Raw genomic sequence first — 57,671 nt, 5'->3', positions numbered from 1 at the left:
TCGAAGTGCGCGCCGGAACCGGCGGCGATGAAGCCGCGCTGTTTGCTGGCGATCTGTTCCGCATGTACAGCCGCTACGCGGAAACCCGTCGCTGGCGTGTGGAAATCATGAGCGCCAGTGAGGGTGAACATGGTGGTTATAAAGAGATCATTGCTAAAATCAGCGGCGATGGTGTGTATGGTCGGTTGAAATTTGAATCCGGTGGTCATCGCGTGCAGCGTGTCCCTGCCACGGAATCGCAGGGGCGGATCCATACTTCTGCTTGTACCGTTGCTGTAATGCCGGAACTGCCAGAAGCGGAACTGCCAGATATCAACCCGGCGGATTTGCGCATTGATACTTTCCGCTCTTCAGGAGCGGGAGGTCAGCACGTTAACACCACCGATTCGGCAATCCGTATTACCCACTTGCCGACCGGCATCGTTGTTGAATGTCAGGATGAACGTTCACAGCATAAAAACAAAGCGAAGGCGCTTTCAGTGCTCGGTGCTCGCATCCATGCGGCGGAAATGGCAAAACGCCAGCAGGCGGAAGCCTCGACCCGCCGTAACCTGCTGGGGAGTGGCGATCGCAGCGACCGTAACCGTACCTATAACTTCCCACAGGGGCGCGTCACCGATCACCGTATCAACCTGACGCTCTACCGTCTGGATGAAGTGATGGAAGGTAAGCTGGATATGCTGATTGAACCGATTATTCAGGAACATCAGGCTGACCAACTTGCGGCGTTGTCCGAGCAAGAATAATGGAATATCAACAATGGTTGCGCGAAGCAATAAACCAACTTCAGGCGAGTGAAAGCCCGCGGCGCGATGCTGAAATTTTGTTGGAACATGTTACCGGCAAGGGACGCACTTACATTCTCGCCTTTGGTGAAACGCACCTGACTGACGAGCAACGAGAGCAACTCGACGCGCTGCTGGCGCGTCGTCGCGCCGGTGAACCCGTTGCTCATTTAACCGGTGTGCGTGAATTCTGGTCGTTGCCGTTGTTTGTTTCGCCAGCGACTTTGATTCCTCGTCCGGACACCGAATGTCTGGTAGAACAGGCGCTGACACGCTTGCCTGAACGGCCTTGTCGCATTCTCGATCTTGGTACTGGCACCGGGGCGATAGCCCTGGCATTGGCCAGTGAACGCCCGGATTGTGATGTTACGGCGGTTGACCGAATGCCTGATGCAGTTGCCCTTGCAAAGCGCAATGCACAGCATCTGGCGATTAAAAATATCCATATCCTGCAAAGCGACTGGTTTAGTGCACTTGACGAGCAGCAGTTTGCGATGATTGTTAGCAATCCACCGTATATCGACGAGCAGGATCCACATCTTCAACAAGGCGATGTCCGCTTTGAGCCGTTGTCGGCGCTGGTTGCGGCAGACAGCGGTATGGCTGATATCGTTCACATCATCGAACAGTCGCGTAATGCACTCGCATCCGGCGGATTTCTGCTTCTGGAACATGGCTGGCAGCAGGGCGAAGTGGTGCGGCAGGCATTTATGCAGGCGGGTTATCGTGATGTCGAAACCTGTCGTGACTACGGTGATAACGAGCGCGTGACGCTTGGTCGCTATTATCGATGACAAGTTTCAACACGCTGCTTTGCGTTCATCTCATCAGTATCGTGCTTTCTGTCGGCTTTTTAGCCCTGCGTTTTTGGTTACGCTACCAGGAGCATTCACTGGCATTTGCTCGCTGGACGCGAGTATTGCCGCCAGTTATTGATACAGTGTTATTGTTTAGCGGCGTTGCGCTGATGGCTAAAGCGCACATCCTGCCATTTTCCGGGCAGGCACAATGGCTGACTGAAAAGCTGTTTGGAGTTATCATTTATATCGTTTTGGGTTTTATTGCTCTCGATTACCGTCGGGTGCACAGTCAGCAGGTGCGCATTATTACCTTCCCGCTGGCGCTGGTGGTGCTGTACATCATCATTAAACTCGCCACCACAAAAGTACCGTTACTGGGGTAAGTCATGAGATCGTTAGCTGATTTCGAATTTAATAAAGCGCCGCTGTGCGAAGGCATGATCCTGGCTTGCGAAGCAATCCGCCGCGATTTTCCCTCGCAAGATGTATACGACGAACTGGAGCGTCTCGTTAGTCTGGCGAAGGAAGAAATTAACCAGCTTCTACCTTTAGAAGAGCAGTTGGAAAAATTGATCGCGCTGTTTTACGGCGAATGGGGGTTTAAAGCCTCACGCGGTGTTTATCGCCTCTCCGATGCTTTATGGCTTGACCATGTGTTGAAGAACAGGCAGGGCAGTGCGGTATCGTTAGGTGCCATTTTGTTGTGGGTCGCTAATCGTCTCGATTTGCCGCTACTGCCGGTGATTTTCCCGACGCAGCTTATTTTGCGCATTGAATGTTCGGATGGCGAAATTTGGCTGATTAACCCTTTTAACGGTGAATCGTTAAGCGAACATATGCTGGATATATGGTTAAAGGGAAATATCAGCCCATCTGCGGAACTGTTTTATGAAGACCTGGATGAAGCAGATAACATTGAGGTTATCCGCAAGCTGTTGGATACGCTGAAAGCATCACTGATGGAAGAAAACCAGATGGAACTTGCATTACGCACCAGCGAAGCCTTGTTACAGTTCAACCCGGAAGATCCGTATGAAATTCGCGATCGCGGGTTGATTTACGCGCAACTGGATTGCGAACACGTTGCGTTGAATGATTTAAGTTATTTCGTTGAACAGTGTCCGGAAGACCCGATCAGCGAAATGATCCGTGCGCAAATTAATAACATCGCGCATAAACATATTGTGCTGCATTAATTAATCGACATTTTACTTAAGATTAAGGCGATCCTATGAAACAAAAAGTGGTTAGCATTGGCGACATCAACGTAGCAAATGACCTGCCGTTCGTGCTGTTTGGCGGTATGAACGTGCTGGAATCCCGCGATCTGGCGATGCGCATTTGCGAGCACTACGTAACCGTAACCCAGAAATTGGGTATCCCTTACGTGTTCAAAGCCTCTTTTGACAAAGCCAACCGCTCCTCCATCCACTCTTATCGTGGGCCGGGCCTGGAAGAAGGGATGAAAATCTTCCAGGAGCTGAAGCAAACTTTTGGCGTAAAAATTATCACCGACGTTCACGAGCCAAGCCAGGCACAGCCTGTTGCTGATGTTGTGGATGTGATTCAGCTACCGGCGTTTCTTGCTCGCCAGACCGATCTGGTGGAAGCCATGGCGAAAACTGGTGCGGTAATTAACGTCAAGAAACCACAGTTTGTCAGCCCAGGCCAGATGGGTAACATCGTTGATAAATTCAAAGAAGGCGGCAACGAAAAAGTTATTCTTTGCGATCGTGGCGCTAACTTCGGTTATGACAACCTGGTTGTCGATATGCTGGGCTTCAGCGTAATGAAGAAAGTGTCTGGCAACTCGCCGGTAATTTTCGACGTTACCCACGCACTGCAATGCCGCGATCCGTTTGGTGCAGCTTCCGGTGGTCGTCGTGCCCAGGTGGCCGAACTGGCACGTGCCGGTATGGCAGTAGGTCTGGCTGGTTTGTTTATTGAAGCGCATCCGGATCCGGAACATGCGAAATGCGATGGTCCATCCGCGCTGCCGCTGGCGAAACTGGAACCATTCCTCAAGCAGATGAAAGCAATTGATGAGCTGGTTAAAGGTTTCGAAGAACTCGATACCAGCAAGTAATCTTTTTGCTTAAAAACAAAAGTCTTAGCGTTTTGGCTGCACCCCAAAAGTTGGACACCCAACTGATTAAGGTGCAGTTTTTTATGGCCAAAGGATACAAAAAAGGCCGCAGGTTGTTACTCCTGCGGCCGGTTTCGGGCGCATATTGCCATCACGGCAGCCTGACACCCGTCTTCACCTTATTTCCGGTTACGCCACCAGCCGACAATCGCTGCGGTGATAATTCCCGCAAGGATCGGTGCTGCCAGAAAGTTATGGCAAACTGCGCGAGCGTCATATAGCCGCCTTTTTGTTGTAATGACAACGTTTTGCGGCTATTCTTGAAGTGTCTGGTTTCAAGATTAGCCCCCGTTCTGTTGTCAGGTTTGACCTCTCAACGTGCGGGGGTTTTCTCTTTCCAGCAACCAATGCCGCCAGGGATAAAGCCCCCACAACATTGCGCCTCACCGGATAACTCCGGCTTGGCGTGGATACTACACTTCAAGTTTTCTTTACTTCACCCCTGAAACGTTCGTAATGAAGAGTACATTCCGGATTTTCACCAACTGTTGCAGTGATTTCGTGCAAGCGGTGGCACAGGCTCGCAATTCTGATTAATGAATTACTCAGGAAGGTCAAAAGAGATGAAACTCGGAGGGATTTTTCTTATCTCCCCCGATCTCTGTCATCAGGGGAGATATCAATGTCAGGCAAATATCGTCATCAAATAGGCGGCAAACAGAGCCAGATGCGCTGCGCCGTTGAGGACGTTAGTACGCCCGGTGGAGAATGAGATATGACACAGTACTAAAGAGGCCACCATCACCACCATCTCCGGTGCACCAAGAGCAAACTGCAATTCGTTGCCCGTCAGAAAGGCGATCAGCGTCACGACAGGTACGGTCAGCGAAATTGTCGCTAATACCGAACCAAAGAACAGATTCATCGCACGCTGGACCTGGTTGTTTAATACGGCTTTTAACGCCCCTAAACCTTCCGGCGAAAGAATCAACAGTGCCACCATGAAACCGGTAAAGGCCACCGGGGCATTCATGCTGGTGAGGAGCGTTTCCAGTGGGCTGGCGTTCATTTTGGTGACTGCAATCACCGCTATCAGATGGATAATCAACCAGACAGCATGCCACAGACTGCTATGGGCAGACGGTTTGCCGTGGTGCGGATCGTCATCATCGCTGTCATCCTCGTGCTCATAGACAAACAGACTCTGGTGCGTTTTGGTCTGAATCAGCAAAAATACGCCGTACATTGCCGCGGAAATTAAAGCCACCAGTAACGCCTGACCGGTTGAGAAATTCGCCGCAGGCAGAGCCATCGGGAATACCAGCACAATAATTGCCAGCGGAAACAGGGCGATCAAATACTGTTTAATACCAAACAGATTCATATATTGGGTGGCAAATTTGCGTCCGCCCAACAGTAATGAAAAACCAACCAGCCCACCGGTAACAATCATAATGATTGAATAGAGCGTATCTCGCATTAACGTCGGCGCGGCATCGCCGGTCGCCATTAAGGCTGAGATCAGACTGACTTCAAGAATAACCACGGAAAGGCTAAGAATAAGAGAACCATAAGGTTCACCCAGGCGATGCGCTAATACGTCAGCATGACGGACAACACTAAAGGCACTGCTTAAAATACCAATAAGCGCAAGAAGGTTGATGGCAATGACCACTGGTAGTGTCTGAGCGCTTCCCCACAGGAACAGCACCACCAGCGCCAGAACCGGGAAAATAAGCGAGGTCTCCTTGTGGCGGGTTTTTACCGCCTCGTGAGCATTTGTCATTATGGTTATCCCTTTGCAGATGAATTTGTCGGAAATGTAATAAATCGGTGGAAAAAATAACAGAAAGTGTCTGGATATCGGTAACATTTTACGAAATTTTACCCCGCTGCCGCTTTTTTACTCTTTGGGGGATAAAAATAATCAACGCGTTTAGCCAATGTTTGTATTAGCGTCTCTTAAGAAGATTCTAACGTGGGAATTCTTATACGCTGGCAAGCGTGGGTATTGTTGACCACACTTAAAGTTCACCTTTAAAAAGGAGTCAATAATGCCGTATAAAACAAAAAGCGATCTGCCAGAAAATGTAAAACGCGTTCTACCGTCTCATGCCCAGGATATCTATAAAGAGGCATTCAACAGCGCCTGGGATCAATATAAAAATAAAGAAGATCGGCGTGATGACGCCAGTCGTGAAGAGACAGCGCATAAAGTGGCCTGGTCCGCAGTGAAACATGAATATGCCAAAGGGGATGATGATAAATGGCATAAAAAAGAGTAATCCCCAGAGATGAACTAAAGCTATTCGTGCGGCGTCGCCTTGCAAGTGGTCTGAGAAATGCATATTGTCCCGAGAGTGGTTTCAAAATGAGCAGTAAAAATGTCCGGAAGACACCAATAAGTTGTCGCAAGGAAGTATGCAGTGGCGGAGGTATAAGGTGATAACGCGTGATTTCTTAATGAATGCCGATTGTAAAACGGCATTTGGTGCCATTGAAGAATCACTCTTATGGTCAGCAGAACAACGGGCGGCCTCGCTGGCGGCGACGCTGGCTTGCCGTCCTGATAACGGACCGGTGTGGATCTTCGGCTATGGGTCGCTGATGTGGAATCCGGCGCTGGAGTTTATCGAGTCGTGTACCGGTACGCTGGTTGGGTGGCACCGGGCGTTTTGCCTGCGTCTGACCGCGGGGCGCGGGACAGTGCACCAGCCGGGACGGATGCTTGCCCTGAAAGAGGGCGGTCGCACCACAGGGGTGGCGTATCGCTTACCGGAAGGGTCGCTCGAGCAGGAACTGACTTTGCTGTGGAAGCGGGAGATGATTACTGGCTGTTATCTGCCAACCTGGTGCCAGCTTGATCTTGATGACGGGCGCACAGTAAACGCACTGGTATTTATTATGGATCCACGGCATCCAGAATATGAATCCGACACTCGTGCTCAGGTCATCGCGCCGTTGATTGCGTCAGCGAGCGGTCCGCTGGGAACCAACGCACAATACCTGTTTTCACTGGAACAAGAGCTTATCAAGCTGGGGATGCAAGATGACGGGTTAAATGATTTGCTGGTGTCGGTGAAAAAACTGCTGGCGGATAATTTTCCGGATGGTGTGTTACGGCCAGGATTTGCCTGATGAAACATCTGTCATAGTGGGGCGTCGGACGCCCCGCCAGACATTAAAATGTGAGCACTTTATCGGCTGCCAGCGTCCATTGCGCCAGTTCGACCAGAGTGCCAATTTCAACCCCGTCAATCAGCGGAAGTGGGCTGATGCCGCGACCATCGGTGCAGGTCTTGCACAGTTTCACGGGTACATTTTGCGCCGTGAGGATCTCCAGCATTTGCTGAATATTGTAGCCTTCCCCTGGTTTTTGTCCGCGCAATCCGGCAGTGACCGCATCAGACATCAGAAACAGACGCAGATCCAGGTCGCTCTTCTGCTCTCGTAGCGCAATGGCCAGCCGCAGGCTGTTAAATAAGGATTCACTCCCGTAGGGGGCTCCATTGGCAACGATCACGATTTTTTGCATTATTCACTCCTGTATTCAGAGAATTAGACTTTCTATTTATATCTTACTGTTTTTGTGCTGTCTGACCAATTTGCCGCATTTTTAGGATTTTCCATAAAGCGTGAGAAAGTACGAGAAAAGTTACCAGTAATCGTTATTCTATAAAGTAATGAGTGTTCATTTTTATCGGAAACTACTGACGTTTTGAGCCGTATCGTCTTTCGTGTTATCCCGCTTTTTTTACTCTTGCTGCTGGCAGGCGGTATGGCTGATGCACAGCCATCCTTTGAGCAGCAATCGGCAAATCCTTTTGATAACGATAATGATGGTCTGCCGGATTTAGGAATGGCACCGGAAAATCATGACGGTGAAAAACACTTCGCTGAAATTGTGAAAGATTTTGGTGAAACCAGTATGACTGATAACGGTCAGGATACAGGCGAACAAGCGAAAGCCTTTGCGCTGGGAAAAGTCCGTGATGCGCTTAGCCAGCAGGTTAATCAGCATGTAGAATCCTGGCTTTCGCCGTGGGGGAACGCCAGTGTTGACGTCAAAGTGGATAACGAAGGACATTTCACCGGAAGTCGGGGAAGCTGGTTTGTACCGTTGCTGGATAACGAGCGCTATCTCACATGGAGCCAGGTTGGACTGACCCAGCAGGACGATGGTCTGGTAAGTAATCTTGGCGTGGGTCAACGCTGGAAGCATGGCTCGTGGTTGATGGGATACAACACGTTTTATGACAACTTGTTGGATGAAAATCTTCAGCGGGCAGGCTTTGGCGCTGAAGCCTGGGGAGAATATCTGCGCCTGTCGGCAAATTATTATCAGCCTTTTGCCTCATGGCGTGAACAGACAGCTTCGCTTGAGCAACGTATGGCGCGCGGTTACGATCTGACCGCCCGAATGCGAATGCCGTTTTACCAACATATCAACACCAGCGTCAGCGTCGAACAATATTTTGGCCAGAGTGTTGATCTGTTTAACTCTGGCACGGGGTATCACAATCCAGTTGCCTTGAGTCTGGGGCTAAATTACACACCTGTGCCACTCGTCACAGTGACCGCCCAGCATAAACAAGGCGAAAGTGGAGAACGCCAAAATAACCTCGGACTGAATATTAACTACCGTTTTGGCGTGCCGCTCAATAAACAACTGTCTGCTGGTGAAGTTGCGGAAAGTCAGTCGCTGCGCGGTAGTCGCTATGACAATCCGCAGCGAAATAATTTGCCGGTTATTGAGTATCATCAGCGTAAAACTTTAACGGTGTTTCTGGCGACGCCGCCCTGGGATCTTAAACCCGGCGAATCTGTACCGCTGAAATTACAAATCCACAGTCGTTACGGTATTCGCCAATTGATCTGGCAGGGAGATACGCAGATGTTAAGTCTGACGTCGGGAGCAACTGCCAACAGTACGGATGGCTGGACGCTGATCATGCCGGACTGGCAGAGCGGGGAAGGGGCGAGCAATCACTGGCGATTGTCGGTGGTGGTGGAAGATAACCAGGGACAGCGTGTCTCCTCCAATGAGATCACGCTAACGCTTGCCGAACCTTTCGATGCGATGGCAAAGGACGAACTGCGCTGGGAACCATAATCAGAAAATACGTTCCTGATGCACCCATACCGCGGCTTCCACACGAGATTTGAGCTTCATTTTTTTCAGCATGTGCTTCACATGTACTTTTACCGTGCTTTCTGTGATGTCCAGGCGGCGGGCAATCATCTTATTCGGTAAGCCCTGAGCAATCAGCTTCAGAATATCGCGCTCGCGCGGCGTTAACTGGTTGACGTCGCGTTCAGTAGTCGCGCGGTTAGCACGCAGGCTGGCGGCCAGAACGGGGGTTAACGCCTCGCTTAATACCATTTCGCCAGCAGCAGCCTGATGTAACGCTTTCAACAGATCTTCCGGCTCCATATCTTTTAACAGATAGCCATCTGCGCCGCGTTTCAGGGCGGTGACCACGTCCTCTTCATGGTTAGAGACGCTGAATACCACAATGCGACCGGATAAAGATTTTTCACGCAGTTTATCCAGCGTTTCCAGACCGTTCATGCCGGGCATATTCAGATCAAGCAGAATCAGATCCGGATCGAGAGATTCCGCCAGTTCAATACCCTGCTCGCCATTACTTGCTTCGCCAACCACGGTGATATCGGGGGCCATGCTGATAAGCTGTTTTACGCCAGTTCGCAGCATCGGGTGATCGTCGATCAGCAGGATAGTAGCCGGTTCCTGATTACTCATGGGTATCTCCTTGGACGTCTGTGAAAGTTTTTTCGGGAATAAAAGTGACCACCACTTCGGTGCCACCTGATTCACGACGGCGGACGCGGCAGTCGCCACGCAGACTTTGCGCACGGTCACGCATAATTATCATGCCGTAGTGATTGCTGCGGATGGCATTTTCAGGCACTCCGCAGCCGTTATCCTGGACGGTCAATTTGACCTGATTATCGTTTTGCGCCACTGTTACCACGACCTCGCTCGCTTGCGAATGTTTGAGGGCGTTACTTAATGCCTCACGGGCAATTTGCAACAGATGGATTGCCTGATGCGAAGGCACCAGGCGCGGTGGCAATTGGTAATCCAGCTTCACCGGAAAGCCAAATTTGGCGCTGTATTCTTCACAACTTGCTTCCAGTGCCGGGCGTAACCCCGGTTCGGTGAGCTGTAAACGGAATGTGGTGAGCAGCTCACGCAACTGCGCCCAGGAAGCATTCAGTTCGTTACGGATCTGGCTTAACAGGTCGCGGCTGCTTTCTGGCAGCGCGTCGCCTTGCATCTGTAAACAACTCACCTGCATCTTCATGCAAGAGAGAGATTGGGCAATAGAATCATGCAGTTCGCGCGCAATGGTGGCACGCTCTTCCATCACGATCAACTGCTGCTGGCGTTCCTGATGGCGATCCAGTGCCAGAGTGGCGGTTAATTGCTCAACCAGCGTATCCACCAGTTGCTGTTGATCATGGCTTAGATGGCGGCCCTGCGGCAGAGTCGCCAGCAAAATTCCGTACTGCATATGAGAATCGGTCAGTCGCCATTTCAGGGTCGTGCCGCGATCGCCAACAGGTAATACGCCGCGCGGGCAGAGTTGGCAGCCTTTGTCGTCGCAGGTCATATCCGACTGGCAGGTGAACTCCTGATGGTTCTCTTCATCTTCAGTGTCATACACCCGCAGTTCGATATCACGCAGTAGGGTTAAATTTTGTAAGCCGTTGAGTACGGGAGACAGGCGTTCACACAGCGGGGCGCGAGAATGCAAACGACGGTTAGCCTGCCACAAAAAAGAGAGGATCTGATTTTTATGTTCCAGACCGGCGGTTTTTTCCCGTACTCGCTGCTCAAGTACGGCATAACTCTCCGCCAGTTCCGCAGACATATTGTTCAGCGCTGTTCCTAACATCGCCATTTCATTGCGACCGCTGATATGTGCCCGCTGGCTAAAATCACGGTGACTTACCGCACTCGCCATCGCCAGCAATTGCCGCCACGGTTGCAGCAGTCGCGCTCGCAGCCAGATAATGGTGAAGACCAAGAGCAATGTCATAAACACCGCCATCACCCGGTGGACCATCACTACCGTCTCAATGCGCATTTCAGTGGTGTGATCAAAACCTGAGACTAACTGATCCAGCCCGGCAACAAACTGACTGACGTCTGCCGATACGGTTTCTCTGGTTTGCGCACGTAATAGTCCTGGAACGAGTTCATTGCGCCAGTACTCCTGCAAACTTTTTAGTTGTTCCTGTTGCCCGTCGCGTTCTGCGGCACGGCTCAATTCTGGGCTAAAGGCGGTTTGCTCCATCTCTTTTAGCAACGGCGTGTCTTTCTCGCTTAATGGCACCGCTGCCAGCAGGCGGTAACTTTGCATACGCAGCGATCCTGCTTTGTTGATGGCATGAGCGCTGCCCTGAACGCCTTGCACCAGCCAGCCAGAAACCGCCATCCCCGCCAGTCCAATAGCGGTAGAAAGCAAAACAATAAGCGCAACCTGATTGACCAGGGTGAGCGGAGAGAGACAACGTTTAAGCATGTAAACCTCTTCCTTCAGGCTTTGAATGAGCAATAACCTTAATGAATGTGATGATACATTCTGAAATGGCATTATTCTCAGCTATTGGCTGAAGTATACCCATACCCGGAAAGAGTTACTCCTTATTTGCCGTGTGGTTAGGCGTTTTACATCAGTAAGGGTAGGGATTTTACAGCGCCGTGAAAAATCTCATAATTTTTATGAAATCTCTGTACTCACTATGGGTAATGATAAATATCAATGATAGATAAAGTTATATTGTCGTTTGATTTATATCAAATTACCTTTAGCTACAGCCACTAAGGTGGCAGACATCGAAACGAGTATCAGAGGTGTCTATGAGTCACTCATCCGCCCCCGAAAGGGCTACTGGAGCTGTCATTACAGATTGGCGACCGGAAGATCCTGCGTTCTGGCAACAACGCGGTCAACGTATTGCCAGCCGCAACCTGTGGATTTCCGTTCCCTGTCTGCTGCTGGCGTTTTGCGTATGGATGTTATTCAGTGCTGTCGCGGTGAACTTACCGAAAGTCGGCTTTAATTTTACGACCGATCAGCTATTTCTTTTAACCGCACTACCTTCGGTTTCTGGCGCATTATTGCGGGTGCCATACTCCTTTATGGTTCCAATCTTCGGTGGGCGTCGCTGGACGGCGTTTAGTACTGGTATTCTGATTATTCCTTGTGTCTGGCTGGGTTTTGCCGTGCAGGATACCACTACGCCATACAGCGTATTTATCATCATTTCTCTGCTGTGCGGCTTTGCTGGCGCGAACTTCGCTTCCAGTATGGCAAACATCAGCTTCTTCTTTCCGAAGCAGAAACAGGGTGGCGCGCTGGGCCTGAATGGTGGTCTGGGTAACATGGGCGTCAGCGTTATGCAGTTGGTTGCTCCGCTGGTGGTATCACTGTCGATTTTTGCTGCATTTGGTAGCCAGGGCGTAACACAACCGGATGGCAGCGAATTGTATCTGGCTAACGCCTCCTGGATATGGGTGCCGTTCCTCGCCATCTTCACCATTGCGGCGTGGTTTGGCATGAACGACCTTGCTACCTCGAAAGCCTCCATCAAGGAGCAGTTGCCGGTACTCAAACGGGGTCATCTGTGGATTATGAGCTTGCTGTATCTGGCTACTTTCGGCTCCTTCATCGGCTTCTCTGCGGGTTTTGCCATGCTGTCAAAAACGCAGTTCCCGGATGTGCAGATTCTGCACTACGCCTTCTTCGGACCGTTTATTGGCGCACTGGCACGTTCTGCGGGGGGGGCTCTGTCTGACCGTCTCGGCGGCACCCGTGTAACGCTGGTGAACTTTGTCCTGATGGCGATTTTCAGCGGCCTGCTGTTCCTCACCTTACCGACTGACGGGCAGGGCGGAAGTTTCATGGCGTTCTTCGCGGTCTTCCTCGCGCTGTTCCTGACGGCGGGGTTGGGGAGTGGTTCCACCTTCCAGATGATTTCCGTGATTTTCCGTAAACTGACGATGGATCGCGTGAAAGCAGAAGGTGGTTCTGACGAACGCGCTATGCGTGAGGCTGCAACCGACACTGCAGCGGCGCTGGGCTTTATCTCTGCCATTGGTGCTATCGGTGGCTTCTTTATCCCGAAAGCGTTCGGTAGCTCACTGGCATTAACGGGTTCGCCAGTCGGTGCAATGAAAGTATTTTTGATTTTCTATATCGCCTGCGTGGTAATTACCTGGGTGGTATATGGTCGGCATTCTAAAAAATAAATCGTAATATTTGATTATCCTTTGCGCGGCGTAATGTCGCGCTTTTTTTATTTGTCATTTAGTTACAACATACTTTCAGAGGGATAATTATTTCAACGGCGTCATTAAGCATCATTAATATGTCATCCATGGGGGATACTCCTTAATACCCACCTGTATAAAAATCCGAAGCGTTTAAATGTGCTTAGATGTAAAAGTTATTAACTTACAATATGTTAGGTGAAACATTTTAATTACCCCAAAGGGGTATATTAGGAAATTACTTTATTTTTCATCCCCTCCACACTTGATCGTTATCAATTCCCACGACGTTTCAGAGCGTTACCTTCATTTTAAACATTAGCAATGTCGATTTATCAGAGAGCCGACAGGCTCCCACAGGAGAAAACCGATGAGTAAATTCCTGGACCGGTTTCGCTACTTCAAACAGAAGGGTGAAACCTTTGCCGATGGGCATGGCCAGCTTCTCAATACCAACCGTGACTGGGAGGATGGATATCGCCAGCGTTGGCAGCATGACAAAATCGTCCGCTCTACCCACGGGGTAAACTGCACCGGCTCCTGTAGCTGGAAAATCTACGTTAAAAACGGTCTGGTGACCTGGGAAACCCAGCAGACTGACTATCCGCGTACCCGTCCGGATCTGCCAAACCATGAACCTCGCGGCTGCCCGCGCGGTGCCAGCTATTCCTGGTATCTCTATAGCGCCAACCGCCTGAAATACCCGATGATGCGCAAACGCCTGATGAAAATGTGGCGTGAAGCGAAAGCGCTGCATAGCGATCCGGTTGAGGCATGGGCTTCTATTATTGAAGACGCCGATAAGGCGAAAAGCTTTAAGCAAGCGCGTGGACGCGGTGGTTTTGTTCGTTCTTCCTGGCAGGAAGTGAACGAACTGATCGCCGCGTCTAACGTTTACACCATCAAAAACTACGGTCCGGACCGTGTTGCTGGTTTCTCGCCAATCCCGGCAATGTCGATGGTTTCTTACGCATCGGGTGCCCGCTATCTCTCCCTGATTGGCGGTACTTGCTTAAGCTTCTATGACTGGTACTGCGACCTGCCTCCAGCTTCTCCGCAAACCTGGGGTGAGCAGACTGACGTGCCGGAATCTGCTGACTGGTACAACTCCAGCTACATCATTGCCTGGGGTTCTAACGTTCCGCAGACCCGTACTCCAGATGCTCACTTCTTTACCGAAGTGCGTTACAAAGGCACCAAAACCGTTGCCGTAACGCCTGACTATGCTGAGATCGCTAAACTGTGCGACCTGTGGCTGGCACCGAAACAAGGCACCGATGCGGCGATGGCGCTGGCGATGGGCCACGTAATGCTGCGTGAGTTCCATCTTGATAACCCAAGTCAGTATTTCACCGACTATGTGCGTCGCTACACCGACATGCCGATGCTGGTGATGCTGGAAGAACGCGATGGTTATTACGCTGCGGGTCGTATGCTGCGTGCCGCTGATCTGGTTGACGCGCTGGGCCAGGAAAACAATCCTGAATGGAAAACCGTGGCCTTTAATACGCAAGGCGAAATGGTCGCGCCGAATGGTTCTATTGGCTTCCGCTGGGGCGAGAAGGGCAAATGGAATCTGGAGCAACGTGACGGCAAAACCGGCGAAGAAACCGAACTGCAACTTAGCCTGCTGGGTAGCCAGGATGAGATTGCTGAAGTGGGCTTCCCGTACTTTGGCGGCGACGGCACTGAACACTTTAACAAAGTGGAACTGGAAAACGTTCTGCTGCACAAACTGCCGGTGAAACGCCTGCAACTGGCTGATGGCAGCACCGCGCTGGTGACTACGGTTTATGACTTGACGCTGGCAAACTATGGCCTGGAACGTGGTCTGAACGACGTCAACTGCGCAACCAGCTATGACGATGTGAAAGCCTACACTCCGGCCTGGGCTGAGAAGATCACCGGTGTCTCACGTTCGCAAATTATCCGTATAGCCCGTGAATTTGCTGACAACGCTGATAAAACGCACGGTCGTTCGATGATTATCGTTGGTGCCGGTCTGAACCACTGGTATCACCTCGATATGAATTATCGTGGTCTGATCAACATGCTGATTTTCTGCGGTTGTGTCGGTCAGAGCGGCGGCGGCTGGGCACACTACGTAGGTCAGGAAAAACTGCGTCCGCAAACCGGCTGGCAGCCGTTGGCGTTTGCCCTTGACTGGCAGCGTCCGGCACGTCATATGAACAGTACCTCTTATTTCTATAACCACTCCAGCCAGTGGCGTTATGAAACCGTCACGGCGGAAGAGCTGCTGTCACCGCTGGCGGATAAATCCCGTTATACCGGCCACATGATCGACTTTAACGTGCGTGCTGAACGTATGGGCTGGCTGCCATCTGCTCCGCAGTTAGGCACTAACCCGCTGACCATCGCACGTGAAGCAGAAAAAGCCGGGATGAATCCGGTTGACTATACGGTGAAATCCCTGAAAGACGGTTCCATTCGTTTTGCTGCGGAGCAGCCGGAAAACGGCAAAAACCATCCGCGTAACCTGTTCATCTGGCGTTCTAACCTGCTGGGTTCTTCCGGTAAAGGTCACGAGTTTATGCTCAAGTACCTGCTGGGGACGGAACATGGTATCCAGGGCAAAGATCTGGGGCAGCAGGGCGGAGTGAAGCCGGAAGAAGTGGACTGGCAGGACAACGGTCTGGAAGGCAAGTTGGATCTGGTGGTGACGCTGGACTTCCGTCTGTCGAGCACCTGTCTCTACTCCGACATCATTTTGCCGACTGCAACCTGGTACGAAAAAGACGACATGAATACTTCGGATATGCATCCGTTTATTCACCCGCTGTCTGCGGCGGTCGATCCGGCCTGGGAAGCGAAAAGTGACTGGGAAATCTACAAAGCCATCGCGAAGAAATTCTCCGAAGTGTGCGTTGGTCATCTGGGTAAAGAAACCGACATCGTCACGCTGCCGATCCAGCACGATTCTGCCGCTGAACTGGCGCAGCCGCTGGATGTAAAAGACTGGAAAAAAGGCGAATGCGACCTGATCCCAGGTAAAACCGCACCGCACATTATGGTCGTAGAGCGCGATTATCCGGCAACTTACGAACGCTTTACCTCTATCGGTCCGCTGATGGAGAAAATCGGCAACGGTGGTAAAGGTATCGCCTGGAACACCCAGAGCGAGATGGATCTGCTGCGTAAGCTCAACTACACCAAAGCGGAAGGTCCGGCGAAAGGCCAGCCGATGCTCAACACGGCGATTGATGCGGCAGAAATGATCCTGACGCTGGCACCAGAAACCAACGGTCAGGTAGCCGTGAAAGCCTGGGCGGCACTGAGTGAGTTTACTGGTCGTGACCATACGCATCTGGCGCTGAATAAAGAAGACGAGAAGATCCGCTTCCGCGATATTCAGGCACAGCCGCGTAAAATTATCTCCAGCCCGACCTGGTCTGGTCTGGAAGATGAACACGTTTCTTACAACGCCGGTTACACCAACGTTCACGAGTTGATTCCGTGGCGCACGCTCTCTGGTCGTCAGCAGTTGTATCAGGATCATCAGTGGATGCGTGATTTCGGTGAAAGCCTGCTGGTCTATCGTCCGCCGATCGACACCCGTTCGGTGAAAGAAGTGATGGGGCAGAAATCCAACGGTAATCCGGAAAAAGCCCTCAACTTCCTGACGCCGCACCAGAAGTGGGGGATCCACTCCACTTACAGCGACAACCTGCTGATGCTGACCTTAGGTCGCGGTGGCCCGGTGGTCTGGCTGAGCGAAGCTGATGCGAAAGAGCTGGGTATTGCCGATAACGACTGGGTTGAAGTCTTCAACAGCAACGGTGCGCTAACTGCCCGTGCGGTTGTCAGCCAGCGTGTTCCGGCAGGGATGACCATGATGTACCACGCGCAGGAACGTATCGTTAACTTGCCTGGTTCAGAAATCACCCAACAGCGTGGGGGCATCCATAACTCGGTCACCCGTATTACGCCGAAACCGACGCATATGATCGGTGGCTATGCCCATCTGGCATACGGCTTTAACTACTACGGCACCGTAGGTTCTAACCGCGATGAGTTTGTTGTAGTGCGTAAGATGAAGAACATTGACTGGTTAGATGGCGAAGGCAATGACCAGGTACAGGAGAGCGTAAAATGAAAATTCGTTCACAAGTCGGCATGGTGCTGAATCTCGATAAGTGCATCGGCTGCCACACCTGTTCAGTTACCTGTAAAAACGTCTGGACCAGCCGCGAAGGCGTGGAGTACGCGTGGTTCAACAACGTTGAAACCAAGCCGGGTCAGGGTTTCCCGACCGACTGGGAAAACCAGGAAAAATATAAAGGCGGCTGGATCCGTAAAATCAACGGCAAACTGCAACCGCGCATGGGTAACCGCGCCATGTTGTTGGGTAAAATCTTCGCTAACCCGCATCTGCCGGGGATCGACGATTATTACGAGCCGTTCGATTTTGACTATCAGAACCTGCATACCGCGCCGGAAGGCAGCAAATCGCAGCCGATTGCTCGTCCGCGTTCGCTGATTACTGGCGAACGGATGGCGAAAATCGAAAAAGGGCCGAACTGGGAAGATGACCTGGGCGGCGAATTTGACAAACTGGCGAAAGACAAGAACTTCGACAACATCCAGAAGGCGATATATAGCCAGTTCGAAAACACCTTCATGATGTATCTGCCGCGCCTGTGCGAACACTGTCTGAACCCGGCATGTGTGGCGACCTGCCCGAGCGGTGCGATCTACAAGCGTGAAGAAGATGGCATCGTCCTGATCGATCAGGATAAATGCCGTGGCTGGCGTATGTGCATCACCGGATGCCCGTACAAAAAAATCTACTTCAACTGGAAGAGCGGTAAGTCTGAGAAATGCATTTTCTGTTATCCGCGTATTGAAGCGGGTCAGCCGACCGTGTGTTCAGAAACCTGCGTGGGTCGTATCCGTTATCTCGGCGTGCTGCTGTACGATGCGGACGCTATTGAACGTGCAGCCAGCACCGAGAACGAGAAAGATCTCTACCAGCGCCAACTGGAAGTGTTCCTCGATCCGAACGATCCGAAAGTCATTGAGCAGGCAATTAAGGACGGTATTCCGCTGAGTGTTATTGAAGCGGCACAGCAGTCGCCGGTTTATAAAATGGCGATGGAGTGGAAGCTGGCGCTGCCGCTGCATCCGGAATATCGCACGCTGCCGATGGTCTGGTACGTTCCGCCTCTGTCACCGATTCAGTCTGCGGCAGATGCGGGCGAACTGGGTAGCAACGGCATTCTGCCAGACGTTGAAAGTCTGCGTATCCCGGTTCAGTATCTGGCGAATCTGCTGACCGCCGGTGATACCCAACCGGTGCTGCTCGCGCTGAAACGTATGCTGGCAATGCGTCATTACAAACGAGCTGAAACCGTTGACGGTAAAGTCGATACCCGTGCGCTGGAAGAGGTCGGTCTGACCGAAGCTCAGGCGCAGGAGATGTACCGTTATCTGGCAATTGCTAACTATGAAGATCGCTTTGTGGTGCCGAGCAGCCATCGTGAACTGGCGCGGGAAGCTTTCCCGGAGAAAAATGGCTGCGGCTTTACCTTTGGTGACGGCTGCCACGGCTCAGATACGAAATTTAATCTGTTCAACAGCCGCCGTATCGATGCCATCGACGTGACCAGCAAAACGGAGCCGCATCCATGATCGAACTCGTGATTGTTTCGCGCCTCCTTGAATATCCGGATGCTGCCTTGTGGCAGCATCAACAAGAGATGTTTGAGGCTATTGCCGCGTCGGAAAACTTACAGAAAGAAGATGCCCATGCGCTGGGCATTTTCCTGCGTGATTTAACTGCGCTTGATCCGCTGGATGCGCAGGCGCAGTACAGCGAACTGTTTGACCGTGGTCGCGCCACATCGCTACTGCTGTTCGAACATGTTCATGGCGAATCCCGCGATCGTGGCCAGGCAATGGTTGACCTGTTGGCGCAGTACGAGCAGCACGGCTTGCAGCTAAATAGCCGTGAATTGCCGGATCATCTGCCGCTGTATCTGGAGTATCTGGCGCAGTTGCCGAAAAGCGAAGCGGTAGGGGGCTTGCAGGACATTGCGCCGATTCTGGCGTTGCTGAGTGCTCGTCTGCAACAGCGTGAGAGCCGCTACGCGGTGTTGTTTGATTTGCTGCTCAAACTGGCGAATACCGCTATCGACAGCGACAAAGTGGCGGAAAAAATTGCCGATGAAGCACGCGATGATACGCCGCAGGCGCTGGATGCCGTCTGGGAAGAAGAGCAGGTTAAGTTCTTTGCTGACAAAGGCTGCGGTGATTCGGCAATCACTGCCCATCAACGTCGCTTTGCGGGTGCCGTCGCGCCGCAATATCTGAATATCACCACCGGAGGACAGCACTAATGCAATTCCTGAATATGTTCTTCTTTGATATCTACCCGTACATTGCAGGGGCGGTCTTCCTGATTGGTAGCTGGCTGCGCTATGACTACGGGCAGTACACCTGGCGCGCGGCGTCCAGCCAGATGCTGGATCGCAAAGGGATGAACCTGGCGTCGAACCTGTTCCATATCGGGATTCTGGGGATTTTTGTCGGTCACTTCCTCGGTATGCTGACGCCGCACTGGGTTTACGAAGCGTGGCTGCCGATTGAAGTGAAACAGAAAATGGCGATGTTTGCTGGTGGTGCCAGCGGCGTGCTGTGCCTGATTGGTGGTGTGCTGTTACTGAAACGCCGTCTGTTCAGCCCGCGCGTGCGTGCAACCACTACCGGAGCAGACATCCTGATCCTGTCACTGTTAGTCATCCAGTGTGCGCTGGGTTTGCTGACCATTCCATTCTCCGCTCAGCATATGGACGGTAGTGAGATGATGAAACTGGTTGGTTGGGCGCAGTCAGTAGTGACCTTCCACGGTGGCGCTTCTCAACACCTCGACGGCGTGGCGTTTATTTTCCGTCTGCACCTGGTGCTGGGAATGACTTTATTCCTGCTGTTCCCGTTCTCGCGTTTGGTACACATCTGGAGCGTACCGGTAGAGTATTTGACGCGTAAGTATCAGTTGGTGCGCGCTCGCCACTAAGCCAGAAAAATAAGTCGTCTGGCGCAAAATGGCAAAGTGCCTGATGCGCTGCGCTTATCAGGCCTACGAGAATTCTGCAATATATGGAATTAGCTCATTTTTGTAGGCCTCACGCCGCATCCGGCATAACGCAGAGTACGTTGTCAGCCTGCTGAAATTGCCAGTTACACACTGTCAATTTTTTCGGATTGTAGGGAAACGTATCCCACCTCTATGATAGGTCCCCCTGGAGCAGTGAAGGAGCACTGACCGTGGATCGACCTAATCAACCGACGATCTCCGCGGCGTTAAAAATAATCGCCACGGGGATCGCCTTACCACCGAATAAAATCACTTCTCAACAACTGGATGTTCAGCTAAATAAACCTGCGGGCTATGTTGAGCGACGTTCCGGCATTTGCTGGCGTTATTTCGCCAGTAACGACGCCAGTCAGGCCGAACTGGCAGCAGAAGCTTTGCATAATGCGTTGTCGACTGCTGCGTTAAAACCGTGTGATATTGATCTGTTAATTTGTGCGTCAGCCGTTGCTGTACAGGCATTACCCTGTAGCGCAATTCATATTCTCAAAGCCGCAGCCATGCCAGCAGGCATTGCCGGGTTTGATATCAACAGCAGTTGCGTTAGCTTTATTTCTGCACTGGAAGTGGCTGCCGGATTATTAAACAGCGGAGCATACCGGCGGATCGCCATCGTTTCGGCGGATATCGCTTCACGCGGTATTGATTGGAACCATGAAGAATCGTCATTAATTTTTGGTGATGGTGCGGCGTGCGCGATTGTTGAGCGGGGCAATGGTCGCAGCGGGATTATTGCCAGCCTGATCGAAATGTACCCCGAAGGCAGCGAACTATGTGAAATACGCGCTGGCGGCACGCGGTGTAATCCACGCTCAGGCGTCAGTAACAGCGACTTTCTTTTTCATATGCAGGGGAAACCGCTGTTTCGTTTTGCCTCTTCGCTTATTGAAGATTATTTTTCGCGCTTACTGCAAAAAAGTGGCCTGCGACTGAGTGATATCGGCACGGTCGTTCCTCACCAGGCCAGTCATCTATCCCTTGAACATATGCGAAAACGGCTGCAAGTGCCTGGATCCGCGCTCGTCGATGTCTACCGTTTCTACGGCAATCAGGTGGCGGCCTCTATACCCACGGCGCTGCATGAAGCGGTGATTAGCGGTCGTTTCACTGCAGGTAGACCTGCGATGTTGATTGGCACGGCAGCAGGATTAACACTGGCTGGTCTGGTGCTTTTACCGTGAAGATCCTCGTGACGGGGGCAACCAGCGGCCTGGGGCGAAATGCTGTGCAATATTTGTTGCAATCGGATGTGTCGGTAGTGGCAACAGGGCGAAATCGCGAGGTAGGTAAAAATCTGACAAGCGCAGGCGCACAGTTTGTGGCTCTCGATTTAACCCTGGCAACTGAAGATGATTGCGCACGGCTGGTAGAAGGCTGCGATGCTGTCTGGCACTGTGCGGCGAAGTCTTCGCCCTGGGGCAACAAAACGGCATTCTGGCTCGCCAATGTCAAAGCGACCCACACTCTGGCACAGGCGGCAGGCAGGCTGAGGATCCCCCGGTTTATCCATATCTCTACGCCTGCGGTTTACTTTGATTTTCAACATCACTATGACTTGCAAGAAACCTATCTTGCGCGAGCATTCTCCAGCCATTACGCCCGCAGTAAATACGCCGCTGAGCAGGCTATTGCCAGGGCAGTAGCTCAATATCCTGCCACGAGGTTTATTCTTTTGCGTCCCCGTGGTTTGTTTGGCCCTCATGACCAGGTGATTGTTCCCCGTCTGATGCAGCAACTGCAACAGGGCGGCGGCTGCTTACGTTTGCCGCGGGGTGGTGAAGCGTTACTTGATCTCACTTTCGTGCAGAACGTGGTGTATGCCATGCAACTGGCAACGCAGGTTGCAGGCTTACGCTCGGGCAGTATTTACAACATCAGCAATCATCAGCCGCAGAAATTATCTGTAATGCTTGACGCCTTGCTGCACCAGCAATTGGGCTTGAGCTACCGAATTGCTGCCGTTCCCTGGCCATTGCTTTCTGTGGTTGCGCGAGGCCTGGAACTGTACGGGAAATGCGTTAATCAGGAACCTGTCATCACACGTTACAGCGCCGGAACACTCTGTTTTGATATGACGCTGAGTGCGCAAAAGGCCATTACAGAGCTGGGATATCACCCGCGCTTTTCGATGGAACAAGGTATTGCAATCACGGGACAATGGCTGAGGGAACATGGCAAAAATAACCGCATTTGAAACGGGCTGGTGTACACATATTGGCTGTATTGCGCTGAAAGGGGCAGGGCTGAAAGTGTGTAAATTCCCCGCCCGTGCGTGGCTGCTGGAAGCGGGTGAGAAACGCTGGCTGTGGGACACTGGCTATTCTTCGTGGTTTGCACATTACACGCAAGCCGGCGTATTTCGCTTTTATCGTCAGGTCACTCCGGTATATTTCGATCCGCAACAAGCGCTGGTACGGCAACTCTCCGCACAGGGACTGATGGCGAAAGATGTTGATACGATTATTCTGTCGCATTTTCACGCCGATCATATTGCTGGCCTGCGAGATTTCCCTAATGTCGCCTGCATCTGTTCTGGTGAAGGTTGGCGGCAGGTAAGAACTCTGCGTGGTGTCGCTGCGCTGCGCCAGGCCTTTGTGCCAGGGCTAATCCCGGAGAGTTTTGAGTCCTCACTCCGTTTTATTGAAAGTTTTGAAGCGGTAAGTTTGCCCGCACAACTGGCACCGTTTGAGCATGGTTACTTGCTACCAGAAAGCCGTGGTGAAGTCATTCTTGTACCAATGCCGGGCCATGCTGTCGGACACATTGGGGCGTTTGTTCTTACTGATGACGGCTGGATTTTACTGGCTGCCGATGCCGCGTGGGCACCTGCTAGTTATCGGGAACTGCGTGGACCGTCACCGCTGGCGCATCTGGTTATGTCTGACAGCCACGCCTACTACCGCACGCTTGGGCAATTACATCAGCTTTGGCAAAACGGCGCAGTGGATATTCGATTATGCCACGAGGGGGAACTATGATCCCGCTGACGTTGCTCTGGCGCTACTTTCGTACCCGCAGGCTGCATTTTACCGATCGTCAGGCGCTGGAAAACTGGCAGGCAAAAAGGTTGCATTTGTTCCGGCAAAATACCTTGTCTAAAAGTCTGTGGTTTCAGCGTTATCTGGCGTTGCCCTTTAACCAGTGGCCATTGATGGACAAAGCGTTAATGGTGACGCATTTCGATGAGATGAATACCGCAGGTTTAAAGCTCGATGAGCTTCTCGCCTGTGCGATGCGCAGTGAGCAGAGCCGTGATTTTAAACCCTGTGTTGGCAAGTTCAGCGTTGGACTTTCATCTGGCACATCGGGGCGTCGTGGGCTTTTTGTCGTTAGCCCACAGGAGCAGCAGATTTGGGCCGCAGGTGTGCTGGCAAAAGTGTTGCCCGATGGATTGTTTGCCAAAGAGCGAGTAGCACTGTTTCTGCGAGCAGATAACAACCTCTATCAAAGTGTGAATAATCGCTGGTTAAGCCTCGATTTTTACGATCTGTTAGCGCCATTCCAGGCGCAAACCAAACGGCTGGAACAACGTTCGCCTACGATCATTGTCGCACCAGTTCAGGTATTACGCGCACTCGCGCTGGCGGTCATTGCGGGAGATCTGACGCTGAAGGTCAAAAAAGTGGTTTCGGTGGCGGAAGTTCTGGAGCCGCAGGACAGGGAATTACTGCGCAGCGTGTTCAACAATGTGGGCGAAATTTATCAGGCGACAGAAGGGTTTCTCGCTTCTACCTGCCGTTGTGGCACGTTACATCTCAATGAAGAATTTATTCACGTTGAACCACAATGGCTGGATGAACGCCGTTTCGTACCGATCGTCACTGACTTTACTCGCACCACACAACCGGTGGTGCGTTATCGACTTGATGACGTGTTGGTGGCAAGCGAACAGCCATGCCCCTGTGGCAGCGCGACAATGGCGATTGCGCGTATCGAAGGGCGGCAGGATGATCAACTGCAACTGCCGACAAGATCTGGTGATGTTCAGACCGTTTTTGCCGATGCCTGTAGTCGTGTGCTGGCGATGACGTTGCCGCTAACAGCCGATTATCGACTGCTACAAACCGGAGCAGCACAGTTGACGTTATTAGCTGATTGCGAACTGCGGATGCTGGAGCATTGTCGGGAGGCGTTGAATGCCTTGTTTATGCGCCAGAATATCGCGGTAGAGCAACTGATATGGTCGCTGGAATCGCAAACTGTGCCCGTTGCTTTTACAGCCAAGCGGCGGCGGATTGTGCGTCAGTGGGGGCGGGAATGAGCAATCTGTTGCGACGCCTGAAACAGATGCTGTTTGGCTGGGGAACTGTTGGGGTTATCTACAACTTTAGCGATCGCCTGCAAGGTGAGGGATGTCAATTAACGCCTTCCGTGATTGATAATCTGATTCCATTTTCCCCTTCAGCCGTGTGGTTGTATCTCTCGTTTTTTCTTGTTGTACCGTTAGGCTATTTATCAACACCACTTTCCCACCTGCGCTGGCTGGCCCGGTCAATGCAACTTTCGGCACTGGCGGCTGGTGTGTTTTATCTTCTCTGGCCCACAACAATGCAATATCCCCCGTTTGTGCAGTCTGGGGTATCTGCGGGTGCACTAAACGGGCTGATAGCGATTGACTCAAGCCAGAACTGTTTCCCTTCTTTACACGCTGCGCTCACGCTGTTGACAGTATGGGCAATAGCCAAAAAGGGGAACCGTTGGCTGACGCTGATGAGCGTGGTTTGGGCGATAGCTATCGCCTTTTCAATTCTGCAATTACGCAGGCATTTATTTATTGATTTAGTCGGTGGCGTGATGTTGGCGTTGATTTGCGGTTGGATAGCTGCGTGGCTGGATATGCGCGACAGGCGAGAAAGGAATATGAATCATGAGTGACTTATTAACCCCTATTATCCTGATGATGTTATTTGTGTTAGTCGAAGCCGGAGTATTGCAAGTATCAGGACGACAGAAAATCGACTGGCTGGACGTTATTTTCAATATCAACTCCGGACATATGATGCTGTGGCTATTTCGCTGCCTGGAAGTGCTCTGCTATAGCCTGGTGGTCAATCACTTTAGCTTTGGGCTGTTTGATAATGCGCCCGTGATCCTGCTGTGGCTGTTTACTTTGCTGGTGTGGGATTTCGGTTTTTACTGGCTACATCGATGGCATCACGAGGTGCGCCCGCTGTGGGCGGTTCATGTAGTGCATCATCAGGGGGAACACTACAACCTGTCATTAGGTGTACGTAACTCGTGGTACTCCTCATTGACCTCAATTCCGTTTTTTATGCTGCTGGCGCTGCTTGGAGTACCACTAAGTGTCTTTCTGGCAGTTTCCATCGCGCATTACAGTTGGCAGTTTTTTAACCATAATGCGCTAACGCCGAAACTGGGTTGGCTGGAAAAGGTGCTGATCACGCCTTCTCACCATCGCATCCATCATTTGAATGAAAAACAATATGCCGATACCAATTACGGTGGCACCTTTTTGTTGTGGGATAAACTTTTTGGTTCGTATAGCGCCGGGCCGGATCATGGCAATGTTGCCTATGGCGTAAAAAATAGTCGATTATCCTGTAATCCGATGCGCGAAAGTAATCTGCCTTTTTTACGCTTAATGGGTTTTCACTCTGTTGGCAAAGCGATTGAACGCCGATACCAGAGTTCTCCGTGGGCTGTGGGTGCAGGGGTTATTCTGCTGTTTATGATGGTGCTGGGCTACATCCAGCAATATGGCTATGGCATTGAGTATATTACCAGTGAGCAGGCTGTATTATTCGTGTTACTGGTGGCAGGCTCAGTAGCTCTGGGGGGCATGGGCGATGGACAACGTTGGGGAATGATTTTGTGGTGCTCTGTGACGTTGTCACTGCTTTATTTTATTCTTTATATGTGTTCATGGAGCACTCTGGTCTGGAAGGGATTAGCTGGCGTTTTGCTGGCCCATTGTGTGTTATTCGTGAGTGGTGTGGGGCGTAAGTCGCTAAGGAAACACTATGAACCTGTTTAATCCCAACAGGTTAATCACTTTTCCTGCCGATGATCCGCACCTGGTAAAACAGTTGCAAAAGGGTACGAAAGCGTATCTGGCAAAATCAGGTGATCATCGATATGCCGACGGATGGGCATTCGCCAAAATGGTGACACTGATTATTGCTTGCCTATCCTGTTATTCACTGGCGTTGTCTCAAAGCCAGTGGGTGTTATATCTATTGTGGTATCTGGCGATGATATTTTGCGCCATGTTGTTAGCAGTCAATGTGGTGCATGACGCTTCGCACGATGCATTTTGGCGTGGTAAAAAGGCCAATGCCTGGCTTAATCGGATGGTTGCTTTTCCGATAGGGCTTGATCCTGACTGCTGGCGGGTGCGCCATGTACGCTTTCATCACGGTTTTACCAATATCGAATTTTACGATCCTGACACCGCAGAAAATGGCATTCTTCGCCAGACGCCATGGCAACGGTGGCGACCTTTTATGCGCCAGCAACATCGCTACTGGCCGCTGGTCGCGGCGCTAACCTTTCCCTGGTATATCTGGGTAGTGGACTGGCTCGATCGTGGAGGGTTCACGCCGGTAACGCCGCATCTGGCATTGCGTGGTTTTACTGGCTGGGGGTATTTTTTAGGCGGCAAACTGGCGCATTTCGCCATGTGCCTGCTGCTTCCTTTCTGGCTATTGTCCGATGTGTTTAGTTTTAGGGCTATTCTGCTGATTTATTTGCTCAGTCAAATGCTCGCTTCTCTGATCTTTGTCATGCTGATCATAGGAACACATTGGGCAAAGGGGAATACCCAATTGCCGCCAGAAGAGGGGAAAATAGCAGTGGGCAGGCTGGCTCATACTTTCGCTACAACCTTTGACTGGACGCCACAACCGGCATCGCTTGGCTATTGGTTGGGCGGGATTAATTTGCATCTTACCCATCATCTTTTTCCCCACTGGAATCATCGCCACTATCCGGCGTTAAGTCGCATTATTGCGGATATCGCAAAGCAGAAGGGGCTGGATTACCAGTTACTGACGTTATCGGATTTGTTGGGGCTACAGCAGCAATTTTTACGGCGAATGGGTGAGAAGCCTAAGAATTGAGATAAGAACTAAGTGATGGTGGTGGGGGAAGGATTCGAACCTTCGAAGTCGATGACGGCAGATTTACAGTCTGCTCCCTTTGGCCGCTCGGGAACCCCACCACGGGGTAATGCTTTTTACTGGCCTGCTCCCTCATTGGGAAGCGGGGCGCATCATATCAAATGACACGCCGCTGTAAAGTGTTACGTTGAGAAAAATGAACTAGTTGCGTAATTTTCATCCGTAACGGATTAAAGGCAACCAGTTCTTTTGGCTGGCGATTAAAGAATAATCGTCCGGTTACCGTAAACAAAAACGCGCTGGGCCAAAACCTGGTAAAGCGCGCGGCTTAATACATTTTTCTCGACATCACGACCTGCCCGCATCATATCTTCAGCAGTGTAAGTATGATCCACATGAATAACGTCCTGCATGATGATTGGACCTTCATCCAGATTGTCATTTACGTAGTGTGCTGTTGCACCAATAATCTTCACCCCGCGCTCATACGCCTGATGGTACGGGCGTGCGCCAATAAATGCCGGCAGGAATGAATGGTGAATATTGATAATCTTATTCGGAAAGCGCGCCACGAACTCCGGCGTTAATACACGCATATATTTCGCCAGCACCACGTAATCAGGCTGATAAGCATCAATAGCATCTGCCATCTTCTGATCGTGTTCGTTACGACTTAATCCTTCATGGCTGACCAGTTCAAACGGGATATCAAAACGCTCCACCAGTGAACGCAAAGTGTCGTGGTTGCCGATGACTGCCGCTATTTCCACATCCAGTCCGCCATAAGTGGCTTTCATCAGCAGATCGCCAAGGCAATGTGCTTCTTTAGTGACCAGAATGACTATCCGACGACGACCGGCGGGAGTGAGCTCACGCACAGAACCTTCCGGCAATGCGCTATCGAGATCCGCCAGCAGGGTGGAATCATTAAATATGCCTTCCAGCTCCGTGCGCATAAAAAAGCGCCCGGTGCGGTGATCAACAAATTCATTGTTCTGCACGATATTTAACTCGTGCTTGTAGCAAATATTAGTAATACGCGCGATCAGACCCTTTTGATCCGGGCAAATGGTACGCAAAACTTTTCGTTGGAGTGAATGCATTGCTGGAAAAACCTTGTTGAGAGTGTTTGCTTAACCGTACCGTCAACCATTATTGGCCGCAGCACTTTTTAAATTTTTTACCTGAACCACAAGGGCAGGGATCGTTGCGGCCAAACTGTGGACGTGTACCGTCAATATAGTACCACTGACCGTTTTCTTTCAAAAATCGCGAACGTTCAATTATCGCTCCTGTTTTACCCTGTTCGGTAAATCGAGCGACGAAACTAACATAACCTACGTCATCACCTTCATGGTATGAGCGCTCAAATACGGTCAGCCCCAACCATTCGGTATGCGCAAATCCGGCCATCAATTCGGTACGCAACGCTGCAGCGCCACAGGATGGATGCCAGGTCTTTATTAAATAATCTGCGTCTTGCATCACAAAAGCGCAGTAACGCGAACGCATGAGATGTTCAGGATCAGGTGCAACCTTTTCACCAGACACATAAGGGTGGCAACATAGGCTATACTCGACAGCACTACCACAGGGACAAAGCTCAGACACAAATAATCTCCCTGGAAACAATAACGGCGTATTAATCGCCTGCGTAGCACTATGTTAACCGAGCAGTAGCGATGTGGCTACGGCTGCATTCCAGGGGAAGCTTGCAGGAATAATGAGAAAGATAAAAATAGGGCTGGCGCTAGGATCCGGCGCGGCGCGAGGATGGTCGCATATTGGCGTCATTAACGCGCTAAAAGAAATGGGCATTGAAATAGATATCGTTGCAGGATGTTCAATCGGTTCGCTGGTGGGCGCAGCCTATGCATGTGATCGCCTGTCCGCGCTGGAAGAGTGGGTCACCTCTTTTAGCTACTGGGATGTTTTACGGCTGATGGATCTCTCCTGGCAGCGTGGCGGATTGCTGCGCGGTGAGCGTGTATTCAATCGGTATCGCGAAATTATGCCGGAAACAGAGATAGAAAATTGTTCACGCCGTTTCGCTGCGGTCGCCACAAATTTAAGTACGGGGCGAGAACTGTGGTTTACCGAAGGCGATCTCCATCTTGCTATTCGAGCATCATGCAGCATTCCCGGCCTGATGGCACCGGTCGCTCATAACGGCTATTGGCTGGTTGATGGCGCAGTTGTTAATCCGATTCCTATTTCCCTCACGCGTGCGATGGGCGCTGATATCGTAATAGCGGTTGATCTCCAGCACGATGCGCACTTGATGCAACAAGACCTTCTTTCATTCAATGTCAGTACTGAAAATGATGACACTGAAGATGCTTTACCGTGGCATGCACGGCTGAAAGAGCGGTTAAGCAGTTTTACTGCGCGCCGGGCTGTCACGGCACCGACAGCGACAGAAATTATGACTACCTCAATCCAGGTGCTGGAAAACCGCCTCAAACGAAACCGCATGGCTGGAGACCCGCCTGATATTCTGATTCAACCTTTATGTCCGCAGATATCTACCCTGGATTTTCATCGTGCCAACGCCGCGATTGCGGCAGGACAATTGGCGGTAGAAAAGAAAATGGATGAACTTTTACCGCTGGTTCGAACTAACGTTTTAATCTGATTTTTTATCTACACTTAAGTTAATTCTGACAGGCACTGATGGCAATAGCATGTCACTATTGAATAAAGCCAGTCAGGGGAGAGAACATGACGCAGCCATTGGTCGGAAAACAGATTCTCATAGTTGAAGATGAGCCAGTCTTTCGCTCGCTTCTGGATTCGTGGTTTTCCTCATTGGGAGCGACAACGGTACTGGCGGCTGATGGGGTGGATGCCCTTGAGCTACTGGGAGGTTTCACACCCGATCTGATGATATGTGATATTGCAATGCCAAGAATGAATGGCTTAAAACTGCTGGAGCATATCCGTAACCGGGGGGATCAAACTCCTGTCCTGGTGATTTCTGCTACGGAAAATATGGCAGATATTGCGAAAGCGTTACGCCTGGGGGTAGAAGATGTTTTGCTGAAACCGGTTAAAGATCTTAATCGCCTGCGTGAGATGGTTTTTGCTTGTCTTTATCCCAGCATGTTTAACTCCCGGGTTGAGGAAGAAGAAAGACTTTTTCGCGACTGGGATGCAATGGTGGATAATCCCACCGCTGCCGCGAAATTATTGCAAGAATTACAACCACCGGTTCAGCAGGAGATTTCCCATTGCCGGGTTAATTATCGCCAACTCGTAGCTGCTGATAAACCTGGTCTGGTACTTGATATTGCAGCACTATCGGAAAATGATCTGGCTTTTTATTGTCTTGATGTAACCCGAGCTGGACATAATGGCGTCCTTGCCGCTTTGTTATTACGTGCGCTGTTTAATGGCTTATTACAGGAACAGCTTGCGCACCAAAATCAACGTTTGCCAGAGTTAGGCGCGTTATTGAAGCAGGTAAACCATTTACTACGCCAGGCCAATTTGCCTAGTCAGTTTCCGCTATTAGTCGGCTATTATCATCGTGAATTGAAAAGTCTCATTCTGGTTTCCGCAGGCTTGAATGCGACGTTGAATGCGGGCGAACACCAGATTCAAATCAGTAATGGCGTTCCGTTAGGGACATTAGGTAATGCCTATTTGAATCAATTGAGTCAGCGATGTGATGCCTGGCAATGCCAAATTTGGGGAACCGGTGGAAGGCTGCGGTTGATGTTGTCTGCGGAATGAGCAAACGATAATTTTGGATAAAATTGCATTACCCGCTAATGTTGGCTGGTGGTACTATCGTCGCCATTCGTATAAGTAATTGTCTTAATTATGTTAACTCACATCCTTTTCGGAACCAGGCCTTGTCAGGGTACTGATATACTGGGATGTGATACAGAAATATGAACACGTTCAATACACGAACAGTCCAGGAGAATTTAAATGGCTGCCATTAACACGAAAGTCAAAAAAGCCGTTATCCCGGTAGCGGGATTAGGAACCAGGATGTTGCCGGCGACAAAAGCTATCCCGAAAGAGATGCTACCGCTTGTCGATAAGCCATTAATTCAATACGTCGTGAATGAATGTATTGCGGCTGGCATTACTGAAATTGTGCTGGTTACTCACTCATCTAAAAACTCTATTGAAAACCACTTTGATACCAGTTTTGAACTGGAAGCTATGCTGGAGAAACGTGTAAAACGCCAGTTGCTTGATGAAGTGCAGTCTATTTGTCCGCCGCACGTGACTATTATGCAAGTTCGTCAGGGGCTGGCGAAAGGTCTGGGGCACGCGGTATTGTGTGCTCACCCGGTCGTTGGTGATGAACCTGTGGCTGTTATTTTGCCAGACGTTATTCTGGATGAATACGAATCCGATTTGTCGCAGGATAACCTTGCAGAGATGATCCGCCGCTTTGATGGAACTGGTCATAGCCAGATCATGGTTGAACCTGTTGCTGATGTGACAGCATATGGTGTTGTGGATTGCAAAGGTGTGGAATTAGCGCCTGGTGAAAGTGTGCCGATGGTTGGTGTAGTAGAAAAACCGAAAGCAGATGTTGCACCATCTAATCTCGCTATTGTTGGTCGTTACGTACTTAGCGCTGATATTTGGCCGCTGCTGGCAAAAACTCCTCCGGGAGCAGGCGATGAAATTCAACTGACCGATGCTATTGATATGCTGATCGAGAAAGAAACGGTTGAAGCCTATCATATGAAAGGGAAGAGCCATGACTGTGGTAATAAATTAGGTTACATGCAGGCATTTGTCGAATACGGTATTCGTCACAATACACTGGGTACTGAATTTAAAGCCTGGCTTGAAGAAGAGATGGGCATTAAGAAGTAACATCTATAGCGATGTTTTCTACGGAACGGCATTGAGTTATCAATGCCGTTTTTTTATAGCTTATTCTTATTGGATAGTCTTAAAACGGACAATAAAAAATCCCGCCAATGGCGGGATTTTAAGCAAGCTGAATCTAAAAAAGATTATTGCTTGATCAGGAAATCGTCGAGAGATTTACCTTGCTCATCCATTGCTTTTTTGATTACTGCCGGAGTACGACCCTGGCCAGTCCAGGTTTTGGTTTCGCCGTTCTCGTCAACGTAGCTATATTTAGCCGGACGCTGTGCACGTTTAGCTTTGGTGCCAGATTTAACAGCAGCCATGCTATTCAGCAGTTCGTTCGGGTCAATACCGTCAGCGATCAGCATTTCACGATATTGCTGCAGTTTACGAGTGCGCTCTTCAACTTCAGCAGCAGCCGCACTTTCTTCTTCGCGACGTTCGTTAACGACAACTTCTAATTTTTCCAGCATTTCTTCCAGCGTTTCAAGTGTACATTCTCTTGCCTGCGCACGAAGAGTACGGATGTTGTTCAGAATTTTAAGTGCTTCGCTCATTGTAGTAATCTCAAACTTATATTGGGGTGGTTTGTTGAGGTAATAATAGAGCCTTAAATTCAGTTGTGCAATAGCCAGGAATGTAAGGAATTCAAAATTGTTCTTTATTTTGTGCCGCCAATAAATATCTTTTCATAAAATTAGTCAGAAAAGACGCGGCATATAGCCCTATTTGCATCGGTACTTTTGCACCACCTAAGGTTAAAACTTCCTGATTCATGTCACATTTTATGTAGGGATTAACATGTGCTGGCACCTTTTACTCTTCGGTATTAGTCATGTTTACGAAATCCCCTATTAAGCGAATGATGAAAAGTAGAACAGTTGCAATAAGTGCAGGGACTTTGTATTGCCGTATGCTGGAGGTCAACAGGGGGTTATTACTTGTGCAACAAGTTAAAGATTGTGAATAGTTACCAGGAGTCATTTACGCAGTTATAACAAGCAAAGCAGTCGCAATGATAGCTCTGAAGGATTATGCCATCCTTCTAAAAGAATGACGTATATACCTCTTCTGCGCGTACTGTTGCACTGTAAAACTGGCGAATTATGATAAACTTCAACCAACTTTATTTCATATCATTGAGGGTCTGTGGCTGATGGCACAGCTATATTTCTACTATTCCGCAATGAATGCGGGTAAGTCTACGGCATTGTTGCAATCTTCATACAATTACCAGGAACGCGGTATGCGCACTGTCGTATATACGGCGGAAATTGATGATCGTTTCGGAGCTGGGAAAGTCAGTTCGCGTATAGGCTTGTCATCACCTGCAAAATTATTTAACCAAAATTCATCATTATTTGATGAGATTCGTGCGGAGCATGAACAACAGGCAATTCATTGTGTATTGGTTGATGAATGCCAGTTTTTAAGCAGACAACAAGTATATGAATTATCGGAGGTTGTCGATCAACTCGATATACCTGTACTTTGTTATGGTTTACGTACCGATTTTCGCGGTGAATTATTTACCGGCAGCCAATACTTACTGGCATGGTCAGACAAACTGGTCGAATTAAAAACCATCTGCTTTTGTGGCCGTAAGGCAAGCATGGTGTTACGTCTCGATCAGGAGGGTAGACCTTATAACGAAGGCGAGCAGGTGGTTATTGGTGGTAATGAGCGTTATGTCTCAGTTTGCCGTAAACACTATAAAGAAGCGTTAGAAGTCGGCTCTCTGACGGCTATTCAGGAAAAACACCAACACGATTAATAAGATTTTCTTTACTGACAGGATGAACGGGACGCCTTTATCCTGTCAGTTCGTTTTACTAACTTCTTCCGAGTCATAAATCCTTCCCTACTCTTAACCATCGCTAAAAGTGTAACCAAACGGTTTTAGTGCTCCGATGCTTCGTCATCTACGAAGTAGAGTCGTTTACAGGTTATCGCAGTTTTCGCACATTAGATAACAGTATAAATATGAGAATACTAACGCTGCTGAGTTATTTGATCTTGCATAGTATCGGTTTATGACAAAAACAAAAAACGGCCCCAAAAGGGATAATGCCGATCAGTTAAGGATCAGTTGACCGATCCAGTGGCTGTGTAAGAATCCGGAAACGCTCACTCGTTTCCGGATTTTTTTATGCACATTGGACAGGCCCTTGATCTGGTATCCCGTTACGATTCTCTGCGTAACCCACTGACTTCTCTGGGGGATTACCTCGCCCCCGAACTCATCTCTCGTTGCCTTGCCGAATCAGGTACTGTAACGCTACGCAAGCGCCGTCTTCCCCTCGAAATGATGGTCTGGGGTATTGTTGGCATGGCGCTTGAGCGTAAAGAACCTCTTCACCAGATTGTGAATCGCCTGGACATCATACTTCCGGGCAATCGCCCCTTCGTTGCCCCCAGTGCCGTTATTCAGGCCCGCCAGCGCCTGGGAAGTGAGGCTGTCCCCCGCGTGTTCACGAAAACAGCGCAGCTCTGGCATAACGCCACGCCGCATCCGCACTGGTGCGGCCTGACCCTGCTGGCCATCGATGGTGTGTTCTGGCGCACACCGGATACACCAGAGAACGATGCAGCCTTCCCCCGCCAGACACATGCCGGGAACCCGGCGCTCTACCCGCAGGTCAAAGTGGTCTGCCAGATGGAACTGACCAGCCATCTGCTGACGGCTGCAGCCTTCGGCACGATGAAGAACAGCGAAAATGAGCTTGCTGAGCAACTTATAGAACAAACCGGCGATAACACCCTGACGTTAATGGATAAAGGTTATTACTCACTGGGACTGTTAAATGCCTGGAGCCAGGCGGGAGAACACCGCCACTGGATGATCCCTCTCAGTAAGGGAGCGCAATATGAAGAGATCAGAAAACTGGGTAAAGGCGATCATCTGGTGAAGCTGAAAACCAGCCCGCAGGCACGAAAAAAGTGGCCGGGGCTGGGAAATGAGGGGACAGCCCGCCTGCTGACCGTGACGCGCAAAGGAAAAGTCTGCCATCTGCTGACGTCGATGACGGACGCCATGCGCTTCCCCGGAGGAGAAATGGCGGATCTGTACAGTCATCGCTGGGAAATCGAACTGGGATACAGGGAGATAAAACAGACGATGCAACTGAGCAGGCTGACGCTGAGAAGTAAAAAGCCGGAGCTTGTGGAGCAAGAGCTGGGGGGTGTCTTACTGGCTTATAATCTGGTGAGATATTAGATGATTAAAATGGCAGAACATCTGAAAGGTTACTGGCCGAATCAACTGAGTTTCTCAGAATCATGCGGAATGGTGATGAGAATGCTGATGACATTGCAGGGCGCTTCACCGGGACGTATACCGGAGCTGATGCGCGATCTTGCAAGTATGGGACAACTTGTGAAATTACCGACAAGAAGGGAAAGAGCCTTCCCGAGAGTGGTAAAGGAGAGGCCCTGGAAATACCCCAGAGCCCCGAAAAAGAGCCAGTCAGTTGCTTAACTGACTGGCATTACCCCAAAAGGGGAGCCTGTTTAAGATTCTGTGTAAATGCCTTTTCTCAGAAGTGACCGTCCAGGCGGTCACCGAACTCGATAATAAAGCGGCTCATTGCCATTCGCCAGTCCTTCAACGGCATCGTCCATTTCTGGGACGCAGACTGGATTGCCAGCCACACCACTTTTTTCACCGAGTCGTCTGTCGGGAACACTTTACGCTTTTTGAGCGCATGGCGGATCACGCTGTTTAGCGACTCGATGGCATTCGTCGTATAGATCACTTTGCGGATGTCCGTTGGATAAGCGAAGAACGTGGCAAGATTCGGCCAGTTAGCCTGCCAGCTTCGGCTTATCTGAGGATAGCGACAGTCCCAGGCCGCAGCGAACGCTTCCAGTGCCTGCTGGCCTGCCTCTTCCGTGGGAGCCTGATAAATCGCTTTCAGGTCGCGAGTGACGGCTTTGTAGTCCTTCCATGACACGAAGCGCAGGCTGTTGCGCACCATATGCACGATGCATAACTGGATGCGGGCCTTCGGATATACTGTGTTGATGGCATCCGGGAAGCCTTTCAGGCCATCCACACAGGCGATGAGGATATCGTTCAGACCGCGGTTTTTCAGTTCAGTCAGCACATTGAGCCAGAACTTCGCCCCTTCATTTTCGGCCAGCCACATACCCAGCAGTTCTTTCTGACCTTCGATATTGATGCCCAGTGCCAGGAACACCGATTTGTTGATGACGCGACTGTCCTGCCGAACTTTCAGGACGATACAGTCAAGATAAACAATGGGGTAAACAGCATCCAGTGGTCGGTTTTGCCATTCTACAACCTGCTCCATCACGGCATCGGTAACCTTTGATATCAGTGCCGGTGAAACATCTGCGTCATACAGTTCTTTGAACGCAGCAGCTATCTCACGGGTGGTCATCCCTTTGGCATACAACGAGAGGATCTGGTTATCCATCCCGGTAATACGGGTCTGATTTTTCTTTACCAGTTGTGGTTCGAAGGTACCGTCACGATCGCGCGGAGTACGCAGTTCCAGTGGACCGTCGCCTGTGATAACGGTCTTTGTGGAAAAACCGTTGCGGGAGTTAGCTCCTGGTCTGGACTGATTTTTCTCATACCCAGGATGGTGTGTCATCTCTGCATTGAGAGCGGCTTCAACGCTGAGCTTTTTCAGCAGCCGATCAAACTGACTGAGGTCTTCAGGGGTTTTGAGGTTTTTGGCCAGTTCGTTAGCCAGAGCCTGTAACTGTTTTTCGTCCATAAATTAACCTTCATTTGATGCTGGATTGAACATATCAAAATCAGGCAATTACACAAATCTATGTACAGGCTCCAAAAGGGACCGTTTATACTGTTATACAGAGTTATTGATTAAGCGGATTTCTTCGCTTTTTTCTCTGCTTTAGCCGGAGCTGCTTCCTTTGCTGCTGGTGCACCTTCTACATAATCACGACCATAGTAGGTATCCAGCAGAATCTGTTTCAGCTCGGAGATCAGCGGATAACGCGGGTTAGCGCCGGTGCACTGGTCATCGAATGCATCTTCAGACAGTTTATCTACGTTCGCGAGGAAGTCAGCTTCCTGAACGCCAGCCTCACGGATAGATTTCGGAATACCCAGTTCTGCTTTCAGCGTTTCCAGCCATGCCAGCAGTTTCTCGATCTTAGCAGCAGTACGGTCGCCCGGTGCGCTCAGACCCAGGTGGTCTGCAATTTCAGCATAACGACGGCGTGCTTGCGGACGGTCATACTGGCTGAATGCAGTCTGCTTGGTCGGGTTGTCGTTTGCGTTGTAACGAATAACGTTACAAATCAGCAAGGCGTTTGCCAGACCGTGCGGAATATGGAACTGGGAACCCAGTTTGTGCGCCATTGAGTGACATACACCCAGGAAGGCGTTCGCAAACGCGATACCTGCGATAGTTGCCGCACTGTGAACACGCTCGCGTGCTACCGGGTTTTTAGCCCCTTCGTGGTAGGACGCTGGCAGGTATTCTTTCAGCAGTTTCAGCGCTTGCAGAGCCTGACCATCAGAGAACTCAGAAGCCAGTACAGAAACATAAGCTTCCATAGCGTGAGTGACTGCGTCCAGACCGCCGAAAGCACACAGGGACTTCGGCATATCCATAACCAGGTTGGCGTCAACAATCGCCATATCCGGGGTCAGCGCATAGTCTGCCAGCGGATATTTCTGACCAGTAGCGTCGTCAGTTACAACCGCAAACGGAGTAACTTCAGAACCTGTACCGGAAGTGGTGGTGACTGCGATCATTTTCGCTTTCACGCCCATTTTCGGGAACTTGTAGATACGTTTACGGATGTCCATAAAACGCAGCGCCAGTTCTTCGAAGTGAGTTTCCGGGTGTTCGTACATAACCCACATGATCTTCGCAGCGTCCATCGGGGAACCACCACCCAGCGCGATAATGACGTCCGGTTTGAAGGAGTTCGCCAGTTCTGCGCCTTTACGTACGATGCTCAGAGTCGGGTCTGCTTCAACTTCGAAGAAGACTTCAGTTTCTACGCCAGCCGCTTTCAATACGGAAGTGATCTGGTCAGCATAGCCGTTGTTGAACAGGAAACGGTCAGTCACGATGAGCGCACGTTTGTGGCCATCAGTAATCACTTCATCCAGCGCGATTGGCAGGGAGCCACGGCGGAAGTAGATAGATTTCGGAAGTTTGTGCCACAACATGTTTTCAGCTCGCTTAGCAACGGTTTTCTTGTTGATCAGGTGTTTCGGACCAACGTTTTCAGAGATGGAGTTACCACCCCAGGAACCACAACCCAGAGTCAGGGAAGGTGCGAGTTTGAAGTTATACAGGTCACCGATACCACCCTGAGACGCCGGGGTGTTGATCAGGATACGGGCAGTTTTCATTTTCTGACCGAAGTAAGAAACGCGTGCCGGTTGGTTATCCTGGTCGGTGTACAGGCAAGAGGTATGTCCGATACCGCCCATAGCAACCAGTTTCTCTGCCTTATCTACCGCGTCTTCGAAATCTTTCGCACGGTACATTGCCAGAGTCGGGGACAGTTTTTCATGAGCGAACGGCTCACTTTCATCAACAACAGTCACTTCACCGATCAGAATCTTAGTATTTTCTGGAACAGAGAAGCCTGCCAGTTCAGCAATTTTATACGCCGGTTGACCAACGATAGCTGCGTTCAGCGCGCCATTTTTCAGGATAACGTCCTGAACTGCCTTCAGTTCTTTGCCCTGCAGCATGTAGCCGCCGTGGGTCGCGAAACGTTCACGCACAGCATCATAAACAGAATCAACAACAACAACAGATTGTTCAGAAGCACAGATTACGCCGTTGTCGAAGGTTTTGGACATCAGTACAGATGCAACCGCACGTTTGATATCAGCAGTTTCATCAATAACAACTGGGGTGTTACCTGCACCTACGCCGATAGCTGGTTTACCGGAGCTGTATGCCGCTTTAACCATACCTGGACCACCGGTTGCAAGGATCAGGTTAATGTCAGGGTGGTGCATCAACGCGTTGGAGAGTTCAACAGAAGGTTGATCGATCCAGCCGATCAGATCTTTCGGCGCACCAGCAGCGATAGCAGCCTGCAGAACGATGTCAGCAGCTTTGTTAGTTGCATCTTTTGCACGCGGGTGTGGAGAGAAAATGATGGCGTTACGGGTCTTCAGGCTGATCAGCGATTTGAAGATAGCGGTTGAAGTCGGGTTAGTGGTCGGAACGATACCGCAAATAATACCGATTGGTTCAGCGATAGTGATAGTACCGAAAGTGTCGTCTTCGGACAGAATACCGCAGGTTTTTTCATCTTTATACGCGTTGTAGATATATTCTGAAGCGAAGTGGTTTTTAATCACTTTGTCTTCAACAATACCCATGCCGGATTCAGCAACGGCCATTTTCGCGAGTGGGATTCGAGCATCTGCGGCAGCCAGAGCGGCGGCGCGGAAGATTTTGTCAACTTGCTCTTGAGTGAAACTGGCATATTCACGCTGGGCTTTTTTTACACGCTCTACGAGTGCGTTAAGTTCAGCGACATTAGTAACAGCCATAATGCTCTCCTGATAATGTTAAACTTTTTTAGTAAATCATCTGCTCGAATACGAGAGTATAGTCAGTGCGATGATGATTTGCTTAACCTTTGAAAATCAAAATCTTACTCGTGCTCACACTCACTGTGATTTACTAAAAGAGTTTAAACATTAGAGTCATTGAACTCTAATGCGTCACTTCCAGGTGGCGTAAGCAAGATTACTCACTTCTGGGTACTGATTGCGTGATCTAGATCAAAATTCAGCAAAGCTGACACCTTTCAGCTCCGCTTTTAGCTACAAAAGCTAATAGTTAATAAATTGTAGTATTTATTGTTGGCTACATTAGCATGTTTTGTACGTCTAGATAACAATAATGAATGATAGTGATTTTAAACAGTTAGGAGGTGAAAAATGCTGCCAAAAGGCGTATTGTCAGCGCGTATTTTTTACCCTTGGTTATGACTAACATTATCCGGCCTTTGCTTCGGAGCTAACTGTGATTCAGACACTCTTTGATTTTCCCGTTTATTTTAAGTTTTTTATCGGGTTATTTGCGCTGGTTAACCCTGTTGGGATCATCCCTGTGTTCATCAGTATGACCAGCTATCAGACCGCGGCAGCGAGAAACAAAACAAATCTGACCGCCAACCTGTCGGTAGCGATCATCTTGTGGATTGCGCTTTTTCTTGGCGACACGATTCTGCAACTTTTTGGCATCTCGATTGATTCGTTCCGTATCGCGGGCGGCATTCTGGTGGTCACAATTGCGATGTCGATGATCAGTGGCAAACTTGGCGAGGATAAACAGAACAAACAAGAAAAATCAGAAACCGCAATTCGTGAAAGCATCGGCGTTGTACCGCTCGCATTGCCTTTGATGGCAGGGCCGGGAGCGATCAGCTCAACTATCGTTTGGGGAACGCGTTATCACAGCATTGGTTACTTGTTCGGTTTTTTTGTGGCAATCGCGTTGTTTGCTTTATGTTGTTGGGGCTTATTCCGTATGGCTCCCTGGCTGGTAAGGGTTCTGCGCCAGACCGGCATCAACGTGATTACCCGTATTATGGGGTTGTTACTGATGGCATTAGGGATTGAATTTATTGTTAATGGAATCAAAGGGATTTTCCCTGGCCTGCTCAATTAATTCCTTTCATCCGAAACGGAGTCATAGTGCTCCGTTTTTTCGTCATTATTTTTACTTTGGCCCAACGCAGTTATCAGAAGCAAACGAAATAGATAAATATTTTTTCTCACATTACAGCCAGTTATAAGAATATCCTTACCTCGCGCTCCTCCTCATCATGTTATTTTCGCGACATCATAATTCAGGGTCTTGTGAAGAATAATTGAAATGATATTAGTAATTCCACTGGATTTGGTAGAGGAATGTGCTAAATAATGAGCTGTTGTTAAATTATTGTGCATTTCTCTATCATAATGGTTACCAGAAAAGACAGTCTTGCTTCCTAATTTTCTATCTTTATGTTTTTAAATGATTTTATTGGCGGCTTGATGGGGGGTTTAGGTACTGTCATGGTCAATAAAAGAGAATTGCTTAACAATTTTGCAAAATGTATTGGCGAGCAAGAAGCGCATTTGATACTTTCCGGCCAACCATCAGGCAATTTTATTGGTAATGGGAATTATTAACAATAAAAATTGCTGCAGTAAATAAATGTGTCTCGACAGGGGAGGCACAGTAAGAATCGACGTAAGGTGGTCGTCCGAATCACCAGAATAAACAAAGTCGGTGATAGTAAAGCGTAACGATAAAGTAACCTGGCAGCAGAAAGTCTCCGAATCTGTCCAGGGTCCCAATCCGGGATTACACATGCTGGTTCAAACCAGTAATTATAATGAGGGAGTCCAAAAAACAATGACCAACATCACCAAGAGAAGTTTAGTCGCAGCAGGCGTTCTGGCTGCGCTTATGGCAGGGAATGTCGCGTTGGCGGCTGATGTGCCCGCGGGTGTTCAGCTCGCAGAAAAACAAACGCTGGTGCGCAATAATGGTTCTGAAGTTCAATCATTAGATCCGCACAAAATTGAAGGGGTTCCGGAGTCTAATATCAGCCGCGACTTGTTTGAAGGCTTATTGGTCAGCGATCTCGACGGCCATCCGGCTCCGGGCGTTGCTGAATCCTGGGATAATAAAGACGCTAAAGTCTGGACATTCCATCTGCGTAAAGATGCGAAATGGTCTGATGGCACGCCAGTCACTGCGCAAGACTTTGTATATAGTTGGCAACGTTCTGTTGATCCGAACACGGCGTCTCCCTATGCAAGTTATCTGCAATATGGGCATATTGCCGGTATTGATGAAATTCTCGAAGGGAAAAAACCGATTACCGATCTCGGCGTGAAAGCCATCGATGATCACACGTTAGAAGTTACATTAAGTGAGCCTGTTCCGTACTTCTATAAATTGTTGGTTCACCCGTCTACTTCTCCGGTGCCAAAAGCCGCCATTGAGAAATTTGGCGAAAAATGGACTCAGCCGGGTAATATCGTCACCAACGGTGCCTATACATTAAAAGATTGGGTCGTTAACGAACGTATCGTTCTTGAGCGCAGCCCGACTTACTGGAACAACGCGAAAACGGTTATTAATCAGGTGACTTATTTGCCGATCGCTTCTGAAGTTACCGATGTAAACCGCTATCGCAGCGGTGAAATCGATATGACTTATAACAACATGCCGATCGAGCTGTTCCAGAAACTGAAAAAAGAGATCCCGGACGAAGTTCACGTCGACCCATATCTGTGTACCTACTATTACGAAATTAATAACCAGAAAGCGCCATTCAACGACGTGCGCGTGCGTACAGCGCTGAAACTGGGTATGGACCGCGATATCATTGTTAATAAAGTTAAAGCACAGGGCGATATGCCAGCCTATGGTTACACACCTCCTTATACTGATGGTGCAAAATTAACTCAGCCGGAATGGTTTGGCTGGAGCCAGGAAAAACGTAACGAAGAAGCTAAAAAACTGCTGGCCGAAGCGGGTTATACTGCAGACAAACCGTTAACGATTAACCTGCTATATAACACGTCCGATCTGCATAAAAAGCTGGCCATTGCCGCCTCTTCGCTGTGGAAGAAAAACATAGGTGTTAACGTCAAACTGGTTAACCAGGAATGGAAAACCTTCCTTGACACCCGTCACCAGGGAACTTTTGATGTGGCTCGTGCAGGTTGGTGTGCCGACTACAACGAACCGACCTCCTTCCTGAACACCATGCTGTCGAACAGCTCGATGAACACCGCGCATTATAAGAGCCCGGCGTTTGACAGTATTATGGCGGAAACGCTGAAAGCCACTGACGAGGCGCAGCGCACGGCGTTGTACACCAAAGCAGAGCAACAGTTGGATAAAGATTCGGCCATTGTTCCGGTTTATTACTACGTGAACGCGCGTCTGGTAAAACCGTGGGTTGGAGGTTATACCGGTAAAGATCCGCTGGATAACACCTATACCAGAAATATGTACATTGTGAAGCACTAATGGCAATACGTGGGGTAGGCGAGTCCTGCTCCACGGTGTCTGGTTTTTATCGCATTACAGAAGGCACAGGCCAGAAGGTACGGCAATGTTAAAATTTATTCTACGTCGCTGTCTGGAAGCGATTCCGACGCTATTTATTCTTATTACTATTTCGTTCTTTATGATGCGCCTCGCCCCGGGAAGTCCTTTTACTGGTGAACGCACGTTACCGCCAGAAGTGATGGCCAATATCGAAGCGAAATATCATCTTAATGATCCGATCATGACACAGTATTTCAGCTACCTGAAACAACTGGTGCATGGCGATTTCGGTCCGTCTTTTAAATATAAAGATTATTCGGTCAATGACCTGGTAGCATCCAGTTTTCCTGTTTCTGCAAAATTGGGTGCCGCTGCATTTTTCCTCGCGGTGGTGCTGGGTGTGAGTGCTGGCGTTATTGCCGCATTAAAACAAAACACCAAATGGGACTATACCGTGATGGGGCTGGCAATGACCGGGGTGGTTATCCCCAGTTTTGTGGTTGCGCCATTATTAGTCATGATATTCGCGATCATTTTGCATTGGCTACCCGGCGGCGGATGGAATGGCGGGGCGCTGAAATTCATGATATTACCGATGGTGGCGTTGTCACTCGCCTATATCGCCAGTATCGCGCGTATTACCCGTGGTTCAATGATTGAAGTTTTACACTCCAACTTTATTCGCACTGCCCGCGCGAAAGGTTTACCTATGCGCAGAATTATCCTTCGCCACGCATTAAAACCTGCGCTGTTACCCGTACTTTCATATATGGGACCCGCATTTGTCGGCATTATTACCGGTTCTATGGTCATCGAAACCATTTATGGTTTACCTGGGATCGGGCAATTGTTTGTTAATGGCGCGTTGAACCGTGACTATTCATTGGTTTTAAGCCTGACCATTCTGGTTGGTGCATTAACCATTTTGTTCAATGCCATTGTCGATGTGCTATATGCGGTTATCGACCCGAAAATCCGTTACTGATACTGGAGCTCGCGATGATGTTAAGTAAGAAAAACAGCGAGACGCTGGAAAATTTCAGTGAAAAGCTGGAGGTCGAAGGGCGCAGTTTATGGCAGGACGCACGCCGTCGTTTTATGCATAACCGTGCGGCGGTCGCCAGTTTCATTGTACTGGTGCTGATTGCTCTGTTTGTTATCCTGGCACCGATGCTTTCGCAATTTGCCTATGACGATACCGATTGGGCGATGATGTCCAGCGCTCCAGATATGGAGTCCGGTCACTACTTTGGTACTGACTCATCCGGACGCGATCTGCTGGTACGTGTTGCAATTGGTGGGCGTATCTCACTCATGGTCGGGGTTGCTGCGGCGCTGGTGGCTGTAGTCGTAGGTACGCTTTACGGTTCGCTTTCCGGTTATCTTGGCGGCAAGGTGGACTCGGTAATGATGCGTTTGCTGGAAATCCTCAATTCCTTCCCATTCATGTTCTTCGTCATTTTGCTGGTGACCTTCTTTGGCCAAAACATTCTGCTGATTTTCGTGGCGATTGGCATGGTTTCCTGGCTGGATATGGCGCGTATCGTACGTGGGCAAACCCTTAGTCTGAAGCGCAAAGAGTTTATTGAGGCAGCACAAGTTGGTGGAGTCTCTACGCCCGGTATCGTGATTCGCCACATTGTGCCGAACGTGCTCGGCGTAGTGGTGGTGTACGCATCGCTACTGGTGCCAAGCATGATCCTCTTTGAGTCTTTCCTTAGCTTCCTGGGGCTGGGTACGCAAGAGCCGTTAAGTAGTTGGGGCGCATTGCTAAGTGATGGTGCGAACTCGATGGAAGTCTCGCCCTGGTTGCTGCTGTTTCCGGCCGGTTTCCTTGTGGTGACGCTGTTTTGTTTCAACTTTATCGGGGATGGCTTACGTGATGCCCTCGACCCGAAAGATCGTTAAGGAGTGCAGCCATGAGCGTAATTGAAACTGCAACCGTACCGCTTGCACAGCAACAGGCTAACGCACTGCTGAACGTGAAGGATTTGCGAGTGACATTTAGTACCCCGGACGGCGACGTCACAGCGGTCAATGATTTGAATTTTTCTCTGCGTGCCGGAGAAACGTTGGGTATCGTGGGTGAGTCTGGTTCCGGTAAGTCGCAAACTGCGTTTGCTTTAATGGGGCTGCTGGCCGCGAACGGACACATTGGTGGATCGGCCACTTTTAATGGCCGTGAGATCCTCAACCTGCCAGAACGCGAACTCAATAAACTGCGCGCTGAACAAATCTCGATGATTTTTCAGGACCCGATGACTTCGTTGAACCCGTATATGCGCGTCGGTGAGCAGTTGATGGAAGTGCTGATGCTGCATAAGAGTATGAGCAAGGCTGAAGCGTTTGAAGAGTCGGTGCGGATGCTTGATGCCGTAAAAATGCCGGAAGCGCGTAAGCGCATGAAGATGTTCCCGCATGAATTTTCTGGCGGTATGCGTCAGCGTGTAATGATTGCGATGGCATTGTTGTGTCGGCCTAAATTGCTGATTGCTGACGAACCTACCACCGCGCTGGACGTGACTGTGCAGGCGCAAATCATGACGCTATTGAATGACCTGAAACGGGAATTCAATACTGCCATCATTATGATCACCCACGATCTGGGTGTGGTGGCGGGGATTTGTGACAAAGTATTGGTGATGTACGCCGGGCGCACCATGGAATACGGCAACGCGCGCGATGTCTTTTATCAGCCCGTTCATCCTTACTCTATCGGTTTACTCAATGCGGTGCCGCGTCTTGATGCGGAAGGTGAAGCTATGTTGACCATACCGGGAAATCCACCAAACCTGCTACGTTTACCAAAAGGTTGCCCGTTCCAGCCGCGCTGTCCACATGCGATGGAAATTTGTAGCAGTGCGCCGCCGCTGGAAGAGTTCACGCCAGGTCGCCTGCGCGCCTGTTTTAAACCAGTGGGGGAACTGTTATGAATACTGTTACGGAAGAAAGAAAAGTTCTCCTGGAAATTGCCGATCTGAAAGTTCACTTTGAGATTAAAGATGGCAAACAGTGGTTCTGGCAACCGGCGAAAACCCTGAAAGCCGTTGATGGAGTCACACTTCGACTTTATGAAGGGGAGACATTAGGCGTAGTAGGGGAATCCGGTTGCGGTAAATCCACCTTTGCCCGCGCTATTATTGGCCTGGTTAAAGCGACCGATGGGCGCGTCGCGTGGTTAGGAAAAGAGTTGTTAGGGATGAAGCCTGATGAATGGCGTGCCGTTCGCAGTGATATCCAGATGATTTTTCAGGACCCGCTGGCGTCTCTTAACCCACGTATGACGATTGGCGAGATCATCGCTGAACCGCTGCGTACCTATCATCCGAAAATGTCACGCCAGGAAGTCCGTGAGCGCGTGAAGGCGATGATGATGAAAGTCGGCTTGCTACCTAACCTGATTAACCGCTATCCGCATGAGTTCTCCGGGGGGCAGTGCCAGCGTATCGGAATTGCACGTGCACTCATTCTTGAACCGAAACTGATTATCTGCGATGAGCCTGTTTCGGCGCTGGACGTGTCAATTCAGGCACAGGTGGTGAACCTGCTCCAGCAGTTGCAACGTGAGATGGGATTGTCATTAATTTTTATTGCTCACGATCTGGCAGTGGTAAAACACATTTCCGATCGCGTGCTGGTGATGTATCTCGGACACGCGGTGGAGCTGGGGACGTATGATGAGGTCTACCACAATCCGCTGCATCCTTATACCAAAGCCTTGATGTCGGCGGTGCCAATTCCTGATCCGGATCTGGAGAAGAACGAATCCATCCAGTTACTGGAAGGGGAATTGCCTTCGCCCATCAATCCTCCGTCTGGTTGTGTGTTCCGCACACGTTGCCCGATCGCCGGCCCGGAATGTGCCAAAACGCGCCCGGTGCTGGAGGGCAGTTTCAGACATGCGGTCTCTTGCCTGAAAGTCGATCCGCTTTAAAAACAAAAGGGCTGACAACCGTCAGCCCTTTTTCACACCAAAAGCGATATTTATTCACGCCAGATGATATGGCAAAGTTTGTGATCTTTTTCGCGACATAACAGGATACGGGCGAAAACATCGTTAATTTCACCATCTTCACTGTCCGCCAGACCAATCACCACTTCTGCAAAAAAGTCCGGGTTCAAATCGTAATCAACATGTTCCTGCCAGTCTTCTGCCGGGTCGAATAACTCCGCACCGCCACGTTCTTCAAACTGAAGATTGAACAGCAGAACATCCGCCGGATCGAGATTATCTGCGGCCAGTTCGAGAAAAATATCATAAGCCTGCTCAAGCGTTTCATCTTCAGTCAGGCGATTGTTTAAATCCATATCCATAGTCACTACCCGTTTAACATCTGTTGGCGACGTTTTACAGCAACGGACTGAAGAAGTAAAACAGTCGCTCGGCAACGCGCTGCCAGAGCGGTCGTTTTGCCCACAGCCGCGCATCAAGCAGACGTGAGCGCGAGATATAATCGTCCTGAACAGCAGCCAGGTCAGCACCAAAACCTTTATCGTCGATCGCCAGCGTGATCTCAAAATTTAACCACAGGCTGCGCATATCAAGGTTCACAGTCCCCACCAGACTTAGTTCGCCATCGACCAGCACGCTCTTGGTATGTAATAACCCGCCTTCAAACTGATAAATTTTAACCCCAGCGGCCAACAGTTCAGTAAAGAATGCGCGGCTGGCCCAGCCTACCAGCATTGAGTCATTTTTACGCGGCAGAATAATACTGACATCAACTCCGCGCTGTGCTGCTGTGCAAATCGCGTGAAGTAAGTCATCGCTGGGCACGAAGTAGGGCGTCGTCATGATTAAATATTCGCGTGCTGAATATGCAGCGGTGAGTAACGCCTGGTGAATCAGGTCTTCCGGGAAGCCGGGGCCAGAAGCTATGGTATGGATCGTATGCCCGCTGGACTGTTCAAACGGCATAATATTGACATCAGGCGGCGGTGGCAGAATGCGTTTTCCGGTTTCAATCTCCCAGTCGCAGGAATAAATAATCCCCATGGCGGTAGCAATAGGACCTTCCATGCGGGCCATCAGGTCAATCCATTGTCCTACTCCCGCATCCTGTTTGAAGAAACGTGGATCGACCATATTCATGCTACCGGTATAGGCAATGTAATTATCAATCATGATCATCTTGCGGTGCTGGCGCAGATCCATGCGGCGTAAAAATACGCGCATCAGGTTAACCTTTAAGGATTCGACCACTTCGATACCAGCATTACGCATCAGCTCCGGCCACGGGCTGCGAAAGAAAGCCACACTCCCGGCAGAGTCGAGCATCAGTCGGCAATGAATACCGCGGCGGGCTGCGGCCATCAACGACTCAGCCACCTGATCTGCCATGCCGCCGGGCTGCCAGATGTAAAACACCATCTCAATATTATGGCGAGCCAGTTGGATGTCACGGATCAACGCCTGCATCACATCATCAGACTCGGTCATCAGTTGCAGTTGGTTACCTTTAACGCCCGCGATACCCTGACGGCGCTCGCAGAGCTTAAATAACGGTCCGGCGACACTGCTATTTTCTTCCGCGAAAATGTGTTTACAGGCTTTAAGATCGTTAAGCCATTTAGCCGTAGAAGGCCACATCGCTCTTGCACGTTCGGCGCGGCGCTTGCCTAAATGCAGTTCACCGACTGCCAGATAGGCAATAATTCCGACCAGAGGCAGAATGTAAATGACCAACAGCCAGGCCATAGCGGAGGGAACGGCGCGTCGTTTCATTAGAATGCGTAATGTTACGCCTGCAATGAGCAACCAGTATCCCAGAATGGCCAACCAACTCACCAACGTATAAACGGTTGTCATAGATTAGAAATCCTTTTGAAAGCGCATTGTTATGAGTTTACGCATATGGATTCATCTGGCAAATAAAAACACCGGAAAAGCACTGGTCAGCGTCGGGGGCGGAGGTATAATGACCACTCTGTTATTGCATAGAGTAGTTAACATGAAGCGGAGTAGAACGGAAGTGGGGCGCTGGCGCATGCAGCGTCAGGCTAGCCGACGGAAATCGCGTTGGCTTGAGGGGCAGTCGCGCCGAAATATGCGTATCCACAGCATCAGGAAGTGCCTTCTAAACAAACAGCGTAACTCGTTATTGTTTGCGATCTACAATATCTGAATGAGCCGGGCACCATCACGGTGCCCATCCGGTTTTATTTTTTCACAGTTTCGTTGCCATCATCGTCGTTCTTATCGCTGAAAATACCATGCCCGGAGTTCAGCAACATTGAGACGAGCATATCATTATTAACTTCTTCACCATTGAGAATACGCGCCAGGATTTCACTGCCGAACAGTTGCGGCGAGAGAATGATGTCCGGATGTACCATTTTAATTTTGTTGAGATTTTTGCTATCACTGACGGCAAGCACTGTTTTGACATCTTTGCTCATATCTTTAGCCGACAGGACGACAAAAGCGTTATCTGCATCGTTATCACTGAGCGCCAGAATAGCCCGGCAGTGATCGATTCCCGCTTTCTTTAATACCGAACTGTCATTGCTGTCCCCGGAAATAACATCAGCATTGTCACCTAATCGCTGTTCGAGTTGTTTGATGTCATCTTCTGGCAGATTACTGATAACAGTCACATTTTGTCCGCGTTGATTCAGTTGCAGAATCGTGTTGATTGCCAGAATGGAGTGCCCGCAAACAATAAAGTGATCTTTACGATTCATCGTATGCTTGTTTCCTTTCACAAGTTTATTGAATCCTCCGCGGATAAGCGGACCAAAAATAGACGTCATGGAGGTGGCGAAAACAGTAATGCCGGAAATAATAACCGAAATAGTAAACAGACGTGCCGATTCAGAAACAGGGACGATATCGCCATAGCCCACCGTTGACATCGTTTCTATCGAAAAATAGAAGGCCGTCATCAGACTCTCTATTCTCGGATTAAAACCTTCGCTTAAATAAAGCGCGCCATAGGTGGAATAAAACAGTAACGTCGTAAAACTAATAAAAGCGAAAATTGTTCCGGCTGCGGCACTACTGTGGGAGAAGTCTTTGCGCAGCACCAGCAAAATCACCAGTGTAAAGATGCAAAACCCAATGCTGAATTTCAGCCAGGGATAGAAGTGTAGAGTGTAGATAAGTGTAATCAGCAATAAAATGATACTGATCGCCCACGCCAGTTTTGCCCGAAACAGCAAGCCGATTGAGTTCAGTACAAGAAAGACACCCAGCATAAACAGAGGGGCATTCGCCAGAAGGGAGAGGTCAAGTTCTGAAAATGCCTGGATATGGAAAATATCGAGCAGATTGACCGACATGCCATAGATTGTTTTGAAAATAAGCAATCCATTTAGAAAGACGGCCAACGCGATAATATCGTGCCGTAGTGTCACCCATAAATTTACCGCTGTTTGCCGGAATGTAGCCCAGTGACTCACTGATACCTCTGTAACCACAATTTTGTTTAATTATCTTTACGCGTACATAATGTGAACATACATACGACTCGCGAATGTGTTAATCAATAGTAGATGACTTTATCCGTCGCAATCAAAGGTTTTAAGGCGCTCTGTCGCATAAGGGGAGGATATTATGTATTTTTCCCCTGAATATGCTGATGATATATCAGGATATACAGATAAAGTTATTAACTGTTTGTTGCTCCTGGAGCAATCATTGTGTGGTGTACCTAAGTCAGGAAACAATAAATAAGGGCACGATTTTCACCATCGTGCCCCTTAGAAGAAGAGAAAATGTTCAGAATACTTTTTTGAAGAGTTTCACTGATACTTGTTCATATACACCGGCCGCTACGTAAGGATCGGCATCGGCCCAGGCTTGCGCTGCTTCCAGAGATTCAAATTCAGCAATCACCGTCGATCCGGTAAAACCTGCGGCACCCGGATCATTGCTATCAACCGCAGGCATTGGTCCCGCCGTCAGTAAACGGCCTTCATCATGCAGTAACTGTAAACGTGCTAAATGTGCCGGACGAACGGAAAGACGTTTTTCGAGGCTATCGGCTTTGTCTTGAGCGTAAATAACATACAACACGGGCGCAACTCCTTGTTCGGAAAAGTTGTAAAGTACGTTATTTGAAAGGACAAAGATCTGCAACGGAAAGATGATGTCTTTGTTAAGGCTGTACTTAAAGTAAGGTCAATTGAGCCAAAAAATGCATTTTCACTGATCCTGATCGCCTTGCCTTATTGAATATGATTGCTATTTGCATTTAAAATCGAGGCCTGGTTTTTCTACTGAAACGATTATGACTTCAATGACCCTTGATTTACCTCGCCGCTTCCCCTGGCCGACGTTACTTTCGGTCTGCATTCATGGTGCTGTTGTGGCGGGTCTACTCTATACCTCGGTACATCAGGTTATTGAACTACCTGCGCCTGCGCAGCCGATTTCTGTCACCATGGTTGCACCAGCGGATCTTGAACCGCCACAAGCTGTTCAACCGCCGCCAGAGCCGGTGGTGGAGCCAGAGCCGGAACCTGAGCCGATACCAGAGCCGCCAAAAGAAGCGCCGGTGGTCATTGAAAAGCCGAAGCCGAAACCTAAGCCAAAACCGAAGCCGGTGAAAAAGGTGCAGGAACAGCCAAAACGCGATGTTAAACCGGTAGAATCGCGCCCGGCGTCACCGTTTGAAAATACGGCACCGACTCGCCCGACATCCAGTACGGCAACGGCTGCAAGCAGCAAGCCAGTTACCAGTGTGGCGTCAGGTCCGCGCGCACTAAGCCGTAATCAGCCGCAGTATCCAGCGCGCGCGCAGGCATTGCGCATTGAAGGGCAGGTCAAGGTTAAGTTTGACGTTACACCGGATGGCCGGGTGGATAACGTACAAATTCTTTCTGCCAAACCTGCGAATATGTTTGAGCGTGAAGTGAAAAACGCGATGCGCAGATGGCGTTACGAGCCGGGTAAACCAGGGAGTGGAATTGTGGTAAACATTCTGTTTAAAATTAATGGCACCACCGAAATTCAGTAAGCAAAAACTCAAAAGCCTCCAACAGGAGGCTTTTGACTATTACTCAACGGGTAAAGTGCGAGGCTTTCCTTCAGGATCAACAGCGACATACTTAAATAACGCTTCTGTCGCTTTATAGCGTTGCCCAATCGGTTCGGACGCCACTTTTTTCACCCACACTTCAATATTGATACTGACCGATGTTGTCCCTTTTTGGACACAGCGTGCATAGCAGCACACCACATCACCGACTGCTACAGGTCGCAGAAAGGTCATGCCTTCCACGCGAACGGTCACGACGCGACCGTGTGCAATTTCTTTTGCCAGAATGGCACCGCCAATATCCATCTGCGACATCAACCAACCACCAAAAATATCGCCATTAGCATTGGTATCGGCAGGCATGGCTAAAGTTCGTAAAACCAGATCGCCCTGGGGGACGTTATGTGTTGTTGACATGGTAAAACCGACTAAAAAGGAAAATCACAGGCGCGATGCTACTATGATTTTCCTGATGAGAACAGAGGAGATGCAGCGCCAGTCCCGCAGGACTGGCTGGCAGATTATGATTTATCTTCCTGTGGCATGTGGCGATAGATATAGATACCGCTTAACAGTGTGAAGATTAAGGTGAGGGCGGTCAGACCAAACACTTTGAAGTTGACCCAAATATTTTGTGGCAGCCAGAATGCGATGTAGATGTTCGCCAGCCCACAAAGGATAAAAAAGATTGCCCAGGCCAGATTCAGCTTCGACCACACCGGTTGTGGCAGAGTAAGCTCTTTACCCAACATACGTTGAATCAGCGGTTTCTTCATTACCCATTGGCTAACCAACAGGGCACCGGCAAACAGAGCGTAAATGACGGTGACCTTCCATTTAATAAACTCATCATTGTGGAAGAACAGCGTCAGACCACCGAAGACGGCCACCAGAACAAAGGTGATCAGGGCCATCTTCTCAACTTTACGAAAGCGAACCCAGCTATAAATAAGCACAATCGCCGTGGCGACGATCAGCGCCGCAGTTGCCGCATAGATGTCATAAATCTTGTAGAACGCGAAGAAGACAACCAACGGTAAAAAATCAAGAAACTGCTTCATTTTACGATTCCGTAATCAAATGCTTCAGGATTATTGGCGAATTAACATGTACAGGCGGAACAGATAGATGAGCAATACGGCTGAAATCAGATTGCTCAAGGTGTTCGCCAGTACAGCGCCAATTTCTGGGGTTAATGCGGCAAACGAAGAGGCAAACATCAACAACAATGTTTTTGCCAGTAACCAGCTCAATACCGCAGGTGCCACCAGACGCATATTCGCCCATGTCAGTCGCATACTGCTGCGCATGGAGGCGAAAACGCCCATTTTATCCTGGACCAGCATCACGGGGGCCAGTGCTAACAGGATGGCCATGATGATACCAGGAACGACCACCAGCATGATGCCTATTTGCACAATTAACGTCGTCAGAAGGATTAGCAAGAATAACTTCGGTAATACCGGAGCGCTCGCGCCAATTGCCCGTAATGCGCTGACCCGCTGACCTGCGGACACTAGCTGGATAATTAATAATACGCCGCCCGCGAGAATGGCGTTACCGATTAATCCTGAAAAGGTGGACGCGGCAGACGCACGCAGCAAAATTTGCTGCTGTTCCGGGGACATATTTTGTACCAGATCGAACAACCCACCGCTACCACTAACGGGAACACCGTCATTGAGCTGCGCAAGTTGTGCGTCACTGGGTGAGAAAACATGTCCTGACACCACTGTGATAAATGCACATAGCAGTGATACCAGCAGAATGGTCATAAATTGATTACGGAAGAAATTTCCGGTGTCACGGTATACGGACTGCGCCGTGATAGACATGCACTCTCCTTGAGTTTTATGCAGGTGTTAATTAGCGGGCAATTGTACCCTGGTTAGCCTCTCAGTGGCAGCATCAGGACATGTATGGAAAAGCATATCTTTGTAAAGCACTGGTAATCCGCCGAGGGCGTGGGCGCGATTACAGGTTTCGTTGATTTCCCAGACTTCTCCTGATATGGCAAATTTCTGCCATATGGACGGTCTGTTTGCATAAATACCGCAGTTTACCGTTTTCCAGAGGTGCTTTTCAGAGCGACACACTGACGGTTTTTTGGGGTGGCAGAGCAAAAAGGAACCAGATTCAAGAGGCAATAAGGTAGCAAAAGGATGTATTTGGAGTGAAATACGGTGGAATTGATTTACATCACATTAACCAGGATTTGCAATGCAACTTCTAAATTAATCCAGATCAATAAATGGTGATTTAGAAAATGTAGTGTGATCTGTGTAGGATCACTTGTTACTCCAATGTGGGTATATTCGTCACGTTTTTATAACCATAACGACGGAGCGAGCATGAAAAAATTAACAGTGGCGGCATTGGCAGTAAGTACACTTCTCTCTGGCAGCGTTTATGCGCATGAAGCAGGTGAGTTCTTCATTCGAGCAGGTTCAGCGACTGTACGTCCAACTGAAGGCGCGGGTGGGACTCTGGGAAGCCTGGGTGGATTTAGTGTGACCAATAACACCCAACTGGGGCTGACCTTTACCTATATGGCGACCGATAACATTGGCGTTGAACTGCTGGCAGCATCACCGTTCCGCCATAAAGTTGGCACAGCCACGACCGGAGATATTGCGACAGTCCACCATTTACCGCCAACATTGATGGCGCAGTGGTATTTTGGTGATGCCAGCAGTAAATTCCGTCCTTACGTCGGTGCTGGTATTAACTACACCACCTTCTTTAATAATGACTTCAATGATACCGGTGAAGGTCTTGGATTATCCGATCTTAGTCTGAAGGATTCATGGGGAGTGGCGGGGCAAGTTGGTCTGGATTATCTCATCAACCGTGACTGGTTGCTTAATATGTCGGTCTGGTACATGGATATCGATACCGACGTGAAATATAAATCCAACGGCGCAGTACTGCCGGCAGGACATTATTCTGACCATGTGCGCCTTGACCCGTGGGTGTTTATGTTCTCTGCGGGTTATCGTTTTTAATTCTTTGCTATCAACAAACCGCCAGATACTTTCTGGCGGTTTGTTGATGCCGGATGCGGTGTGAACGTCTTGTTTGGCTTGCAAAATATTGAAAAATCAATGTATTGTATGGTGTGTGCAGGCCAGATAAGCGTAGCGCATCAGGTAGTTTTGCATTTGTCATCAGTCTCAAAGACGCGTGGCGTCTTTCATCGGGCGAACAAACGTTTTCAGCTCTGCCAGCATTTTCTCTGGCTGATTAATATGTTGCTCAATGATTTTCACAATTGCTGACCCAGAAATAGCCCCCGCAGCGCCTGCCTCAATCGCCGCTTTTACCTGTTCCGGCGCGGAGATACCGAACCCTTGTAATGGAGGCGCAGCGTTATACTCTTTCAGCTTCGTGACCAGATGATTAAGCGGTAATGCCGCGCGGTTTTCCGCACCCGTCACACCCGCACGCGACAACAAATAGGTATAGCCACGACCATAAGAGGCAATCTGGCGCAGCAAATCATCGTCGGCATTCGGCGGACAGATGAAGATAGGTGCGACGTTATGGCGCAACGCGGCCTGGCGGAAAGGCGCGGACTCTTCTACAGGTACATCAGCAACCAGCACCGAATCGACGCCGACTTTCTCGCACTGCGCATAAAACTCATCAATGCCTTTGTTAAATACCAGATTGGCATACACCAGCAGGCCAATGGGAATGGTTGGGTGCTTCTGGCGAATCAGCGCCAGCATTTCAAAACACTGAGCCGGAGTTACGCCTGCGGCAAAAGCCCGCAGGGTTGCGTTTTGAATAGTTGGCCCATCAGCCAGCGGATCGGAGAAAGGAATGCCCAACTCCAGCGCGTCGGCACCTGCTTCAATCAAGGCATCGATAATTTTCAGCGACTGTTCAATGCCGGGGTCACCGAGGGTAACAAAAGGAACAAATGCGCCTTCGTTGCGCCCCTTCAATTGGGCAAACAGAGTTTCATAGCGTTCCATCAGATTTCCCCTCGTGCTTTCAAAATATCGTGAACGGTGAAGATGTCTTTATCGCCGCGGCCAGAAAGGTTAACCACCAGCAGTTGCTCTTTCTCTGGGGCTTCGCGCATCATTTTTAGTGCATGGGCAAGGGCGTGGGAGGATTCCAGCGCCGGGATGATCCCTTCATGCAGGCACAGTGTTTTGAACGCTTCCAGTGCTTCATCATCGGTAATTGAAACGTAATCTGCGCGCCCAATGCTGTTGAGATACGCATGTTGTGGGCCGACGGACGGGAAATCCAGACCGGCAGAAATGGAGTAAGACTCTTCAATCTGCCCGTCTTCGGTCTGCATCATCGGTGATTTCATACCGAAATAGATGCCCACGCGACCATGTTTCAACGGTGCACCGTGCTCGCCGGTTTCGATGCCATGACCACCTGGCTCAACACCTATCAGACCGACGTCAGTTTCATTAATGAAATCAGCAAACATACCGATAGCATTCGAGCCGCCGCCAACGCAGGCAATGACGGCATCCGGCAGGCGACCTTCTCTTTCCAGAATTTGCGCTTTCGTTTCTTCGCCAATCATCCGCTGGAACTCTCGCACAATGGTTGGGTAAGGGTGCGGGCCGGCAGCAGTACCCAGCATATAGTGAGCAGTTTCGTAGCTACCAGACCAGTCGCGTAATGCCTCGTTACAGGCATCTTTCAGTGTTGCGGAACCGCTATGTACAGGAATCACTTCTGCACCCATTAAGCGCATCCGAAAAACGTTTGGCGACTGGCGTTCGACATCTTTGGCACCCATATAGATGCGACATTTCAGACCGAGCAGGGCGCTGGCAAGCGCAGAAGCCACACCATGCTGACCGGCCCCGGTTTCCGCGATGATTTCGGTTTTACCCATCCGCTTTGCCAACAATGCCTGCCCCAACACCTGGTTGGTTTTATGCGCGCCGCCGTGGAGTAAATCTTCACGTTTCAGGTACAGCGTGGTGTTAGTTCCCGCCGTGATGTTCTGGCATTTGGTGAGTGCGGTCGGACGCCCGGCATAATTTTTCAGCAGGTCGTTAAACTGCGCCTGAAACTCAGGATCTTTTTGCGCGCTGACGAAGGCTTCTTCCAGTTGGCGCAGAGCAGGCATCAGGATTTGTGGCACGTACATGCCGCCAAATTCACCAAAATAGGGGTTAAGTAATGTTGTCATTGTTCCTTTCCTTAATATGCGCGCAGTGTCTGGAAAACCGAGGCCAAAACGCGTGCATCTTTAATGCCCGGTTGAGACTCTACAGCAGAATTAAAATCAAGCCCGGCGCAGCCGGTTTGTGCCGCTTCCACGCAGTTATCTGCGCCTAAACCACCCGCCAGCAGAACGTTGCTTAGCGATTGACCATGTAACAGTGACCAGTCGAAACGTTGTCCGCTGCCGCCCTGGCCGTTGTCGAAAATATATTTATCGACGAACTGAAGAGCGCGTGCAGGCAGGACTTCACCGACGCTTAATGCTTTCCAGATGGCAACATTTTCAGGCAGAGCGTCACGTAGGGCGTCGATATACTCCTGATCTTCACTGCCATGCAGTTGTACTGCCGCTAATGCCAGGGTATTCGCTTTATCAACGACCTCATTAATATCGTGATTGCGGAACACGCCGACATATTGCAATGGTGCTGCA

General features: G+C 49.8%; 53 protein-coding genes, 1 tRNA gene and 2 pseudogenes (2 of these 56 running past the window's edge). 35 read left to right on the top strand and 21 right to left on the bottom strand.

The annotated features are described in order from the left end of the window. The 5 genes in view from prfA to kdsA are tightly spaced (at most 35 nt apart) and all read left to right on the top strand, a layout consistent with a single transcriptional unit that may run on beyond the window. Window positions 1-746: the 3' portion of a peptide chain release factor 1 gene (prfA, locus tag C1192_RS06075; RefSeq protein ID WP_000804714.1), read on the top strand. Its footprint begins 337 nt before the window's first position; only the last 746 of its 1,083 coding nucleotides appear in the window; the start codon falls outside the window, past its left edge; it ends in the stop codon at window positions 744-746. Further along, window positions 746-1,579, top strand: coding sequence for a peptide chain release factor N(5)-glutamine methyltransferase (prmC, locus tag C1192_RS06070; RefSeq protein WP_038354497.1), 834 nt, complete (start codon window positions 746-748; stop codon window positions 1,577-1,579). The genes prfA and prmC overlap by 1 nt, the downstream gene beginning before the upstream one ends. Next, window positions 1,576-1,968, top strand: coding sequence for an invasion regulator SirB2 (gene sirB2 / locus C1192_RS06065; protein WP_000200357.1), 393 nt, complete (start codon window positions 1,576-1,578; stop codon window positions 1,966-1,968). The genes prmC and sirB2 overlap by 4 nt, the downstream gene beginning before the upstream one ends. 3 nt (window positions 1,969-1,971) lie before the next feature. Beyond that, entirely contained in the window at window positions 1,972-2,781 is an 810-nt protein-coding gene (gene sirB1 / locus C1192_RS06060; protein WP_001257034.1) for an invasion regulator SirB1, read from the top strand. A gap of 35 nt (window positions 2,782-2,816) precedes the next feature. Next, window positions 2,817-3,671 carry a 3-deoxy-8-phosphooctulonate synthase gene (kdsA, locus tag C1192_RS06055; protein WP_000811071.1) on the top strand — a complete coding sequence of 285 codons (855 nt, stop codon included), beginning with the start codon at window positions 2,817-2,819 and terminating at the stop codon, window positions 3,669-3,671. A gap of 179 nt (window positions 3,672-3,850) precedes the next feature. On the opposite strand, the pseudogene C1192_RS06050 reads toward kdsA, so the two are convergent. Both C1192_RS06050 and chaA read right to left on the bottom strand, forming a co-directional pair. After that, window positions 3,851-3,948, bottom strand: a pseudogene (locus C1192_RS06050) (type I toxin-antitoxin system toxin Ldr family protein). Window positions 3,949-4,356: 408 nt separating this feature from the next. Further along, complete coding sequence (gene chaA, locus C1192_RS06045) at window positions 4,357-5,457, bottom strand: sodium-potassium/proton antiporter ChaA (protein ID WP_038354496.1); 1,101 nt, start codon at window positions 5,455-5,457, stop codon at window positions 4,357-4,359. Between the two features lie 268 nt (window positions 5,458-5,725). Here chaA and chaB point away from each other — a divergent pair, with 268 nt between their 5' ends. Then, window positions 5,726-5,956, top strand: coding sequence for a putative cation transport regulator ChaB (gene chaB, locus C1192_RS06040; RefSeq protein WP_038354495.1), 231 nt, complete (start codon window positions 5,726-5,728; stop codon window positions 5,954-5,956). A 157-nt stretch (window positions 5,957-6,113) separates the two neighbouring features. Beyond that, entirely contained in the window at window positions 6,114-6,809 is a 696-nt protein-coding gene (gene chaC / locus C1192_RS06035; protein ID WP_001516523.1) for a glutathione-specific gamma-glutamylcyclotransferase, read from the top strand. Window positions 6,810-6,852: 43 nt separating this feature from the next. Here chaC and ychN read toward each other — a convergent pair whose 3' ends face one another. After that, the gene (ychN, locus tag C1192_RS06030; protein ID WP_001169672.1) at window positions 6,853-7,206 is read right to left on the bottom strand and encodes a DsrE/F sulfur relay family protein YchN; all 354 of its coding nucleotides are present in this window, start codon (window positions 7,204-7,206) and stop codon (window positions 6,853-6,855) included. A gap of 183 nt (window positions 7,207-7,389) precedes the next feature. Here ychN and C1192_RS06025 point away from each other — a divergent pair, with 183 nt between their 5' ends. Further along, window positions 7,390-8,784 carry a YchO/YchP family invasin gene (locus tag C1192_RS06025; protein ID WP_000087125.1) on the top strand — a complete coding sequence of 465 codons (1,395 nt, stop codon included), beginning with the start codon at window positions 7,390-7,392 and terminating at the stop codon, window positions 8,782-8,784. Here C1192_RS06025 and narL read toward each other — a convergent pair whose 3' ends face one another. After that, window positions 8,785-9,435, bottom strand: a complete 651-nt coding sequence (gene narL, locus C1192_RS06020; RefSeq protein WP_000070491.1) for a two-component system response regulator NarL — start codon at window positions 9,433-9,435, stop codon at window positions 8,785-8,787. After that, window positions 9,428-11,224 carry a nitrate/nitrite two-component system sensor histidine kinase NarX gene (gene narX, locus C1192_RS06015; protein WP_016262059.1) on the bottom strand — a complete coding sequence of 599 codons (1,797 nt, stop codon included), beginning with the start codon at window positions 11,222-11,224 and terminating at the stop codon, window positions 9,428-9,430. Before narX ends, narL begins: the two co-directional genes overlap by 8 nt. A gap of 338 nt (window positions 11,225-11,562) precedes the next feature. Here narX and narK point away from each other — a divergent pair, with 338 nt between their 5' ends. The 12 genes from narK to C1192_RS05950 all read left to right on the top strand — a co-directional run bounded on the left by narK (window position 11,563) and on the right by C1192_RS05950 (window position 27,165). Then, window positions 11,563-12,954 carry a nitrate transporter NarK gene (gene narK, locus C1192_RS06005; protein ID WP_000019812.1) on the top strand — a complete coding sequence of 464 codons (1,392 nt, stop codon included), beginning with the start codon at window positions 11,563-11,565 and terminating at the stop codon, window positions 12,952-12,954. A 391-nt stretch (window positions 12,955-13,345) separates the two neighbouring features. Beyond that, window positions 13,346-17,089 (top strand): nitrate reductase subunit alpha, encoded by a 3,744-nt coding sequence (locus C1192_RS06000; protein ID WP_038354493.1) that lies wholly within the window; start codon window positions 13,346-13,348, stop codon window positions 17,087-17,089. Further along, window positions 17,086-18,624, top strand: coding sequence for a nitrate reductase subunit beta (gene narH, locus C1192_RS05995; RefSeq protein ID WP_038354492.1), 1,539 nt, complete (start codon window positions 17,086-17,088; stop codon window positions 18,622-18,624). Before C1192_RS06000 ends, narH begins: the two co-directional genes overlap by 4 nt. Further along, window positions 18,621-19,331, top strand: coding sequence for a nitrate reductase molybdenum cofactor assembly chaperone (narJ, locus tag C1192_RS05990; RefSeq protein ID WP_000571675.1), 711 nt, complete (start codon window positions 18,621-18,623; stop codon window positions 19,329-19,331). The genes narH and narJ overlap by 4 nt, the downstream gene beginning before the upstream one ends. Continuing rightward, window positions 19,331-20,008, top strand: a complete 678-nt coding sequence (gene narI, locus C1192_RS05985) for a respiratory nitrate reductase subunit gamma (protein WP_001160120.1) — start codon at window positions 19,331-19,333, stop codon at window positions 20,006-20,008. Before narJ ends, narI begins: the two co-directional genes overlap by 1 nt. Window positions 20,009-20,259: 251 nt before the next feature. Next, window positions 20,260-21,267, top strand: a complete 1,008-nt coding sequence (locus C1192_RS05980) for a 3-oxoacyl-[acyl-carrier-protein] synthase III C-terminal domain-containing protein (protein WP_052462991.1) — start codon at window positions 20,260-20,262, stop codon at window positions 21,265-21,267. Then, window positions 21,264-22,280, top strand: coding sequence for an NAD-dependent epimerase/dehydratase family protein (locus C1192_RS05975; RefSeq protein WP_038354491.1), 1,017 nt, complete (start codon window positions 21,264-21,266; stop codon window positions 22,278-22,280). Before C1192_RS05980 ends, C1192_RS05975 begins: the two co-directional genes overlap by 4 nt. Beyond that, on the top strand, window positions 22,258-23,064 hold the full coding sequence (locus tag C1192_RS05970; RefSeq protein WP_038354490.1) for an MBL fold metallo-hydrolase: 807 nt from the start codon (window positions 22,258-22,260) through the stop codon (window positions 23,062-23,064). Before C1192_RS05975 ends, C1192_RS05970 begins: the two co-directional genes overlap by 23 nt. Then, entirely contained in the window at window positions 23,061-24,347 is a 1,287-nt protein-coding gene (locus C1192_RS05965; RefSeq protein WP_038354489.1) for a F390 synthetase-related protein, read from the top strand. The genes C1192_RS05970 and C1192_RS05965 overlap by 4 nt, the downstream gene beginning before the upstream one ends. Then, entirely contained in the window at window positions 24,344-24,961 is a 618-nt protein-coding gene (locus tag C1192_RS05960; protein WP_010375759.1) for a phosphatase PAP2 family protein, read from the top strand. Before C1192_RS05965 ends, C1192_RS05960 begins: the two co-directional genes overlap by 4 nt. Then, window positions 24,954-26,081, top strand: coding sequence for a sterol desaturase family protein (locus C1192_RS05955; protein WP_016262057.1), 1,128 nt, complete (start codon window positions 24,954-24,956; stop codon window positions 26,079-26,081). The genes C1192_RS05960 and C1192_RS05955 overlap by 8 nt, the downstream gene beginning before the upstream one ends. After that, on the top strand, window positions 26,068-27,165 hold the full coding sequence (locus tag C1192_RS05950; protein WP_001516513.1) for a fatty acid desaturase family protein: 1,098 nt from the start codon (window positions 26,068-26,070) through the stop codon (window positions 27,163-27,165). Before C1192_RS05955 ends, C1192_RS05950 begins: the two co-directional genes overlap by 14 nt. Window positions 27,166-27,181: 16 nt before the next feature. Here C1192_RS05950 and C1192_RS05945 read toward each other — a convergent pair. The 3 genes from C1192_RS05945 to C1192_RS05935 form a co-directional block, all read right to left on the bottom strand. Next, a tRNA-Tyr gene (locus C1192_RS05945) sits at window positions 27,182-27,266 on the bottom strand. A gap of 159 nt (window positions 27,267-27,425) precedes the next feature. After that, window positions 27,426-28,268, bottom strand: coding sequence for a formyltetrahydrofolate deformylase (gene purU, locus C1192_RS05940; protein WP_000555861.1), 843 nt, complete (start codon window positions 28,266-28,268; stop codon window positions 27,426-27,428). Window positions 28,269-28,317: 49 nt separating this feature from the next. Beyond that, a complete protein-coding gene (locus tag C1192_RS05935; RefSeq protein WP_001516512.1) occupies window positions 28,318-28,776 on the bottom strand; it encodes a YchJ family protein in 459 nt (152 codons plus the stop codon). 112 nt (window positions 28,777-28,888) lie between these two features. Between C1192_RS05935 and rssA the strand changes: the two genes are divergently transcribed. The 3 genes from rssA (at window position 28,889) to galU (ending at window position 32,010) form a co-directional block, all read left to right on the top strand. Further along, complete coding sequence (rssA, locus tag C1192_RS05930) at window positions 28,889-29,800, top strand: patatin-like phospholipase RssA (protein ID WP_024191887.1); 912 nt, start codon at window positions 28,889-28,891, stop codon at window positions 29,798-29,800. Window positions 29,801-29,886: 86 nt separating this feature from the next. After that, window positions 29,887-30,900 (top strand): two-component system response regulator RssB, encoded by a 1,014-nt coding sequence (gene rssB, locus C1192_RS05925; protein ID WP_038354488.1) that lies wholly within the window; start codon window positions 29,887-29,889, stop codon window positions 30,898-30,900. Window positions 30,901-31,101: 201 nt separating this feature from the next. Next, window positions 31,102-32,010 (top strand): UTP--glucose-1-phosphate uridylyltransferase GalU, encoded by a 909-nt coding sequence (galU, locus tag C1192_RS05920; protein WP_000719000.1) that lies wholly within the window; start codon window positions 31,102-31,104, stop codon window positions 32,008-32,010. Window positions 32,011-32,153: 143 nt separating this feature from the next. Here galU and hns read toward each other — a convergent pair whose 3' ends face one another. Continuing rightward, window positions 32,154-32,567 carry a histone-like nucleoid-structuring protein H-NS gene (hns, locus tag C1192_RS05915; protein ID WP_001287385.1) on the bottom strand — a complete coding sequence of 138 codons (414 nt, stop codon included), beginning with the start codon at window positions 32,565-32,567 and terminating at the stop codon, window positions 32,154-32,156. A gap of 599 nt (window positions 32,568-33,166) precedes the next feature. On the opposite strand from hns, the gene tdk reads away from it, so the two are divergent. Further along, on the top strand, window positions 33,167-33,784 hold the full coding sequence (gene tdk, locus C1192_RS05910) for a thymidine kinase (protein ID WP_000068068.1): 618 nt from the start codon (window positions 33,167-33,169) through the stop codon (window positions 33,782-33,784). 375 nt (window positions 33,785-34,159) lie between these two features. Further along, a pseudogene (locus C1192_RS05905) lies at window positions 34,160-35,488 on the top strand (IS4 family transposase). 58 nt (window positions 35,489-35,546) lie between these two features. Here the strand turns inward: C1192_RS05905 and C1192_RS05900 are convergent. Then, entirely contained in the window at window positions 35,547-36,755 is a 1,209-nt protein-coding gene (locus C1192_RS05900; RefSeq protein WP_103194764.1) for an IS256-like element IS1414 family transposase, read from the bottom strand. 110 nt (window positions 36,756-36,865) lie between these two features. Next, window positions 36,866-39,538 (bottom strand): bifunctional acetaldehyde-CoA/alcohol dehydrogenase, encoded by a 2,673-nt coding sequence (adhE, locus tag C1192_RS05895; RefSeq protein ID WP_000301631.1) that lies wholly within the window; start codon window positions 39,536-39,538, stop codon window positions 36,866-36,868. Window positions 39,539-40,016: 478 nt separating this feature from the next. Here adhE and ychE point away from each other — a divergent pair, with 478 nt between their 5' ends. From ychE to oppF, 7 genes are all read left to right on the top strand, one after another. Further along, window positions 40,017-40,664 (top strand): NAAT family transporter YchE, encoded by a 648-nt coding sequence (gene ychE, locus C1192_RS05890; protein WP_000616766.1) that lies wholly within the window; start codon window positions 40,017-40,019, stop codon window positions 40,662-40,664. Window positions 40,665-41,002: 338 nt separating this feature from the next. Beyond that, window positions 41,003-41,170 carry a hypothetical protein gene (locus C1192_RS25085; protein WP_158650412.1) on the top strand — a complete coding sequence of 56 codons (168 nt, stop codon included), beginning with the start codon at window positions 41,003-41,005 and terminating at the stop codon, window positions 41,168-41,170. A gap of 226 nt (window positions 41,171-41,396) precedes the next feature. Next, window positions 41,397-43,028 carry an oligopeptide ABC transporter substrate-binding protein OppA gene (gene oppA / locus C1192_RS05880; RefSeq protein WP_010377652.1) on the top strand — a complete coding sequence of 544 codons (1,632 nt, stop codon included), beginning with the start codon at window positions 41,397-41,399 and terminating at the stop codon, window positions 43,026-43,028. An 85-nt stretch (window positions 43,029-43,113) separates the two neighbouring features. Continuing rightward, window positions 43,114-44,034 (top strand): oligopeptide ABC transporter permease OppB, encoded by a 921-nt coding sequence (oppB, locus tag C1192_RS05875; protein ID WP_038354658.1) that lies wholly within the window; start codon window positions 43,114-43,116, stop codon window positions 44,032-44,034. 14 nt (window positions 44,035-44,048) lie between these two features. Continuing rightward, on the top strand, window positions 44,049-44,957 hold the full coding sequence (gene oppC / locus C1192_RS05870; protein ID WP_038354657.1) for an oligopeptide ABC transporter permease OppC: 909 nt from the start codon (window positions 44,049-44,051) through the stop codon (window positions 44,955-44,957). Between the two features lie 11 nt (window positions 44,958-44,968). Next, the gene (gene oppD, locus C1192_RS05865) at window positions 44,969-45,982 is read left to right on the top strand and encodes a murein tripeptide/oligopeptide ABC transporter ATP-binding protein OppD (protein WP_000110968.1); all 1,014 of its coding nucleotides are present in this window, start codon (window positions 44,969-44,971) and stop codon (window positions 45,980-45,982) included. Continuing rightward, window positions 45,979-46,983, top strand: coding sequence for a murein tripeptide/oligopeptide ABC transporter ATP-binding protein OppF (oppF, locus tag C1192_RS05860; protein WP_038354656.1), 1,005 nt, complete (start codon window positions 45,979-45,981; stop codon window positions 46,981-46,983). Before oppD ends, oppF begins: the two co-directional genes overlap by 4 nt. Before the next feature lie 50 nt (window positions 46,984-47,033). On the opposite strand, the gene C1192_RS05855 is transcribed toward oppF, so the two are convergent. Beyond that, on the bottom strand, window positions 47,034-47,363 hold the full coding sequence (locus C1192_RS05855) for an HI1450 family dsDNA-mimic protein (RefSeq protein WP_000366964.1): 330 nt from the start codon (window positions 47,361-47,363) through the stop codon (window positions 47,034-47,036). A 34-nt stretch (window positions 47,364-47,397) separates the two neighbouring features. Then, window positions 47,398-48,858 (bottom strand): cardiolipin synthase, encoded by a 1,461-nt coding sequence (gene cls, locus C1192_RS05850; protein WP_000214527.1) that lies wholly within the window; start codon window positions 48,856-48,858, stop codon window positions 47,398-47,400. Window positions 48,859-49,000: 142 nt separating this feature from the next. Between cls and C1192_RS25080 the strand changes: the two genes are divergently transcribed. Further along, window positions 49,001-49,174 (top strand): YciY family protein, encoded by a 174-nt coding sequence (locus tag C1192_RS25080; protein ID WP_122983112.1) that lies wholly within the window; start codon window positions 49,001-49,003, stop codon window positions 49,172-49,174. 34 nt (window positions 49,175-49,208) lie between these two features. On the opposite strand, the gene kch is transcribed toward C1192_RS25080, so the two are convergent. Together kch and C1192_RS05835 are read right to left on the bottom strand one after the other, a co-directional pair. Then, window positions 49,209-50,450, bottom strand: a complete 1,242-nt coding sequence (gene kch, locus C1192_RS05840) for a voltage-gated potassium channel protein (RefSeq protein ID WP_000020081.1) — start codon at window positions 50,448-50,450, stop codon at window positions 49,209-49,211. A 319-nt stretch (window positions 50,451-50,769) separates the two neighbouring features. Beyond that, window positions 50,770-51,066 carry a YciI family protein gene (locus tag C1192_RS05835; protein ID WP_038354655.1) on the bottom strand — a complete coding sequence of 99 codons (297 nt, stop codon included), beginning with the start codon at window positions 51,064-51,066 and terminating at the stop codon, window positions 50,770-50,772. Between the two features lie 223 nt (window positions 51,067-51,289). Here C1192_RS05835 and tonB point away from each other — a divergent pair, with 223 nt between their 5' ends. Further along, window positions 51,290-52,009 (top strand): TonB system transport protein TonB, encoded by a 720-nt coding sequence (gene tonB, locus C1192_RS05830; RefSeq protein WP_001516503.1) that lies wholly within the window; start codon window positions 51,290-51,292, stop codon window positions 52,007-52,009. A 39-nt stretch (window positions 52,010-52,048) separates the two neighbouring features. On the opposite strand, the gene yciA is transcribed toward tonB, so the two are convergent. The 3 genes from yciA to C1192_RS05815 all read right to left on the bottom strand — a co-directional run bounded on the left by yciA (window position 52,049) and on the right by C1192_RS05815 (window position 53,865). Continuing rightward, complete coding sequence (yciA, locus tag C1192_RS05825; protein ID WP_000108161.1) at window positions 52,049-52,447, bottom strand: acyl-CoA thioester hydrolase YciA; 399 nt, start codon at window positions 52,445-52,447, stop codon at window positions 52,049-52,051. A 104-nt stretch (window positions 52,448-52,551) separates the two neighbouring features. Then, entirely contained in the window at window positions 52,552-53,091 is a 540-nt protein-coding gene (locus tag C1192_RS05820) for a septation protein A (RefSeq protein ID WP_000808656.1), read from the bottom strand. Between the two features lie 30 nt (window positions 53,092-53,121). Beyond that, window positions 53,122-53,865 (bottom strand): YciC family protein, encoded by a 744-nt coding sequence (locus C1192_RS05815; RefSeq protein WP_038354654.1) that lies wholly within the window; start codon window positions 53,863-53,865, stop codon window positions 53,122-53,124. Window positions 53,866-54,381: 516 nt separating this feature from the next. Here C1192_RS05815 and ompW point away from each other — a divergent pair. After that, window positions 54,382-55,035 carry an outer membrane protein OmpW gene (gene ompW, locus C1192_RS05810; protein ID WP_000737210.1) on the top strand — a complete coding sequence of 218 codons (654 nt, stop codon included), beginning with the start codon at window positions 54,382-54,384 and terminating at the stop codon, window positions 55,033-55,035. A 168-nt stretch (window positions 55,036-55,203) separates the two neighbouring features. Here ompW and trpA read toward each other — a convergent pair whose 3' ends face one another. The 3 genes in view from trpA to trpCF are tightly spaced (at most 11 nt apart) and all read right to left on the bottom strand, a layout consistent with a single transcriptional unit that may run on beyond the window. Beyond that, a complete protein-coding gene (trpA, locus tag C1192_RS05805; RefSeq protein ID WP_038354653.1) occupies window positions 55,204-56,010 on the bottom strand; it encodes a tryptophan synthase subunit alpha in 807 nt (268 codons plus the stop codon). Then, window positions 56,010-57,203, bottom strand: a complete 1,194-nt coding sequence (trpB, locus tag C1192_RS05800; RefSeq protein ID WP_000209515.1) for a tryptophan synthase subunit beta — start codon at window positions 57,201-57,203, stop codon at window positions 56,010-56,012. Before trpB ends, trpA begins: the two co-directional genes overlap by 1 nt. Before the next feature lie 11 nt (window positions 57,204-57,214). Further along, a protein-coding gene (gene trpCF / locus C1192_RS05795; RefSeq protein WP_077784526.1) for a bifunctional indole-3-glycerol-phosphate synthase TrpC/phosphoribosylanthranilate isomerase TrpF crosses the window boundary here: on the bottom strand, window positions 57,215-57,671 show its 3' portion. Its footprint extends 905 nt past the window's final position; only the last 457 of its 1,362 coding nucleotides appear in the window; the start codon falls outside the window, past its right edge; the stop codon is at window positions 57,215-57,217.

Source organism: Escherichia marmotae (assembly GCF_002900365.1).
Taxonomy (GTDB): Bacteria; Pseudomonadota; Gammaproteobacteria; order Enterobacterales; family Enterobacteriaceae; genus Escherichia; species Escherichia marmotae.
This window is presented reverse-complemented; position numbering and strand designations above follow the sequence as displayed.

Excerpts from the sequence above, each read along its gene's own strand:
- prmC (WP_038354497.1), top strand. The coding sequence starts at position 746 with ATGGAATATCAACAATGGTTGCGCGAAGCAATAAACCAACTTCAGGCG.
- sirB2 (WP_000200357.1), top strand. The coding sequence starts at position 1,576 with ATGACAAGTTTCAACACGCTGCTTTGCGTTCATCTCATCAGTATCGTG.
- sirB1 (WP_001257034.1), top strand. The coding sequence starts at position 1,972 with ATGAGATCGTTAGCTGATTTCGAATTTAATAAAGCGCCGCTGTGCGAA.
- kdsA (WP_000811071.1), top strand. The coding sequence starts at position 2,817 with ATGAAACAAAAAGTGGTTAGCATTGGCGACATCAACGTAGCAAATGAC.
- chaA (WP_038354496.1), bottom strand. The coding sequence starts at position 5,457 with ATGACAAATGCTCACGAGGCGGTAAAAACCCGCCACAAGGAGACCTCG.
- chaB (WP_038354495.1), top strand. The coding sequence starts at position 5,726 with ATGCCGTATAAAACAAAAAGCGATCTGCCAGAAAATGTAAAACGCGTT.
- ychN (WP_001169672.1), bottom strand. The coding sequence starts at position 7,206 with ATGCAAAAAATCGTGATCGTTGCCAATGGAGCCCCCTACGGGAGTGAA.
- narL (WP_000070491.1), bottom strand. The coding sequence starts at position 9,435 with ATGAGTAATCAGGAACCGGCTACTATCCTGCTGATCGACGATCACCCG.
- narX (WP_016262059.1), bottom strand. The coding sequence starts at position 11,224 with ATGCTTAAACGTTGTCTCTCTCCGCTCACCCTGGTCAATCAGGTTGCG.
- narK (WP_000019812.1), top strand. The coding sequence starts at position 11,563 with ATGAGTCACTCATCCGCCCCCGAAAGGGCTACTGGAGCTGTCATTACA.
- C1192_RS06000 (WP_038354493.1), top strand. The coding sequence starts at position 13,346 with ATGAGTAAATTCCTGGACCGGTTTCGCTACTTCAAACAGAAGGGTGAA.
- narH (WP_038354492.1), top strand. The coding sequence starts at position 17,086 with ATGAAAATTCGTTCACAAGTCGGCATGGTGCTGAATCTCGATAAGTGC.
- narJ (WP_000571675.1), top strand. The coding sequence starts at position 18,621 with ATGATCGAACTCGTGATTGTTTCGCGCCTCCTTGAATATCCGGATGCT.
- narI (WP_001160120.1), top strand. The coding sequence starts at position 19,331 with ATGCAATTCCTGAATATGTTCTTCTTTGATATCTACCCGTACATTGCA.
- C1192_RS05970 (WP_038354490.1), top strand. The coding sequence starts at position 22,258 with ATGGCAAAAATAACCGCATTTGAAACGGGCTGGTGTACACATATTGGC.
- C1192_RS05965 (WP_038354489.1), top strand. The coding sequence starts at position 23,061 with ATGATCCCGCTGACGTTGCTCTGGCGCTACTTTCGTACCCGCAGGCTG.
- C1192_RS05960 (WP_010375759.1), top strand. The coding sequence starts at position 24,344 with ATGAGCAATCTGTTGCGACGCCTGAAACAGATGCTGTTTGGCTGGGGA.
- C1192_RS05955 (WP_016262057.1), top strand. The coding sequence starts at position 24,954 with ATGAGTGACTTATTAACCCCTATTATCCTGATGATGTTATTTGTGTTA.
- C1192_RS05950 (WP_001516513.1), top strand. The coding sequence starts at position 26,068 with ATGAACCTGTTTAATCCCAACAGGTTAATCACTTTTCCTGCCGATGAT.
- purU (WP_000555861.1), bottom strand. The coding sequence starts at position 28,268 with ATGCATTCACTCCAACGAAAAGTTTTGCGTACCATTTGCCCGGATCAA.
- rssA (WP_024191887.1), top strand. The coding sequence starts at position 28,889 with ATGAGAAAGATAAAAATAGGGCTGGCGCTAGGATCCGGCGCGGCGCGA.
- rssB (WP_038354488.1), top strand. The coding sequence starts at position 29,887 with ATGACGCAGCCATTGGTCGGAAAACAGATTCTCATAGTTGAAGATGAG.
- galU (WP_000719000.1), top strand. The coding sequence starts at position 31,102 with ATGGCTGCCATTAACACGAAAGTCAAAAAAGCCGTTATCCCGGTAGCG.
- hns (WP_001287385.1), bottom strand. The coding sequence starts at position 32,567 with ATGAGCGAAGCACTTAAAATTCTGAACAACATCCGTACTCTTCGTGCG.
- tdk (WP_000068068.1), top strand. The coding sequence starts at position 33,167 with ATGGCACAGCTATATTTCTACTATTCCGCAATGAATGCGGGTAAGTCT.
- C1192_RS05900 (WP_103194764.1), bottom strand. The coding sequence starts at position 36,755 with ATGGACGAAAAACAGTTACAGGCTCTGGCTAACGAACTGGCCAAAAAC.
- adhE (WP_000301631.1), bottom strand. The coding sequence starts at position 39,538 with ATGGCTGTTACTAATGTCGCTGAACTTAACGCACTCGTAGAGCGTGTA.
- C1192_RS25085 (WP_158650412.1), top strand. The coding sequence starts at position 41,003 with ATGTTTTTAAATGATTTTATTGGCGGCTTGATGGGGGGTTTAGGTACT.
- oppA (WP_010377652.1), top strand. The coding sequence starts at position 41,397 with ATGACCAACATCACCAAGAGAAGTTTAGTCGCAGCAGGCGTTCTGGCT.
- oppB (WP_038354658.1), top strand. The coding sequence starts at position 43,114 with ATGTTAAAATTTATTCTACGTCGCTGTCTGGAAGCGATTCCGACGCTA.
- oppC (WP_038354657.1), top strand. The coding sequence starts at position 44,049 with ATGATGTTAAGTAAGAAAAACAGCGAGACGCTGGAAAATTTCAGTGAA.
- oppD (WP_000110968.1), top strand. The coding sequence starts at position 44,969 with ATGAGCGTAATTGAAACTGCAACCGTACCGCTTGCACAGCAACAGGCT.
- oppF (WP_038354656.1), top strand. The coding sequence starts at position 45,979 with ATGAATACTGTTACGGAAGAAAGAAAAGTTCTCCTGGAAATTGCCGAT.
- C1192_RS05855 (WP_000366964.1), bottom strand. The coding sequence starts at position 47,363 with ATGGATATGGATTTAAACAATCGCCTGACTGAAGATGAAACGCTTGAG.
- cls (WP_000214527.1), bottom strand. The coding sequence starts at position 48,858 with ATGACAACCGTTTATACGTTGGTGAGTTGGTTGGCCATTCTGGGATAC.
- C1192_RS25080 (WP_122983112.1), top strand. The coding sequence starts at position 49,001 with ATGAAGCGGAGTAGAACGGAAGTGGGGCGCTGGCGCATGCAGCGTCAG.
- tonB (WP_001516503.1), top strand. The coding sequence starts at position 51,290 with ATGACCCTTGATTTACCTCGCCGCTTCCCCTGGCCGACGTTACTTTCG.
- yciA (WP_000108161.1), bottom strand. The coding sequence starts at position 52,447 with ATGTCAACAACACATAACGTCCCCCAGGGCGATCTGGTTTTACGAACT.
- C1192_RS05820 (WP_000808656.1), bottom strand. The coding sequence starts at position 53,091 with ATGAAGCAGTTTCTTGATTTTTTACCGTTGGTTGTCTTCTTCGCGTTC.
- C1192_RS05815 (WP_038354654.1), bottom strand. The coding sequence starts at position 53,865 with ATGTCTATCACGGCGCAGTCCGTATACCGTGACACCGGAAATTTCTTC.
- ompW (WP_000737210.1), top strand. The coding sequence starts at position 54,382 with ATGAAAAAATTAACAGTGGCGGCATTGGCAGTAAGTACACTTCTCTCT.
- trpA (WP_038354653.1), bottom strand. The coding sequence starts at position 56,010 with ATGGAACGCTATGAAACTCTGTTTGCCCAATTGAAGGGGCGCAACGAA.
- trpB (WP_000209515.1), bottom strand. The coding sequence starts at position 57,203 with ATGACAACATTACTTAACCCCTATTTTGGTGAATTTGGCGGCATGTAC.